This is a genomic window from Roseomonas sp. USHLN139, from assembly GCF_037145735.1.
GTDB lineage: Bacteria > Pseudomonadota > Alphaproteobacteria > Acetobacterales > Acetobacteraceae > Pseudoroseomonas.
Genome location: NZ_JBBCWY010000002.1, coordinates 279,951 through 335,898, shown reverse-complemented (window position 1 = coordinate 335,898; position 55,948 = coordinate 279,951). Strand labels below are relative to the sequence as shown.

Genomic DNA, 55,948 nt, shown 5'->3' with positions numbered 1-55,948 from the left:
GCAGGCTGACGTCCATGTCCGAGCCTGAGGTGCCGCCGGCGATCGCCGCCAAATACGAGATCCGCGGCACGCTGGGCCGCGGCGCCACCGGCGTGGTGCTGGACGCCTTCGACCGGCTGATCGCGCGCCCCGTCGCCATCAAGCTGGTCGAGCTGCCGCCGGCGCATGATCCCGAGGCGGCGGAGGTGCATCAACGTTTCCGGCGCGAGGCGCAGGCAGCCGGGCGGCTGTCGCATCCGGCCATCGTCGCCATCCATGATTATGGCGAGACCGCCGAGCAGGCCTGGATCGTCATGGAGCATGTCGGCGGCGGCACGCTGAAGGCGCTGCTCGATGGCGGCCGCCGCCCGCCGCTCTCCGACAGCGTGCGGATCATGGCGCAGGTGCTGGAGGCGCTGGCCTATTCGCATGCGCGCGGCGTGGTGCACCGGGACATCAAGCCGGCCAATATCATGCTGGCCGAGCCGGACGAGAATGGCGGCCCGCGCATCAAGATCGCCGATTTCGGCATCTCGCGGCTCGAGGACCAGGCGATCACCCGGCTCGGCACCGTGCTGGGCACGCCGAGCGCCATGGCGCCGGAGCAGCTGCGCGGCGAGGCGGCCGACCACCGCGCCGATATCTGGGCCGCCGGCACGGTGCTCTACCAGCTGCTGACCGGCGAGAAGCCGTTCGATGGCGGCTTCTCCGCCATCATGCACAAGGCGCTGCACACCGAGCCGGTGGCGCCGTCGCTGCTGACGGTCTCGGTGCCGCGCGCCTTCGATGCCGTGATCGCCCGCGCTTTGGCCAAGCGTCCCGAGGACCGCTTCGCCAGCGCCGCCGACTTCGCCGCCGCCATCGTCGAGGCGGCCGATGCCGGCACGGAGAAGCGGTTTGCCGATGCCGGGCCGCTGCCGGGGCTGGACGAGGATGCCACACTGGTCGGCGCCTCGGCGGCCGTGACCCGGCCGGTGCCGGCGAAGCAGCCGCTGGCGGCGACACGTCCGGCGCCGAAGCCGTCCCGCGGGACCGGCTGGGCGCTGCCGGTGGTGGCGCTGCTGGCGATCGGCGGCGCCCTCGGCGGGTATGTCTACTGGCAGCAGCGCGCGACCTCTTCGGGCGGCGGCGAGGGCCCACGGATCGCGACGGTCGATCCCGGCCTGCCGGCGGTGCCGCCGCGGCCCGAGGCACCGCCCCCGCCGCCGCCGCTGAACGGCCCGACGCCGGGTCTGCCCGCGGCCCCGCCGCCGGCGCTGGCCACCCCGGAGCCGCCGCCGCCGGAACCGGCGGCGCCGCCCGAAAGCCCGCCGGCCCCGCCGGAGACGCCAGGCCCCGCCACGCCGCCGGACGCGCCCCCCGAGGCTGCCCCACCCGAAGCGGCGCCGCCGGAAGCCCCGCCGCCAGCGCCCGATCCGGCGCGGCTGCGGGCGGTGCTGCAGACCGTGCTGCAGGAGCAGAGCTGCGCCCTGCTCTCGCCCGAGATCCATGCCGATGGCGCGATCCTGCAGGGCCCGGCGCCGCGCGGCACGGCGGAGGCGATCCGCCGCCAGCTGGACCGCGCCGGCATCGCCGCGACCAGCGTCTCGCTGGCGCTGCAGGAGTATCGCGGCCCCTATTGCGGCCTGGCCGAGGTGCTGCGCCCGGTGCTGGCGCCACCCGATGCCGGGCCACAGCTGCGGCTCGACGGCCACCAGCCGCTGCTGCGCGGCGAGATGCTGCGGATGGAGATCACCATGCCGCCGCGGCCGGCGCTGCTGGAACTGCTCTACGTCACCAATGACGGCCAGGTGGTGCAGCTCAGCCCGGCCGAGGCGCAGGTGGCGGCTGCCCGGCTGCGCAAGGGCGATCCCGGCCCCGGCTTCCCCGGCTGGACGGTGGAGGAGCCCTTCGGCACCGACCTGCTGCTGGTCATCGCCAGCGACCGGCCGCTGTTCCCGGCGACGCAGCCCACGGTGCAGACGCTGGCCGAATGGCTGCCACAGGCGCGCGCGGCGCTGGAGACGCTGCGGCGCGGCGGCGGCTGGGCGGCGATCCGGCCGCAGGTGGTGGCGGTGGCGCCGCGGCCTTAGCCCCGCCGGCTACCGGTCGGCGGGGTCGAGCGGCAGGCCCTGGAAGCTGGCCCCCTCCAGCAGCATGGCGCGCAGATTGTCCGCCTGCACCGGGGTCAGGTTGGCCATGCGCGGGCTGAAGAAGCGGGCATCCGGCGTGAACAGCAGATAGGCCTGCATCTCGCCGGCCATCAGATCGGCATTGCGGGTGTCATAGCCCTCGCGCGCCAGGAAGGCGCGGAAGCCGGCGCGCTCGCTTTCCACCAGCCGCTCGCTCCACACGCGGCGGACATGCGCGGCGTAGAAGGGCAGCGTGAAGTCGTGGCCATGGCCGATCTCGTGCCGAAGCGTGGTGCGGCGCGCCGCCTCGTCGACCGCGCCGCCGGGCGCGACGATGGAGATCAGGGCGATCTCGCCGGACGGTTCCGCGTGGCGGGCGGCGGCCAGCTGCTCGGTCACCCATTGCTCGGCGGCGTTCAGCGTGATCCGGTCCCGCGCAGCCAGCGCGAAGAAGCGGACCAGGTCCGAACCCCGGTAGTCATGGCCGTAGTAGAACGTCTCGGCACGCTCGCCGCTGCGGGCCAGCACCGCGGCGAGCTCGGCCTCGGTCAGCACGCGGTCGCGCGGCGTCGCCGCCTTCTCGACCAGGGCTGCGATGCGGTTCAGCGCGGCGCCCTGGCTGGCGAGATCCGGAAAGTCGAGCACGAAGATGCGCGGGTTCTCGACCAGCCGCAGCAGGGTCGGGCGCTGCGGGCGATGCGCCGCGATCTCGGCCTCGCGCAGCAGCGGCGGCGCGGCGCGGGGCGGCCCCGGCGCGCGCGGCGGCGGCGCATCGTCCAGCGGCAGGCGCAGGACGGGCGGCAGTGCCTCCGCCGGGGCGGCGGCGGGCGGCGGCGCCGTCGGAGCGGTCGGAGCCGCCGCGATCGGGACCGGGACCGGCGCCGGCGCGACGTCGCGACCCAGAAGAAGCCAGCCGCCCAGCCCGAGCGCCATGGCCAGTCCGACCGTCGCCGCGCCCCAGCCCAGCGCGCTGGCGCGGCGGCGCCGGCGGCGCAGCAGGCGGAGATCCATGCCCGGCGGCAGGCGGATGGTGTCATCCACCTCCGCGGCCGGGCGGCGGCCAGGCTTCACGGGAGTGGATCAGCCGCCCAGGTTCAGCACCTGGACGCGGCGATTGGCGACCTCGGGCACCTGCGCGCCGGTCGGCACCAGCAGCTGGCTGTCGCCGAAGCCCACCGCCTCCAGCCGCGCCGGATCGACGCCGTAGTAGCGCACCAGCAGCTCGCGCACCGCGATGGCGCGGCGGCCCGACAGCGCCAGGTTCATCGCCGCCGAGCCCACCGTGTCGGTATGGCCCTCGATGCGGAAGCGGAAGGGGCGCAGCGTCTTGCTGTTCAGCGCCTCGCCGAGCGGGGCGAGCGCGCGGACCGCCTCGCGCGACAGCTCCGCCGAGCCGGTGGCGAAATGCACGGTGATCGAGGCCGCCGGTACATCGGCCGGCGCCGTGGTCAGCCGCACGGGCGGCGGCGCGGCGGCGGCAGCCGTGGCGCCAGCGGCAACCTTGCCCAGCAGCGGCGGCGGGCCGCCGGCGGGCGGCAGCGGCTCGGGCGCGGTCTCGCGCACCGCCTGGCTGGCCAGGCTGGCATCCGGCCGGATCGCCAGCGGCGGCGGCGCGGCGGGGGCCGAGGCGACGGGCGGCAGCTCGGCCAGAGGCGGCGCCTCGGCCGGGGCCTCGGCGCCCGGGATGCGGATGCCGCGGGTGCGCGGGCGCAGCTGCTCGATCAGGCTCTGCGCCGCGGCGCTGCCCGCCTCGGCCGGATCGGCGGCGCGCGGCGCGGCAGCCGGCGGCAGCAGCATCGGCAGCCCCAGCAGCGGGGCCAGCAGCATCATCCTCGCGCGACGGGTCATCGCCCGACCTCCTCCTGCATCATGCCGGCCTGATCGGCCGCCTCGAAGATCGCCTCGGCGGCATCGCGCCGGCGCGGCGCCGCCTGGCCCATCCAGCTGGTCCAGCCCAGCCGGCCGCCGCCTGCACCCAGAGCCATGGCGGGCACGGCGGCCGCCGCCAGCACCAGGTTGATGGCGAAGCCGGTATCAAGCCCGACATGCAGCCGGGTCAAGGCCACGAGACGGTGATGCCGCGGCGTGCCCGGCAGCAGCGCCTCGAAGTCAAGCCGCGGCAACGGTCCGATGCGAATCACGAAGCGTGACTGCGCATCCCAGACCTGGGCGCCGAGTGCCGTGCTGAGCCCCAGCGCATTGTGCTGCCGCCCGGCGCCGAGGCGGGACCGCTCGCTGTCCGGCAGCCGCAGCCAGCCGCCGGCGAATTCCTCCAGCTCGACCGGGAAGCCGACCTCCTCCTGCAGCAGCGCGCGCAGCCGCTCGGCCGAGCGCATCCGCGGCGCCAGATTGCCGGCATGGAAGAGCAGCGCCGCCGCCGGCACCCCGGCGCGCGGCGCCAGATGCGGCGTGCCGAGACCGATCGCCGCCGCCAGCGCCCGCTCGGCCGGCAGCGGGTCGCGCGTCGGCCGATACTTTCTTCCAGCTGCGGCCCAGAGGCCGGCAAAGCGGCCGCCGAGCAGGTCGACGAAGGCATGCAGCGCCTCGGACCGCTTGCGCTTCTCCTGGGCCACCGTCGCGGTGTGGTGGCGCGGCAGCACGCCGCCCGGGCCGATCAGCCCGAAGGCGCCCAGCGTCAGCTGTCGCCTGGCCGGGTCGGCCGCGACCACCGCCGCGGTCGGATGCGCCAACCGCGCGGTGGAGCGGTAGCGCAGCGCCCGCGGATCGCCCTGGCCGCTGACGATGTCGATCGCCTGGTCGAGCTCGAAGCGCTGCGGCGTGCGGACCAGGCGTTCGAGCGGGGTCACAGCAGCACGCGCGTCCCGCTGCGCGGCGTCCAGCGGGCGGCGATGCCGGCCCGGCCGCGCAGCACCACCTGGCAGCGGGTGAAGGCATTGACCGAGACCTGCAACGCCAGGAAGCGCTCCAGCACGGCGGCCAGCAGATGCAGCCCGCCGGCCTGCCATCCGGCCGGATCGAAGGCCAGGGTGACGTCCAGGCCACGAACAAAAGCCCCTGCCCGCCCGCCAGGCAGCCGCGCCACACCAGGCCGCGCCTCGACCGCGACAAGGGCGGAAATGGCCGCGCGGTTCTCCGGCGTGTCGCGCAGATCGTGCAGCCGCAGCATTTCCTTGAGTGCCAGCGCGCCCTGCTCGCCGCCGGTGATGCCCAGGTGGTTCAGCGCGAGATGGGAGATCAGCTTCCAGGCGCTGCGTTCCTGCAAGCCGGGGCGGAGCGTCGGCGTTGGCGCGGAGAGGCATTCGGCGCCATCGAGCGAGACGCCGCCATCGGCGACGCGCAGCCGCGGCTGGCCGCCGCCGAAAGGCAGCATCGCCGGCAGGTCGCGGTTGCAGCAGAGCGCATCGATGCTGAGCACCGCATCCGCCGGCCGCGCCGGATCGAAGGACAGGTCGCGCAGCGCCAGATGCGTCTGCGTGCCCCCCAGCCCCGCCGGGGCGGCACGGCGCAGCGCCAGATAGTGGACCTCCGCCGCCGTCTCATCCGCCTCGACGCGGCCGAGGCGATGGAAGGGCAGCACCTCGCGCCGGCGGCCATCGGGGCGGCTTTCGCGGATGCGGGTCAGCGAATGCACTTCCAGCGCCGCCGGCCGCCGCGCATCGGGCATCACCTGCCATTCGCTGCGGGTGCCATCCAGCGCGATCGGCTCGCAGCGCTGCGGAAACAGGTTGATGGCCGGGGTACAGCCCAGGGCGAAACTGTCGGCGGTGACCGAACGCTCCAGCTCCGGCACGGCGCGCGACAGCCAGATGAAAATTTCGATCTTATCGCCCTGCTGCATCAGGCTGCGGGCGTCGATCCCGTCCAGCTCGACGTAGAGAAACTTCTCGGGGAAGGCAAAGTATTCGGTGAGCAGGCGGTAGCCGTCGAAGGCGCGGTTGGGCCAGGGCAGCGCCGCCTCCTCGCGCGCGAAGCCAACCGGGCGCAGGCGGGACGCGTCCAGGATGGTGGGCGACGGGTCGGACGGCCCGTCGGCCAGGGCGATGGACAGCACCGACTGGCTGAGCACCTCGTGCAGCAGCGCTGCCTGGGCACCGGCGCCGCGCAGATGCAGCCGCAGCCTGTCGAGGCCGAGCTCGGCCATCGGCAGGTCGGGCGAGAGGGTGCGGAAGGTGAGCCGCAGGCAGGCCGCGGCACCGGCGGCCGCCCGGTTCGGCGGCGCGGCGATCGGCAGGCCGGTCAGCCGCGCCTGTTCCAGCACCAGCGGCCAGAGGGTGACGTCATGGCAGCTGCGGAAGCGCACCGGCTCGCCGCGTACCGGCTCGCTTTCCACCGAGAGGCCGCGCGGGATGGCGACAGGGGCACGTAACTCGGCGCCGGGGCGCAGCCGCAGCGTGGTCATCGACGGCACTGGCGCCAGCATCTGCGGCGACAGCATTTCTAACAGCGCGTCGGAGATCTCCGGCAGCTCGTCGTCCAGGCGCTGCTGCGCGCGGGCGGCGAGGAAGGCAACGCCCTCCAGGAGCCTTTCCACGTAGGGATCGTCGGCGGTGTCGCCGGAGAGACGCAGCCTTCCCGCGACCTTCGGATAGGCCTCGGCGAACTCCCCGGCCTCGCGGCGCAGCGCGGCGAGCTCCCGGTTGTAGAAGGGGAGCAGCGAATCGCTCATGTCGGGCGGACCGTGACATCGAGCGTCGCCGGGCGCAGCACCGTCTCGAAGGCGATCTGCTCCGGCGCCGGATCGGTGCGCAGCACGGCCTCGACCCGCAGCCGCAGCACGCGGTCGAGCTGGTCGCGCTGCCGGTCGTCGATCTGCACGGTGACGCCGGCCAGCCGCGGCTCGAAGCGGCGCAGGCTGACCTCGACCTCGCGCGCCAGCGCCAGCCGCGCCTCCTCGGTGGTGAAGCTGCCGGCGGTCGGATCGGGCACGCCATAGCCCAGCGGCGAGACGGCGAGCTCCGTCAGCCCCGCCGGCAAGGGACGGCGGCGGCGGCGGGCATTGAGCAGCGCCTCGACATCGCGGCGCACCGCCTGGCGCATGGCCTCGATCGCCATAGGCTGGGTCGGGGTCGGATCGGCCGGCGCCGCCGGATCGGCGTCCAGCAGACGATCCAGCAACGGCAGGTGGATGCGCCGCGCCTCGCTCATGCGAAGTCGAGCCGGGTGATCTCTGCGGGTGTCAGCGCGCCCTCCCCGGCCAGCCAGAGCCGCAGCCCGGTGCCGCGCACCGGACCCGGCGTCTCGCTCCAGACCGTCTCGCGGCCCAGCTTCTGCGCGTCGTTGCCAGCCTTCTGCGGATAGAGCATGGGGACGAAGACCAGCCCCTCGGTGCCGTCCTTCAAGACCAGCGTGGCGCGGCGCCAGGCCAGGTCGCGGGCACGGCGGATCGGCTCGAAGGCGATCTGGGCGACGCGCTCGACCGGCACCCACATCGCATCGCCGCCACTGGTCAGCACCTCGATCTGCGGAGCAAAAATGTCGTCGGCATCGCGGAAATCGTCGAAGGCGGTGCCATCGGCGCTGCCGGCGATGCGCGGGCGCAGCGTCTCGGCTTCCTCCGCGGCGGCGGCGGCCCCTTCGGCATCGCCGGCACGCGCCAGGGCCAGGGCGCGCAAGGCTGCGCGCTGCGCCGGGGTCGGATCGTCGCCCTGGAACTTCGGCAGCGCGCCACGGGCAAAGACAGCATGACGCTGCTGCTCGCCGCGCAGCAGGTGGCGGAATTCCAGCACCGCCGGCGAAGGCTCGGCCTGCAGCACGGCATCCAGCGCCTTGTCGGCGCGATCGACCTCGCCATTGAGCAGGAAGAACTCGGCGAGCAGCCAGCGCAGGCCGGAATCGCGCGGCTGGCTGCGCACCGTGGCGATGGTGGCGGACAGCGCGCCGGAAAGATCGCCGGCCTGGAAGGCGAGGCTGGCGGGGTCCTGGATGGTGCTCATGCCGCGGCGGCTCCCGGCGCCTGGAGATCGGTCACCAGACGGAAGGCGGCGCCGACCTCGTCCAGCTGATAATGCGGCTGCAGATGCAGCACGCAGCCATAGACGCCGGGGCGCCCCGGCTGTTCCTGCACGCTGACGCGGGCATTGCGCAGCGGGTAGCGCGCCGCGCTCTCACCCAGCGCACTGCCGGAGGAATTGGTGAAGCCGGTGAGCCAGCGCTGCAGCTGCCGCTCGACTTCCTCCGGCGTGCGAAAGGCGCCGACCAGATCGCGGCCCATCACCTTGATGCAATGCGCGAAGCGGCTGACGCAGAGGATGGCGTTGAACTGCGCCGAGAGCCGCTGATTGGCCTCGCCCGCTTCGCCGGCCATGCGCGGCGGCCGGTGCAGCGCGGGGGCGGCGGCAAAAGTCAGTTCCGGGAGTGCTTCCAGCCCCAGCAGGGGAAGGAGGCCGGCCTCCACCAGTTGGCGTTCCTGCAGATCGGTCAAGGCGAGTTCCACCGGCGGTCGCGGCGGCAGGCCCGGCGCGTCACCCGACAGAGGATCGACCGGCAGCGCATCGACGACACCGCCCATGGCTTCCTCGGCGACGGCGGCACCACGCAGATCGGCCGGCCAGCCATAGCGGGCAAAGGCGCGCAGCACCACGGCGCCCATGGCATAGACCGGGCTGGTCCAGACGCGGCCGCCCAGCGCACCACGCGGCCGGAAACCATCGGCACGGAGGCCCTCATCGGCCCAGGGCGCGCGCGCCAGCATGCGCGGCAGCAGCAGCGCCAGGAAACGCGTGTCCTCGCGCTGCTGCAGGCTGCGCCAGCGGCGATGCGCCTCGTCGCGCAGGGCCTCGGTCAGGTCGAGGGCTGCATTGGCCTCGCTGAACTCGTCCAGCCCGAACAGCGCCGGATGCGCGGCGATGGCGGTGGGGGCGAAGGCCGCAGCGGCCACCGCGGCCAGCGCGTCCAGCCCGGCCATGTCGTCGCTCGGGCTGCCCGGCCCCGGCGCGTGGCGCAGCGCGTAATCGGCCAGCAGCAGGCCGAAGGGTTCCCCGCCCGGCTTGCCGAATTCCTCTTCGTAGACGGCACGGAACAGCGCCGACTGGTCGAATTCCGCGGCGCGCTGGAAGTCGCGGCACAATTCAGGCCAGCGCACCACCAGCAGGCGCAGCCGCACCCGCGCGCCATAGGGCAGCCGCCCGGCCAGCCAATGCAGGCCGCGCCAGGAGCCTTCCAGCTGCTGCAGTCTCGGCGTTTCCAGCAGCGCGCCGAGCTGCGCGTCGATCATCGCGTCCAGCGCCGCGATATCACGGTCGATGGCCTCGCGCAGCGTGTCGGCATCGGCGAAACGCTGCTCGCCGAACCAATCGAGAAGATCGCCCTCAACGGCAAAGGCGGCGAGCGCTGCCGCCGCCTCCGCCCCGGCCGTGCCGAGGAAGCGCCCGGCCAGCACCGCTTCGCGCAGCGCGATGCTGGCCGTCATGCTCACGCCTTGTGCGGGATCCGCGCCACCATGCGCATGGAGGTGGTCAGCTCCTCCATCTGCAGCCAGGGGCGCATATAGGCGACGGCGTTGTAGACGCCCGGCTTGCCGGGAACTTCCTTCACCTCGACCTTGGCCTCGCGCAGCGGGTATTTCGCCTTGCTCTCCGGCCCGGCATTCTCATTGGCGTTGACGTAGTTCTTGATCCAGCGGTTGAGCCAGACCTCGCAGTCGCTCGCCTCCATGAAGGAGCCGATCTTGTCGCGCGCCATCACCTTGAGGAAATGGGCGAAGCGGCCGGTCGCCATCAGATAGGGCAGCCGCGCCGAAATGGCGGCATTGGCCGTGGCCTCTGGACGGTCGTACTTCTTCGGCTTCTGCACCGACTGCGCGCCAAAGAAGACGGCATGATCCGTGTTCTTGTAGTGGCAGAGAGGCAGGAAGCCGAGGGCCGAAAGCTCCGCCTCGCGGCGGTCGGTGATGCCGATCTCGGTCGGGCACTTGGCGTCGGTGTCGCCATCATCCGAGACGAAAGTATGTGTCGGCAGGTTGGACACCTTGCCGCCGCCTTCGGCGCCGCGGATGGCGACGCAGAAGCCGTTCTGCGCGAAGGCATCGGTCAGCCGCGCGCCCATGACATAGGCCGCGTTCATCCAGCAATAGCTGTCATGCGACATCTGCTGCGGGCGGCCAGCGGCATCGGCCGGCGCTTCCTCATAGCCGAATTCGTCGACCGGCACGGTGCCTGCGCCATAGGGCAGACGGGCGATGACGCGCGGCATGACCAGGTTGACGAAGCGGCTGTCCTCGGTCTCGCGGAAGGCGCGCCACTTGGTGTATTCGGCCGTGTCGAAGATCTTGGCGAGGTCGCGCGGCTTGGACAGGTCGCGCCAGTCCTCGAAGCCAAACATGCCGGCACCAGCGGCCGAGATGAAGGGCGCGAAGGAAGCGGCGGCAACGTTGGAGACCAGCCGCAGCGTCTCGACATCGTCCGGATGGTTAGTCCATTCGTAGTCGCCGATCAGCGCGCCATAAGGCTCGCCGCCCGGCATGCCGAACTCGTTCTCGTAGAGCTTCTTGAACAGCTGCGACTGGTCGAACTCGGTCGCGCGCTGCAGGTCGCGCGACAGCTCGCGCTTCGAAGCCTGCAGCAGGCGCAGCTTCAGCGAGGTGCCGGTCTCGCTGTTCTTCACCAGATACTGCAGCCCGCGCCAGGAGCCTTCCAGCTTCAGGAAGCGCTCATTGTGCATCACCGCGTTCAGCTGCTCGCTGACCTTGCGGTCGATCTCGGCGATGGCACGGTCGAAGGTCTGCTGCAGGTTGCGGTGGAAGGTGACGGTGCCCTTCAGCGCTTCCTCGGTCAGCGCCTTGATCAGCTCCTGGGCACGGTCGCGCTCGGTCTGGCGCGTCGCGCCCAGCACCTGGTCGAGCAGGCCGGCACCCGCTTCCGTCTCGGTCGCCGCCGCGGCCGGGGCGGCGCCCTTCTGCGCGCCGCTCATGCCTTGGGCTCCTTCTGATCGAGCCCGAGCTCACCCGACAGCTTCTGCAGCTTCGCCTGGTCCTGCAGCACTTCCTCGAGCAGGCCCTCAAGCTCCTCCGAGCGGTCGACCTTGCTCATCAGGTCGCGCAGCTTGGCGCGGGTCTCGAGCAGCGCCTTCAGCGCCGGCACCTGGTCGGCGACGCGGGCGGGCGAGAAATCCTCCATGGAGCGGAACTTCAGGTCCACCGCCATCTGGCTGCCATCGCCCGCCAGGGTGTTCTCCACCTTCAGCTTCAGGCCCGGCTGCACACGGGCCATGACGTCATCGAAATTGTCGCGATCGATCTGCACGAATTTCCGCTCGGCCAGCGGCTTCAGCGGCTCGGCCGGGTCGCCGGCGAAATCGCCCATGACACCGACGACGAAGGGCAGTTCGCGCTCGATCTCGGCGCCCTCGGTCTCCACCTGATAGGTGATGTGGACGCGCGGCTTGCGGACGCGCGCCAGCTTGTCGTGAACGCTACCGCTCATGCAGGCGATCTTCCTCTCGTCAGGGCCACGACGCCTCGGGCGCCCCGGACCACTTCGTTCCGTCGATGCGATATTCGCGCGTGACGATGATCGAAGCCGCGGCCGAGAGCAAGTTGACGAAACCGCTACCAGACGATGCCCTTGGGCTCGGCCGCGGGCGGCGTCTCAGGCGCAGGCTTCGGATTTTCCTGCGTCTGGGGCGGCAAAGGCGCCGAAACGGCGGCGCCAGGATTGATGCCCAGCATGCTCAACATTGCGTGACGCGCCGCCGCATCGGGCAGCACCTCCTCCAGCAGCGCCGGCAGCGGCATGCGGGCGCGGCGCGCCAGGGTTTCGATGGCATAGGCCAGCGGCGAATGCGGCTCGGTTTGGCGGAAGAAGACGGCGAGGCTTTCCAGCTGACGGATCGCGCTTTCGCGATTGAGCACCGCACCTTCGGCCGTAGGCGGCGCGACCACGATGGGCGCCACGACAGCAGGTGCGGCGCCCACGGGTTGCGGCACGACGGCGGCCGGCGCGGGGGACGGCGCGGTCGCCACGGCAGGCGCGGCCGCGCCGCCGAAGCGCGTGGCGAGCTCGACGAAGCGGGCCAGCAGATCGGCGACGCGGCGGGTCGGCGGCGCCGCCTCGCCGAAACGCGCGGTGAGTTGCGCGTCAAAGCCGGCCCAGGCCTCGGCGGTGGCGCGCGCCGCATCACCCAGCGCGCGCCATTGCGCGCCAGCGGCGACGGCCTCCTGCTCCAGCGCCGAGAGCTGCGGAATGCCGCTGGCATGCCGCGCCTCGCGCCGCCTGGCATCGGCCAGCGCGGCGGTGTCCTCGGCCAGGTTCCAGACATAGAGCGAGACGGCGCTGCCATCGGCGCGGTGGAACAGCGGCAGGCGGCGCAGCGGCTGCATCAGCGTGCCGTCGGCCGATTGCCCGGCCAGCCCCGCCAGCGGCGCCGCGCGGCCTTCCAGCCCGTCCTCGTCCGGCAGCGGGTAGGCGCCGTCCCAATAGCTCTCCAGCAGGCCCGAGAGCAGCCGCGCGGCGTCGTGCAGCCCTTCCAGCCCGTCGAGCCGCACCAGCGCCTCGGCCAGCCAGGCGGCGATCTCCAGGTCGCGGGTCTGCTCGGACAGGCAGAGCGCGCCGAGGCGCTTCACCTCGCGCCAGGGCTGCGGCACACCCTCCTCGCCCTCGGCGGCGTCCTGCGCCCGTTCCTCGGCGCGCGCCTCGGCGCGGGCGTCGCGCAGCTTCTGATAGGGCGAGCTCGGCGAGTAGTCCTCGCGCAGGTCGCGGCCGACGCCGCCCTCGCCGTCCGGCAGCGGCGCCAGCATCTGCGCCAGGTCGATCACCGTCTTCATGGCCGACGCCATTCCTCGTTTTCGCTGTCACCCACTTTCTTGTCATGCAAGAGCGCGTGAGGCAACGCCCGGAACGAGGCGCAAGCGCATCGGGTCAGTTGCCCCGCCCCAGTCTTCGGCATAGGGAGAGTGCCAGACAGCGGAGGCGCAGACAGGCATGGTGTCGTTGGATCTGAAGTCGCTCGTCGGGCGGCTCGACGAACTCTGCCGTCGCCAGCTGGAATCCGCGGCAGGTCTGACGCTGTCGCGCACCCATTACAATGTCGAGATCGAGCACCTGCTGCTGCGCATCGCCGAGCAGCCCGGCTCTGACGTTTCCGCGATCCTGTCGGCCAGCGGCCTCGATGCCGGGCGCGTCGTCACGGAACTGACGCGGGCGCTGGACCGGCTGCGCACCGGCAACAGCCGCGCGCCGGCACTCTCTCCCGATATCGTGACCCTGCTGCGCGAGGCATGGCTGATCGCCTCGCTTGAAGACCAGGCCTCGCGAATCCGCTCCGGCCACCTGCTGGCAGCGCTGCTGTCGGAGGATGCGCTGCGCCGGGCGATCCTGGACAGCGCCCCCTCCCTCGCGGCGCTGTCACCGGAAACGCTGCGCCGCGATCTCGCTGGCCTGACCGCGGGCAGCGAGGAGGCGCAGGCCACGGCCAGCGCGCCGGGCGATGCGCCGATGGCCGCGCCCGCGGCGGGCAGCGGCGCGCTGGAGCAGTATTGCACCGACCTCACCGCCCAGGCGGCGGCGGGGAAGATCGACCCGATCCTCGGCCGTGACACGGAGATCCGCCAGGCGATCGACATCCTGACGCGGCGCCGGCAGAACAACCCGATCCTCACCGGCGAGCCCGGCGTCGGCAAGACCGCCGTCGCCGAAGGGCTGGCGCTGCGCATCGCCGCCGGCGACGTGCCCGAGGCGCTGGCCGGCGTGCGGCTGCTCTCGCTCGATCTCGGCCTGCTGCAGGCGGGCGCCGGGATGAAGGGCGAGTTCGAGAACCGGCTGCGCAGCGTCATCGATGCGGTCAAGGCCAGCCCGCGCCCGATCGTGCTGTTCATCGACGAGGCGCATACGCTGATCGGCGCCGGCGGGCAGCAGGGGCAGAACGATGCCGCCAACCTGCTGAAGCCGGCGCTGGCCCGCGGCGAGCTGCGCTGCCTGGCCGCCACCACCTGGGCCGAATACAAGAAGTACTTCGAAAAAGATGCGGCGTTGACCCGGCGCTTCCAGGTGGTGCAGGTGGCCGAGCCGGCCGAGCCGATGGCGGCGGCCATGCTGCGCGGCCTGGTGGCGGTGCTGGAGAAGCATCACGGCGTGCGCATCCTGGACGAGGCGGTCTCCGAGGCGGTGCGGCTCTCGGCGCGCTACATCCCGGCACGGCAGCTGCCGGACAAGGGTGTTTCTCTTCTGGACACCGCCTGCGCCCGCGTCGCCATGAGCCAGAGCGCCCTGCCCGCGCCGATTGAGGACCGCCAGCGCCGGCTGTCGCTGATCGCGACCGAGAGCGGCGCGCTGACCCGCGAGGCGGCGAGCGGCGCCAACCACGCGGCGCGGCTGCAGGCGCTGGAGGAAGAACGCGCCGTGCTCGAAGGCGAGCTGGCCGCCCTGCAGCAGCGCTGGGATGCGGAGCGCGGGCTGATCGCGACGCTGCGCGAGTTGCGGAGCCGCGCCGAGGCCGACGATGCCGAGGCCCGCGCCGAGCTGGCCACCAAGGCGGCCGCGCTGCGCGACCTGCAGAAGGAAAGCCCGCTGGTGCATCCGGTGGTCGACGGCCAGGCGGTGGCCGAGGTGGTCGAGACCTGGACCGGCATCCCCGTCGGCCGGATGCTGGGCGACGAGATCCGCAACGTCCTCGACCTGAAGGCGCAGCTGGAGCAGCGGGTGATCGGCCAGCCGCATGCGCTGGAGGCGATCGCCCAGGCGGTGCGCACGCATCGCGCGGGGCTGACCGATCCGCGCAAGCCGGTCGGCGTCTTCCTGATGGCCGGCACCTCGGGCGTCGGCAAGACCGAGACGGCGCTGGCGCTGGCCGACCTGCTCTACGGCGGCGAGCAGAATCTCACCGTCATCAACATGAGCGAGTTCAAGGAGGAGCATAAGGTCTCCCTCCTGATGGGCGCGCCGCCGGGCTATGTTGGCTACGGCGAAGGCGGCGTCCTCACCGAGGCGGTTCGCCGCCGACCCTATTCGGTCGTGCTGCTCGACGAGATGGAGAAAGCCCATCCGGGTGTGCAGGACGTCTTCTACCAGGTCTTCGACAAGGGGCAGATGAAGGACGGCGAGGGTCGCGACATCGACTTCCGCAACACCATCATCATCATGACCTCGAATGCCGGCACCGACACCATCGCCAGGCTCTGCGCCGATCCCGATCTGGCGCCGGAGCCCGCCGCCCTGACCGAGGCGCTGCGGCCCGACCTGCTGTCGTGGTTCAAGCCGGCCTTCCTCGGTCGCTGCAACGTCGTGACCTACTACCCCCTCGCCCCCGCCGTGCTGCGCCAGATCGTGGCGCTGAACTTCCGGCGGATCGAGCGGCGGCTGCGCGAGGCCTATGGCGTCGCGCTGCGGGTGGATGACAGCGTGCTCGACACCATCGCGGCACGTTGCACCGAAGTGGACAGCGGTGCGCGCAACATCGAGACGATCCTGACGCGCACCCTGTTGCCCGAGCTGTCGTCGCGCATCCTGGCGCGGCTGATGGAAGGCAAGACCCTGACGCATGTCCATCTCGGCATGGGGGCGGACGGGCAGTTCGACTACGACATCGGCGCAGACGCGGCCTGACGCCGCGGATCCCGGACAGAGAAGGTCAAGGAGTCCCACATGGCGATCTACATGAAGTATCAGGGCGTGGACGGCGAGAGCACCACCCAGGGCTTCGAGAAGCAGATCGAGCTGCAGTCCTTCCAGCTTGGCGTCGGCCGCGGCATCTCCACCGCGCGCGGCACCTCGACGCGTGAATCCTCGGAGGCCAGCGTCAGCGAGGTCACCGTCACCAAGCTGACCGACGGCGCCTCGATCAAGCTGTTCGAGGAATCGCTCTACGGCAAGCTCGACCATGAGGTCGTCATCACCTTCGTCCGCACCCAGACCGGCGGCGGCGTGCAGCCCTATCTGCGCTACACCCTGACCGGGGCTGGCGTCAGCGGCTTCACGCTGAGCTCGGGCGGTGACCGGCCGAACGAGACGGTCAGCCTGAACTTCGACAAGATCGAGATGTCCTACGGCACGATCGGCGACGACCAGTCGGGCAGCAATTCCTCCAGCACCTACGACCTGGCGACCGCCAAGCGCTCGTAACAGGCGGAGACCGCCGCGGCGGCCGCGAGGCCGCCGCGGCTTTTTCGTGCCTGGCGCTCAGCGATGCGGCTGCACCGTGTCCTCGGGCTGGGCACCGGCGCGCTGGCGCAGCACGATGGCGCTGACATTGTCGCGCGCCCCGGCCTGCAGCGCCGCCTGGATCAGCGCCCGGGCATCCGCCCCCTGCTCCAGCAGCTGCGCCAGCGACGCCTCCGGCACCGCCTTGAACAGCCCGTCGCTGCACAGCAGGAACAGATCACCCGGCAGCACGGCGCCGGAGATCTTCTCCAGCTCCGCCCCCGCCTCGCCGCCGCCGATGGCGCGCAGGATGACATTGGCCTGCGGGTGGCGCTCGGCCTCCTCGGCGTCCAGTTCGCCGGCATCGATCATCTGCTGCACCAGGCTGTGGTCGCGGGTCAGCGGCTTCAGCACGCCGCCGCGCAGCCGGTAGGCGCGGCTGTCGCCGGCCCAGAGGCAGGCGAAATGCGCCTGGCGCAGCAGCAGCGCCACCACGGTCGTCGCCATGACCCGGCCGGGGCCGAGGGCGGCCGCGCGGCGGCGCAGCTCGGCATCGGCCGCGCCCAGCCGCAGCCGGATCTGCGTCAGCATCTCCACCGCCGAGAGACCGGGCGGCACGCCTTCCAGCGCGGCGGCGGCGGCGGCGGCCGCGACATCGCCGCCGCCATGCCCGCCGGCGCCATCCGCCACCGCCCAGAGGCCGAGATCGGGGCGCTGCACCACCGCATCCTCGTTGCGGCGGCGCAGCGTGCCGGCATGGGTGCAGGCATCGGAGCGGAAGCCGCTCATGCCGTCCCCAGCAGTTGGAAGACGTGCTCCGGCGGGATCAGCTTCGGGACGGGCCAGTCCTGGGTCGCGTGCCACCAGCCGCTCGCCAGGCTTTCGCCGGAAGGCGCCGGCAGCGCGGCAGCCAGGCGATCGGCATCCCAGTTCTCTGCCAGGGCGCGACCTGCCAGCTGCTGCAGCGCGGCGAACCAGTCCTCCCCTGGCGGCATCACCGGCGCCGCCAACAGGACAAAGAAGCGGCGGCCGACGGCGTCGCGCGAGGGGGCCAGCACGCCGCTGACCGGCTGCTCGCCGCAGGCACCAGCCGGCAGGGCCAGGCACCAGCAGGGCGTGGCGGCATGGCGCGCGGCGAAGCTTGCCGCGCCCAGCCGTGCCTCGGCGGCCTGCAGCCCGGCGGCGGCCCAGCCGTCGAAGGCAACGACCAGCTCGGCCGGCAGGCGGCGGCGGACGAAGTCGCCATGCGCCGGCAGCTTGCCGTAGAGCCCGGTCATGGCGCCAGGCTCGGGCAGCGGAAGCGCGACAGCTCCGGCAGGTTGAAGGGGTTGATGCTGCTGCCGGCGCGCAGCTCGAAGACGGCGGCGCGGTCGCCCTGGCTGACGGTCAGGCGATAGCGCTCGCCGGCCAGGCGCTGCAGCGTGCTCTGCCGCCCCAGCACCAGCCGCAGCGCCGACCAGCCGCCATCGAGGGCCAGCGGCCCGGCCATGGCCGGCGGCTCGAAGGCCAGCGTGGTGTTGCCGCGCGATGGCCAGGACAGCAGCACCGGCCGCCCGCCGCCACCGGCCGGCAGCTCGTTGCGCACGCCTTCGGCCTCCAGCACGGCGCTGGTCGAGCCCATGTCGAGGCCCTGCGGGATCAGCTCGAAGCGCAAGCCGCCCCCGGCCATGCCGGGGAAGAAGGCGTCGCGGATCGCCTGGGCGCGCTGGAACTGGGCGAGGTCGGCGGCGCTGACCGGCGGCGCCAGCCCGTCGGTCGCCATCGGCCGCCAGGGCTCCTGGCTGGTATCGGCATAGGGGCGGACATTCTGCACGAAGAACTGGTCCAGCGCGCCGCCCGGGGCGAAGAGCCGGGCGAAATCGTCGACCGGGATATCGGCGCCGTCGCGGCGCAGCGGGAAGCGGCCCTCGATGGCGCGGCAGAGCGGCGCCAGCTGCTGCGCGGCGGCGGCGGCGATGGCCGCCTTGGCACCGCCGGCCCGCGCCGCCTGGGTCGATTGCGCCAGGGCCCGCAGCCATTTGGCCAGCGGCTCCGGCTGGCGCGCCGCCTCGGCCAGCAGGCGCTGGCCGGGGTCGAGCATCCCCGGCGAGGGCGGCGGCAGCGCGGTGCCCGGCGGCAGCGAGGCCAGCTGCGCCACCTGCACATAGAGCTCGCTCACCGTCTTCAGGATTTCTTCCAGGGGCGCGCCGGAAGCCGCCAGCAGGGCAGAGAAGCGGGTTTCGACGATGCGGCCGATCTCGGCGGCGGGGCCGGTGGGCACCGGGGCGCCGCCGCCCTGGGGCGCGACCTTTTCCGCCACCGCGCTCGGCGTCAGCTCGCGCGAGACGGAGCGCAGGATGTCGCGCAGCGGCGAGTTGGGCGCGCCCAGGATGTTCAGCCCCTCGGCCGCGGCCGGCAGGCCGGCGAAAGGCGGCAGCACCAGATCGTCCAACATGGCCTGCCAGGCATCGCCATAGTCGCGGGCATAGAGGGCCAGCACGGCGGCCTCGAGCTGCGCCGGGTCCTCGACGCCGGCGGCGGCGGCCTCGGGGCCCAGCACCCAGCCTTCGGCGGCGGCGGCGCGGACGGCGCCGGGCAGCGCCGGCAACAGCTTCTGCTGCAGCCCGGCCAGGGTGTAGAGGCCGGGCACGCCCTCGGTCAGCGGCTTGCCGGAGGCGCGGGTGAAGAAGCGCTGCCCCCCCGCCCCCAGCGCATCGGCGGGGCGCCAGGGCGGCACCTCGGCGGCCGAGGCGGCCAGGCGCGACCAGACGCGCTCGGCCATCGGCAGGCGGGAGAAGACGCGCCGCGCCGTGTCCACCAGCGCGCCATCGACCGGATACTGGTGGAAATCCTGCGCCAGCAGGGCGTCGAGATGGCCCAGCAGCGCCTCGCGCTGCGGCTGGTGCAGCGCGCCGGGATAGGCGCGGGCGAAGTCGGCGGCGATCCAGCCACGGAGCAGGGAAGCATCCATCGGCCCCTGGCGGCCCAGCATCAGATAGGCGCGGGTCGCCTGGTAGAGCACTTCCGGGCGCTGCAGCTCGGCGCGGATCTGCTGCTCCAGCCGGGCCAGCAGCCGCGGCAGCAGGGTGCGGTCCAGCGCATGGCGATAGGCCAGCTTGCCGCCGGCCAAAAGCTTCTCGGCCTGGTCCAGTCCGATGCCGGTGGCGGCGGCGATGCCGGCCGCCGGCGGCAGGTCGCGGGCGGCGTCCAGATAGGGCAGGACGCGCAGCAGCTCGCCATCGGTGACCGGGTCGAAGGGGATGCCCTGCGCCGCCGCCTCGGCCTTGGCGATGGCGGCCTCCATGGCCTCGGCGCGGGCAATTTCCCCGGCGCGGATCGACCAGCCCCAGCCGGCGCCGCCCAGCACCAGCAGCAGGGCCAGGGACCAGGCGCCCACCGTCACCCAGCGGCGACGGCGTTCCGCACCACGGTCGCGGGCAGCGAGCCGCGCCTCGTTGAAGACAACGTCGCGCAGCAGCCGGCCGAGGAAGAAGCTGCGCCCCTGCTGCCCGGAGACCTGGGCGACGCGGCGGGCATCGAGGCCGAAGCTGCGCGCCATGGCCCCGGTCAGCCGGTCGATCGGCGAGCCTTCCTGGGTGCCCGAGGTCAGATAGACGCCGCGCAGCATCAGCGCCGGGTCGAGCCGCGTGCCGGCGAAGGCGGCCTGGGCGAAGGCGGCGAGCGGCGCCTCCAGCGAGGCCAGCTGCGCCGGGAAGGCGGCGATGGCGGCGCGCTGGGTCGGGCCGCGCTCGGCCTGCAGGCGTTCCAGCAGCCGTTCCTGCAGCCGCGCCAGCAGCGCCTGGAATTCAGCGCCGAAGCGCGGGGTGGCGCCCTCGGGGCCCTTCTCCAGCGGGAAGGTGAAGCCCCAGACCTGGGCGCGTGTCTCGCGGTCGAGATCGTCGAAGGTTTCCGAAAAACCGGGCAGCAGGTCGGCCTTGGTGACCAGCAGATAGACCGGCAGGCGCTGCCCCAGCTTTTCCTCCAGCTCGCGCACGCGACGGCGGATGGTGCGGGCATGCTGCTCGCGCTGCTCGGCGGTCAGCGAGGCCAGGGTATCGACGCCGAAGGCCACCATGACGCCGTTCAACGGCTGCCGCGGCCGGGTCTTCTTCAGGATGGACAGAAAAGAATCCCAGCCGGCCTTGTCGGCGGCGGCATCGGAATCCTGGGTGGTGTAGCGGCCGGCGGTGTCGAGCAGCACCGCGCGGTCGGAGAGCCACCAGTCGCAATGGCGGGTGCCGCCAATGCCGGGCAGCTTGCCCTCGCCGGTCGGGAATTCCAGGCCGGAGCGGGCGATGGCCGTGGTCTTGCCGCTGCCCGGCGGGCCGATCAGCACATACCAGGGCAGCTCATACAGGAAGTTTCCTTGCCGGGCGGCGCTGCGACGGAGCGTGGAAAGCGCCTTCTCCAGGTTTTCTTTCAGTGCCGCGGTTTCCTCGGCACTGCGGTCCTCCTCTTCCGGGGCGGCGCTGGCCACCGCATCGGTCAGCGCCCGGTCGCGCGCGCGTCGTTGCCGCGCCCGCCACCAGGTCAGGCCCAGATAGATGGCGACAACCAGCAGACAGATGACGGCGCGGGACCAGGGGTCCTCGAAGGGACGCGTGCTGCCGAAGCCCAGCAGCGGCATGAACATCCAGATGACCGGCAGCAGCACCAGCACCGCCGCCAGCCCGGCCAGGGCCGGAATGCTGGCGAAGGCGGAGATCAGCGTCTCCATCTCAATTCTCCCGCCGGTTCAGCACCAGCACCTCGATGCGGCGGTTGGCCTCGCGGCCCTCCGGGGTGCGGTTGTCGCCGACCGGCTCGCTGTCGCCGCGGCCCTCGGCCTGGAAGCGCGCGGCCTCCAGCCCGGAAGCGCGGCGGATCTCTTCCAATGCCGCCTCGGCGCGGGCCTGGGACAGGTGGAAGTTCGACGGAAAACGCACAGTGCGGATCGGCTGGTTGTCGGAGTGGCCGAGGATCTGGGTGCGGGCCGCATCCTCCTCGGCGATGGCCTGGCCGATGCGGCGCAGCAGCGGCGCGAAGCGGTCGTTCAGCGCGGCGGAGCCCGAGGCATACATGCCGGTGCCCTTGATGCGGACCATGGTGCGCTGGGCATCGCCGGTGACGGTGACCAGGCCCTGGGCGATCTCGGGCGCCAGGAATTCCCTCAATCGCGCGGCCAGCGTCGGGCGCGGCGGCGCGGCGCTGGGCGGCGGGGGTGGCGGCGGCGCGGGCGGCACCGGGGGGGCGCTGCGGGCGATCTCCGGCGGCTTGCCGGGCGGCAATCCGGCAAGGCGCGCGAAGAGATCGTCGGAGCGCGCATTCAGGTCGAAACTGAGAAACAGATAGCCGAAGCCGAGCAGAGCCAGCGCCACCGGCAGCGCCACCCAGGCCGGCACCTGGCGCCGCGCCGGGGTGTGCGGCGCGGTGACGCCGCGCCAATGCGGCGACAGCTCTCTTTCGAATGGCCCGCGCAGCTGGGCGAGAAGTTGGAACAGCCCCTCGCGGATGCGGTCGAGCTCCATGCCGCCGCCACGCGCCAGGCGGTAGCGGCCCTGCATGCCCAAGGCGAGGGTCAGATAGGCCACTTCCAGCGCGTGCCGGTAGCGTCCCGGATCGCGCTGCATCCCCGAGAGCAGGTCGAAGAAGCGCTCGCCCGAGCGCACCTCCTGGTGGAAGGAGGAGACCAGCGACTGCGCCCCCCAGGGGCTGGGCGGGCCCCAGGGGGTGGCCAGCGCCACATCGTCCAGCGCCGCGCAGAGCGCGTAATGCGCGGCGCGCAGCTGGTCGGGGCTGGTGTCCGCCGCGCGGGCCTCGGCCTCGAACTGCCGCAGCGCGCGGATGGCGCCCTGGCGCAGCGCCTCCGGGTCGGCGACATGGGTGGCCTGGCTCAGCTGGGCCAGCAGCTCCAGCAGCGGCGCGGCGGCGGCGGCCAGCGGCGAAGTGCCGGTGCGCGGCAACGCCTCGATCTCCCGCGCGGCGGCGCTGGCGGGCGCGGCCATGGCGGGCATGGCGCCCGGGGCGGCGAAGGGCAGCGCACCGCCGGAAGCGTGCTGCGGCGCGCGCGGCTGCGGGCCGCGGATGATGGTGCGGTCGGCCTCGTCTTCCGGTTCGGAAAAGGGGTTGTCGCTCATCCGCGGATCGCCCAGAGCTCCATCTGCAAGCCGGGGAACTCACCCGAGACATGGATGGCGAAGCCGCCCGAGGCCTGCATCTGCTGCCAATGCGGGCTGCCGCGATCGAGCTCGAAATAGGTCGCCCCGGCATTGAAGGGGATCTGCCGGGGTGCGACCGGCAGCGGCCGCACCGCGATGCCGGGCAGCGCGACATTGACCAGCTCGCGGATATGCTCGACGGCGCCGATCTTGACCTGGTTGGGGAAGAGGCGGCGCAGCTGCTCGCCCGGCACTTCCGCCTGCACCGTCAGCACGAACTGGCTGGCGCGCAGCAGGCTGCGATCCATCAGCGGGCCGACGCGCACGCCGTGGCGGCGTTCCTGCAGCGAGATGGCGACCGCATTGGTCTCCAGCACCATGGACAGCGCGCGGCGCAGATCGGCAACGACCGGCGAGAAGGCGCGCTGCAAATCGTCATGCCGATAGGCCGGATAGGGCCGTGCGCGCCGCCCCGGATCGGTGAAGGTGGCGAGCTCGCCGGCCATCTGCACCAGGACGGAGAACAGCGCCTCAGGGTGGATGTTCCCGGCATCCGACCAGTGGGCCAGCAGCGGCAGCCAGCGATTCAGCGTCTGCAGGAGAAGGAAATCGGCGACCTCGGCGACGCCGCGGGCGCCGGGCTGCGACAGGCGGGCGGCGAGCGCCTCGGCGCGCTGACCCAGCATGCCGACCAGCTCCGGCGCCAGGTTGCCGATGGCAGGCCAGGCGGAGACGCGCAGGCAGGGCGGGATGAAGCGCTCATCGACGATGACGCGGCGGTCGCTCTGCACCTCGACGATGCGGGCGAGGCCGAGGCAGGTGAAGCCCGCCCGCTCCTCGCCCTCCAGCAGGAAGCGCAGTCGCGGGCGGCCGACCTGCAGCTCCGCCGGCTGGGTGCTGTCGGAATGGGTGTCGAAGGCGTCGAAGCTGCGCAGCCCGTAGCGTGCGCCGGACAGCTCCGGCATCTCGCCGAAGGCCACCTCCGGGCTGCCCGGCTGGCGGATCGGCGCGGCGAGATAGACCACCTGGTTGCGCGTGCCCTCGGGAAGATCGAGCGGCGGCGGCTGGTCGGCGGTGCCGGGGATGGCAAAGGGCGTGCCATCCTCCAGCACGCCGGCGGCATTGGCGATGGCGAATTTCCCCGCCGCCAGCAGGTCGCGATCGAGCGACAGCTCGGTCAGGCCCCAGGGATGCGGGCGCAGCGGCGCGGAGCGCGCCTGCACCAGATGCTCCAGATAGCGGTCCTGCTGCTGGAAATGCTGGGCGCGCAGGAACATGCCTTCCTGCCAGACGACCTTGTCGGTCCAGACCATGGCTAGTCCCGCCCTCCTCGTCCTGGCGCCGCATCCTCATAGGCCCGGGCGAAGGCCTTGCCGAAGGCGCTGTCGAAATCATCGTCGAATTGCGCGACGGTCTGGCGGTGCAGGGCCTTGTAGGCCTCCCACAGCCGCTTCTCCTTCGCGCCTGGCATCAGCCCGCCGCCGGTATCGGCGGCTTCCAGCGGCGCCGGCGACAGCCGCGACAGCAGGGCCCGCGCCGCCGCCTGGGTCGCCGCCAGGGTCGCTGCCTGATGCGCGGCGAGGTCGGCCACCGTCTCCTCCAGCGCGCCGCTCTCCGGATCGCTCAGCAGCGCCTGCAGCGCGGCCAGGTCGGAGGCAGCGAATTTCACCGGATTGTTGCCCGCCACGCGCAGCATGGTCTGCTCGATGCGGAATTCTCTTTTGATATCGGCCCGCGCGATCAGCAAGGCGCGGATCCCGGCGACGGCCACCCGCGTCACGGCGCCGGCGGCGCGCAGGGCGGCCGCGGCATCGGCCCCGGTCAGCGCATGCGGCGGCAGGCCGGCACCCTGCAGGAAGGCGGCCAGCGCCGCCGCCTCGCCGCCCGGCGGGGCTGGCGGCACGGGGGTGGGCTGCGGGGCGGGCGGCGGGGCAGCAGGCGGCGGCGGCGGTTCCGCTGCCACGAAGGGCAGCGGCGCGGCGGGCGGTGGCGCGGGCGGCGCGGACGGAAACGGGGATACCGGCTGCGCCAGCGGCGGCGGCGCCGCGGCCGGCAGGTCCAGGTCCCAGTCATCCGGGATCAGGCTGGCGCTGCGCGTCGGCGGCGGGGTGAAGGCGTCATGCGCCGAGGGCCGGTGGTCGGGCATCGGCGCCTCGCCCTCGCCGAAGGGGTCGGGCGCCTCGGGCCCGGTCTCGCCGAAGGGGCGGCGCGGCGGCGGGGCGGCCGCCATCGGATCGAAGAGCGGGTCCAGCGCGGCGCCCGGCGGCGGCCCGCCGAAGGGCAGCGGCGGCGCGGCCGGGCCGGACGGCGGCGGCGCGGCGAAGGGATCGCCACCGCCCCAGGCGCTGCCGGGCGACGAGGCCCCTGCCCCGGCGGCGACGCGCAGCTCGATCTCCCAGGCGCCGAGCCGCAGCCGGTCGCCATCGGCCAGCGGCGCGGTTCTGTCGCGCCCGACCGGGGCCGCCGCCCCGTTCAGGAAGCAGCCATTGGTCGAGAGGTCGCGGATCTGCCAGCCGCCGGCGCGGAACTCGAGGACGCAATGCCGCTTCGACAGCACGCGGTCCGGATCGGCCAGCACCCAGTCATTCCCGGCCCCCCGGCCGATGGAAAAGTCGCCGCGCGCCTGGCGCGTCTCGGGCACCGCGCTGTCGGGGCAGCGGAGGACGGAAAGGGTCAGCTCCATGCGGGTTCCTCCACCGACAGGCGCCCGGCACCGCCCGCCGCGATGTCGCGCAGCGCCGAGAGAAAACGTTCGTGGCGCGCCGCCGCGCGCGCCGGGTCGCCGCGCACCGCGGCCAGGGCGAGGGCGCCGGTCACCGCGACGCCGGTCAGATGCGCGGCCGGCGCCACCGGCGCGGCGCCCGGCGGCGCGATCGAGCGGCCGGACCAGAAGGCGGCGATGGCGGCCCAGGCCTCGGGCCCGCGGCAGCCGGATTCCATGGCCAGCGCCATGCAGCGGTGGCGCACCGCCTCGTCGGCGCGGCGCACCCAGGATTCGGCCGCCTGCAGGGCCTCGGCCTCCAGCGGCACCAGGGCGCGCGGTGGCGTGGCGCGGGCGGCCATGCAGGCCCACCACACCGCCTCGCGCTTCGGCAGCGCATAGGCGGCCAGCCGCAGGGCATCGGTCACCCGTCCCTGCCGCTCCAGCCGCGCCACCCCCTCGGCCGCGTCGGCAGCGCCGCGCAGGCAGGCCTGGCCGTCGGCGTCGAGCGCCAGCCAGGGCAGCAGCGGGGCGACGGCGCCGCCGAGCTTGCCGGGATGGGGGGGGGTCATGGCGGGGCTTGGCGTCAGTTGATGTGGACGATGCCGCCCTTGAGGATCATCGAGCCCGACGCCTCCTCCTGGATCAGCGGCGCCTCGATGCGGGCGGTGCCGCCGGCGCGGGCGGTGATCAGCGTCGCCTCCAGGGTGATGCCGGTCGGGTCGATGGTGATCTTCGAGCCGCCGACGGTCAGCGTGATCGACTGCATCGCCTCGATGGCGATCTTGCCCTGCTCGGCGGTGACGGCGATGTCGCCCTTCTGCACCGTGAGCGTCTCGTTGCCGCGCTGCAGGGTGGTGTCGCGGTTGTCGCGCACCAGGACGTTCATGTCCTTCTCCGCCTGCAGGTAGAGTTCCTCGGCGCCCATCTTGTCCTCCATGCGGAGGATGTTCGCATTCTCCGGCCCGCCGCCCTTCGAGGAGCGCGAGGTGATCCAGCTCTGCGTCATGTTGCCCGGCAGCGCATGCGGATGCCGCGCGACGTCGTTGTAGAGGCTGCCGATGACGACCGGCTTGTCCGGATCGCCATCCATGAAGCCGACCAGCACCTCGTCGCCGACGCGCGGCAGGAACCAGGTGCCGCCCCAGGCGCCGCCCCAGGGCTGCGCCACCCGCACCCAGCAGGAGGAGCCGTCGCTCCTCGGCCCGGCGCGGTCCCAGTGGAAATGCACCTTCACCCTTCCATGCTCGTCGCAATGGATCTCGCCGCCCTGCGGGCCGGTGACGATGGCCGATTGCAGGCCGGGCATGGTCGGGCGCGGATGCGCCGCCGCCCCGCGCCAGGTGCGCTCGGCCGGGATCAGCACCAGGGAATTGCCGTAATGGCTGCTGCTGCCGCCGGCGATATGGCTGTCGTCGCGGGCGCGGTGCACCACGCTGGTCACCAGCCAGGGCACCGGCGCAGCACCCAGCGCCGGCGCCACCTGCAGCCTTCCGCCGGCGAAGATGGCGGGCTCGCCACCCTCGGCGCGGACCCGCTCGGCCGCGGCCTCGTCGCGCTCCATCTGCAGCCGCGCCGGATCGGCATCGGGGCGCGCCGTCTGGTTGCCGGGCCAGGAATACATCTCGGCCTCGGCGGCCGAGGTGCTCATCACCGTGCTGGCCTGCGCCTTCAGCAGCGCGCCGGGGCGCAGCTGGTCGAAGTCGACCGCTTCCGACTTGCCCGGCCGCTGCTCGACCGCCGCCGTCCAGCCCCAGACGCTGTCCGGCCCGCCATTCTCGGCACCCGGCCGGTTGGTCACCGGCGGGCAGGGAATGGCCGGGAAATCGGCATTGGCGCCGGTGACGTGCAGCGTGTGCTCGCCCATCTCGTGGCGGAAGAAATAGCCGGCGCCGACCTCGTCCAGCAGGCGCTGCACGAAATCCAGGTCGGTCTCGTTCCACTGCACGCAGTAGTTGCGCGGCGCCGAGGGCAGGTTGCCGAAGCGCACCGGGCTGACATGCCCTTCCTCCAGCAGCGTCTGCACGATGCGCTGGGCGCTCTGGTTCTGGAAGATGCGGCAATCGGCGGTGCGGCTGAGCTGCCACAGCCGCGGCACCGCGGTGATCCGGTACAGGCTCGTTCCCCGCCCATAGTCGCCGGCGCGGGAGAAACCCTGCACCAGCCCGTGAAAGTGGCGCGGTTCGCGGCCCGGCGCCTGCACGGTGCAGGTGATGCCGCGGCCGATCAGCTCCTCGGCGCGGATGTCGTCGCGTTCCGACATCGCCTCCGCCTCGATGGTGAAGAGCTGGCCGATCGCCTCGGTCACCTCCAGCGCGCGCAGCACCAGCACATCCGGGCCGAGCGGCGTCGTCATCTGCAGCAGGCGGTCTGCCTGAACGAAACCGGCCGACATGGCAGCTCTCCTCCTGGTCGGGCCGCGCCCCGGGCGCCGACCACCTGCTTTCTGTCACGATCATTCGCGAAAAGGGAGGGGCACCACCCCCGTTGCGAGAAAACGCTTTCTTGATCGACCCTGTCGCCGACAACGACGTGAAGCGGCGGCCGGCCGGCTTGGCGGGGCGGGAGGCGCCGGCCTAGAGACGGGCATTCCATCGCCGCGGAGGTGCGCTGCATGCAGGCGCTGAACGAGGAAGCCTTCCACCAGCCCCATTGGCTGCTGCGCGCCAAGGGCTTCAACACCGAAGACTGGTACGGCCGGCCGCAGCACGGCACCGCCGTCGAGCGCAATGGCGGCATCGAGGAGCCCAACCGCACCCGCCTCTACCAGGGCCGCACCGTCTATTACCGCTTCGCCGATGCCAATGGCTCGGACGATGCCAAGATGGGCGGCGGCTGGTGGATCGAATACGACCAGCTGCACAAGATCATGGAGGGCTGCGCGGCGACGGGGATGAACCTGTCGCAGATGGCGCGCCACTACCTGGCGGTGCCCTGGGAGTGGAGCCACGCGGATGTGGTGATCACCGCCGTCTTCCAGGCGCCGATCGATGCCTATGAAGGGCGCGGGCGGCCGGTGGAGATCACCGGGCGCTATCTCGGCCGCAACGGCGTCGATGCGGGAAAGGGCTATAGCGGCAACCGCAATGTCATCCAGCTCTTCATCCCGGACATGCGCCGGCACTGGCGCCAAGCACTGACCATGGTGAAGGTGCAGGATGTGCGCGCCTTCGCCCGGATGCATCGCGACATCATTCGCGTGTAGCGGGTGATCGCCTGAGGCGGACGCGTCGAAAGGCGTGAATCACCCGCTCAAACAGGCAAGCTGCGGGGGAAGGAATTCCCCCGCGCCCCCTTCTCTTTCTGTCCGTTGGCTATTTCGCGACCTGCGCCATGGGGAAGCTGCGCAGGTCGCGTGTTGCGGTGCGGAACACCGCATTCTGGCGATGGCGCTTCTCGGCCGCCAGCTCGGGCACGCGGCGCGAGACATACTCGCCCAGGGCCAGCGCGCTCACCCGGCCATCCTCGTCGCGCGCGGCACGGCCCTGCAACCCCTCGCGCAGCGCATAGGCAAAAACGCCGTTGCGGTCGTCATAGCTGTCCAGCGCCTCCTGCACCGAGGACGCCGCCGCCAGCAGGAAGCGGCCGGTCTCGTTGCCCAGCGCGGACAGGCTGTCGAGCGCAATCTGGCCCGCATAGCAGGTGTCGATGAGCAGGAATCCGTCCCGCGCGCGGATGCGGGCCAGCGCCGCGATCAGCGCGTCGTCGTCGATCGCGCGCCGCGCCGCTTCCGCCATGCTGCGCGGCGCGCCGATATCGGCCGGCAGGAACAGGAACCGCCCGTTATCCTCGACCCGCACCCCGTGGCCGGCGACATAGAAAACAAAAGTATCCTGCGGGCGGACGCGGCGGGCGGCATCGGCCAGCGCCTTCAGCACGCCCTCGCGCGAGGCCTCGGCATCCAGCAGCAGCGTGGTGTCGACACCTTCGAACAGCCCGGCGCTGCCGGTGCGCAGCGCCTCCACCACCGTCCGCGCATCTGGCACGGCATAGCGCAGGTTGCGCGCGGCATCGCCATAATCGTTGACGCCGACGGCCAGCACGACGAGACGCCCGGCCCCGGGCGGCGGCGCTGCCTGGCCCTCGCGCCGCAGCTCCAGCCCCGGGCCTTCCGAGAACAGCGCCCGGTCGGCGGCGTAGAGCCGCGTGGTGACGGTGTTCGGCCCCGGGTCCAGCGGCACCTCCGCCTGGAACGGCGTGGCCTCGGCGCGGGTCCCCGAGCCTCCTCCGGCATCGGCCACCATCCGCGGCGCGTCGATCCGCGCCGCGATGCGCCCGTTCAGCAGCACGTCGAGCGGCCCGAGCCCGAGGCCGCGATCCTGCGGCAGCACGCTGAAGCGCAGCGCGGTGGCCTCGGCCGGCAGCACCGCCGCCTGCCAGTCCAGCGCCGGGCAGCTGCCATCGGGCAGCACGGCGCAGATCTCGCCGGCGCGGGCCAGCGGCGTGTGGCCGATCTTCGCGCGCAGCCCGGCCAGGACATCGGCCCGCGGCATCTCGCCGCTGACCCGCGCCCGCACCGCCGCCGGCGCATAGAGCGCGCGATAGGCCTGCTGGAAGCTGGCCCATTCCGGCGTCGCCGCGCGGCCCTCGTTCAGATGCACGCCGACCAGCTCCTGGCCGCCCGAGGCGGCATGGTCGAACAGCCCCTCCGGCGTCCACATCACCCAGCGCAGCGAGGATGGCTGCAGGAAGAAGGCGGCGCGCTCGGCAATCTTCTGGCCGGCCAGGCCGTACCAGCGCAGCGTGCCATCCGCATGCGCCGCGACCGCCAGACTGCCATGGCCGGCCAGGGCGAGGCCCCAGGTCGCCCCCGGTCCCGGCAGCGCATCCAGCAGGGAACCGCGCGCATCGAACAGGCGGAGATGCGTGTCGGTGCCGAGCAGGAAGCCGGAACCGTCCGGCAGCACCGCGACGCTGCGGGCGAACTCGCCCTCGCCCAGCGCCAGCGGGCGGCCGTTCAGCCGCGGCTGGCTGGAATTGCGCCATTGCGTCAGCCGGATGCCCGGACCGCTTTCCGAGCCGCCGGTCATCGAGGCATCCTGTGGCGCCCGGCCGAGCTGGCCGCTGGCGACATCGAAGGCCAGCGGCGGCAGGTCGGCGCGCGCCACGAAGCGCAGCTGCATGCCGTCCTCGCTGACCGCCAGGCTGTCGCCGGTGGCGCGGAACTCGGCGGTGCCGGGGCGCGGCGGCAGCGCCAGGCGGCCATCGGGGGCGATGCGGCCCCAGCCCGGATCGGCGGCGGCGAAGGCCAGCCCGCCCTGCGGCAGCGGCAGCAGCTGCGCGATGGAATCGCGGGCGGCGGCGATGTCCTGCGCCGGGCCCAGGCCGAAATCGGCCCAGCGGCGGATGACGAAGCGGCGCGGCAGGGCGGCGGAAGGCGCCGCCGGCACGGCGGTCGGCCGCGCCGCCTCCGGCTGGGCGGACGGCGGGCGGATGCCGCGGCCGCCGGCGCCGGGCGCCTCGGCCTGCTTGTTCAGGGTCGCGGCGGCCGGCTGGGGGGCGCCCTCGTTGCGGGCATAGCCGGCGGCATAGAGCTGCACGCCGCCGCGCCCGTCGCTGGCCCAGGTGACCGCCGGCAGTCCCTCGCCCTGCAGGCCGGTGACATCGGGCTGGGCGACGGTCTTCAGATCGGGCAGCGCCAGCACCTCGATGCGCAGCCGGTCCTCGAAGCCCACGGCCAGCAGCGTGCCGTCCGGCGAGACCGCCAGGCCGAAGGGCCGCGCATTGGCCAGCACGGCACGCTCGGCGATCTTGCGGCCGCGCGCGTCGTACAGCCGCACCTTGCCATCGGCGGCGGTGCTGGCCAGGCGTCCCTGCGCGTCGAAGGCCAGCATCCGTGCCGGGCCGCCGTAGGAGGTATCCTCGAAGACCGGGCGGCCGCTGCGCGCGTCCCAGACGCGGATGCCGGCGCGCCCGCCCAGCGCCGCGGCCAGCCGCGTGCCGTCCGGTGAGACCGCCAGATGCTGCACCGGCGCGGGCAGGCCCGGCAGCCGCGCCGCCAGCCGCCCCGTCTGGGTGTCGAAGACATAGATCGAAAAGAAGCCGTCCCAGGCGCGGCCGGTGCTGCCGGCGGCGAAGGCGCGGCTGCCATCGGCGGAGAGCGCCACGGCATAGAGCTCGCCCTCCTCGGCCGGGCCGATCGGCGGGCGCAGCACGCCGCGCGGCGTGCCATCGGGCAGCGACCAGAGGCGAAGGGTCTTGTCGTCGCTGACACTGGCCAGCAGGCGCCCGGCGGCATCGGTCGCCAGACGCGCGACGGGGGCGGTATGCGCCCCCGTCTCGATCCTGAGGATCGGCTGCTGCGGTGGTTCGGCCAGCCCCTGGCCTGCCGCCCCCGCAAGGGGAAGCGGCAGGATCAGCAAGCAGGCCAGCAGCAGCCGGCGCAGCATGCTCAGCTCGCGGCCAGCTCGAAGCCGCTGGCGGCGGCGGTCTTGGCCTGCGTCACGCTCTCCGCGAAGTTGTCGCGGCGGGCGATGTTGCTGGCGGCCAGCGAGCGGGCGTCGCCGGAGACGGCGGTGCGCGTCACCGGCGCCGTGCCGATGGCGCGGCGGTTGGCGAAGCTGTCGGTGGTGACATAGCCGCGCTGGCCCGAGGCGGTCTCGACCAGGGCGTAGTTGGCGCTGACCGGACGCACCTTCACCGCGCTGCGGGCATCGACATTGCCGATCTCCGGCGAGGCGGCATCGGGGCGCAGCCGCAGCGGCGTGGCGCGCGCCACCTGGGCGTTGCGGAAGGCCATGTCGCGCGAGACGTTCTTGGTCGCGCCCGGCGCCACGCTCTCGACCGCGGTGTCGAACTCGGCGCCGCGCTTGTTGACGCTCTGGCTGATGCTCTCGGCCAGGGCGATCTCGCGCTGGGTGCGCTCGCGCAGCTGCGCCATCTGCGCCTGGCCGGTGGCGCGGTCGATCGTGCCATTGGCGACGCCGGCGCGGATGGTCTGCGCCTGGCGGAAGCGGCAATCCATCAGCTGGTCGAAGGCCAGCTGGGTGCGGTCCAGCTCGGCATTCTCGCGCTCCAGATCGGTGGCGATCGAGGCGGAGAGGCTGGCCTGGTCCCGGTTGCGCTGCTGCTGGGCGTAGAGATAGCCGCCCGCCGCCCCCGCCGCCGCGCCGGTCGCGGCGCCGATCGCCGCCCCGCGCCAGTTCTGCCCGATGGCGCCGCCGAGCAGCGCGCCGCCGACCGCGCCGAGGGCGGCCCCCTTCAGGATGTCCTCGGCGAAGAAATTGCCCGTGCTGTCGAGGGCGACCAGCTGGCTGCGGCAGCTGTCGGAGCCGTCATCGGCGCCGATGCGGCCTTCCCGCGTCAGCGGCGTGGCGCAGCCGGCGAGCAGGCTGAGCGAGGTGAAGACCGCAACGACGCGCCGCGCTTGGACCGACATGGATTGGCATTCCCTTTTGCGATAATCGGTCCGGAAAGTAGAGGCCGGTCCCATTCATTGCCAAGATGGCGAAGGCCCAGTTGGCGATGACGTATTTATTCCTCGCATGTTTTTGACTTCGACTTGGCGATTGTCGAATTCGGCGATCCAGGCAAGGCGATCATCGCCAACATTGTCGTGAACGCGGCGCAACGTCTTGCTTCAGCGCAGGTTGCCCTTCGCCTTCATTTTATTTCCGCAAGGGAATTCAAGGTCAGGCGGCGGCCGGGGCCTGGAAGGCGATGGCCGGCAGCAGCCGCGGCGCGGCGCCGGCGGGCACCACCTCGACCTCGGTCTCGATCTCGAAATCATCGGGCATGTAGGCGGCGACCTCGCTTTCCACCGCCTGGATGGCGTCGACCGCCTCCTCCGAGGGGGCGCGCGAGAAATGCGCCTTCAGCAGGGCGCGCCGGCTGCCCGGCACCACGGCGCAGGAATAGGCCAGCAGGTCCCCGGGCGGATATTCCAGGGCATGCTCGGCCGACCAGCGGAGCTCCTCCTGCCACTTGCGCCAGGCATTCGGATCTTCGCCGGGCCGTTCGGTGCCGCTCATTCAACCCATCCCTCCGGGCGCGCGGGGACGATATGCGCGCCGTCCTTGCCGTAGTGGATCATGCCGCGCGTCGTATCCGCCTCGCGCCCGTCGGCGTGGCGGTAGATGCCCAGCGGCTTGTCGCCGGTGTCGATGCGCTCCTTCGAGCCCGGCTCGCCGACCGGGATCTTGCCGACCTGTTGGCCCTTGCCGGCATGGGTGTCCAGCACCTCCTGCGGATCGGCGGTGATGGTGCCGCGCTTCGGGTCGGTCTGCTGGCCCTCGATATGCCGCCCCTGCTTCGGGCTGACCGTCACCGGCTTCTGCGGGCCGGAGCCGGCGGCGGCGGGCGGCGGCTCCGGCGCCGGGGGCGGCTTCGGCGGCGGCGCGGGCGGCGGGGCTTCCGGCGCGGCGGGCGGCAGTTCGGGCGTCGCGCCGGGCTTCGGCGCGGCCAGGCCGCGGCCGGCCGCACTCCCCAGCATGCCGCCGCCCAGGCCGCCCAGCGCGCCGCCGCTCACCTCGCCGATGCGGGCGCCGAGCTCAGGCGCGCCGAACTCCGCGCCGATGGCACCGCCCACCGCGCCGCCGGCCTTGCCCAACACGGCGCTACCCAGCAGCCCGCCGCCGAGGCCGCCCAGCGCCGGGCCGATGCCCACCGCCAGCGCCGCGCCGCCGGTGGCCACCACGGTGCCGACCACGGCGACCCCGATCAGCGTGTTGCGCAGCCAGGGCGGGATCTCGTCGGCGATCTCCAGCCCCGGCGCGGTGGTGGCGGCGCCGCCGATGATCACCGTGTCGCAGCCGCCGGCGATGCTGGCGCCGCAGAGCAGCTTGTCGCCCTTGCGCGCCGCCATGCAGCCATTGACGAAGACGCTGGGGCTGCCCTGGGCGATCAGCGGCGTGCCGTGGAAGCCGGCGATGCCGGCGCAGGGCGAGATGTCGCGCGTGGCGCGCGCCTGCGGCAGCCCGCCGGTGAAGACGTCGAAGGCGCCGGTCATGATGGCGCCGCTGGGCGGGCCCGGGATCAGCTCGCCGATATAGGCGCCGGCCAGCCCGCCGCCGGCGCCGGAGGCGGCGATGCCCGCGCCGATCGCCACCGCCGCGACGCCGCCGGTGCCGACGATGGCCACAGCCGCCGCGGCGATGACCACGCCGGCCACCACCCCCGCCAGCAGCCCGGCCATGGCGCTGCTGTGGGCGATCGGGTCGGTCAGCCGGGCGGCTTCAGGCATGGCTCAGCCGGCGGGAAAGCGCAGGCTGGCGAACATCTTGGTGAATGTCTCCTCGACCGCCGCGAAGTCCGACTGCAGCGCCGAGGCGACGATGGAAAAGACCTTGTCATCGGGCAGCAGCAGGATGACCTGGCGCTGCTGCAGCAGGCCTTCGGCGCTGTGCCAGGTGAACATCATGTCGATGCCCGCATGCTGCTGCAGCGTCACGGCGCTGCGGCGCAGCAGCTGGAAATCCTGCAGGCGGCGGGCGAGCTCGACCAGCGTGCGGTCGGCGTAATCGGCCGCGCTGCGGGCGCCGCCGCCGCTGTCGCGGGTCACCACGAAATTCGGCAGCACCCGCCAGGAACCCGGCGGCGCGGCGAAGGCGGTGATGCTGCGGTCGGTCCAGTCCGACGGATAGGCCAGCTGCAGGTCGCCGGACTGATGCACGGGCACGGGGCGCTCATCCCTCTTCCATCTGCCGCCTCTTCTAGGCGGCCGGCGAGAAACGGCCGAGAGCCCGGCCGATCAGCTTACGGTGAGGGTCACGTCAGGCCCGAGCGGTCATCCGTCGTGAAAGGTCACGAAGTCCATCACCGCCTCCCGCGCCGAGACCAGGCGGTTGGCGGGCTCTGCCGGATCGGCCCAGCCCAGCGCCATGCCGCAGACGATGGTCTCCTGCGCCGGGATGCCGAGCTCGCGGCGCAGGATGGCCGGGTAGCTGGCGATGGCGGCCTGCGGGCAGGTGTCGAGCCCCTCGGCGCGGGCGGCGATCATGATGGTCTGCAGGAACATGCCGTAGTCGAGCCAGCTGCCCTGCTCGAGATCGTCATCGATGGTGAAGACCAGCCCGACCGGGGCGCCGAAGAAGTCGAAGTTGCGGCCCTGCTGGCGCAGGCCGCCTTCGCGGTCGCCGCGCGCCACCCCGGCCAGCTCGTAGAGCTGCCAGCCGACCTGGCGGCGGCGGGCGAGATAGGGCTCGCGCCAGCGGGTCGGGTAGTATTCGTATTCGCGCTGCGCCGGCTCGCCGGCCGCATGCGCCGCGCCCAGCGCCGCCTTCAGCCGGGCCAGCGGCGCGCTCGTCACCGCATGCAGCTTCCAGGGCTGGATGTTGCTGCCAGAGGGCGCCCGCGCGGCCAGCGCCAGGATGGCCTCCAGCGTCTCGCGCGGCACCGGCCTGGGTAGGAAGCCGCGGATGCTGCGGCGCGAGGCGATGGCCTCCGCCGCGCTCATCGTTGCTGCTGGCGGCGCTGCCATGCCGGACCCCTCCTTTGGCTTCTACCGGCAGGCTGGGGCCACGGCCTGCCGCGCGTCAACCGGCGCGGCCCGGCGCCGCGCCGCGGGCCGCCGCTCAGGGCCGGGCGGCAGCCTTGGACCCGTTCCAGGACCCGCCGCCGGCGACGACGAAATACAGGAACAGGAAGCAGTAGAGGACCGCCGCGTCGCCGCCATTGTTGACGGGGAAGAAGCTGCGCGGCGCATGCGCCCAGAAATAGGCCACCGCCATGGTGCCCGACATGAGGAAGGCGGCGGGGCGGACGAAGACGCCGACCAGCAGCAGCAGGCCGCCGACCAGCTCGATGATCCCGGCGAACCAGGGCAGCGACATCGGCGCCGGCCCGTTGCCGCTGGGGAAGGCCGGGAAGCCCAGCAGCTTCTGCGTGCCATGGGCGAGGAAGAGCAGCGCGGTGACGATGCGCAGCACCATCAGGGCGCGGGCCGGCCAGACGCTGCCGGGCGAGAAGAAGTCCATGGGAGAGCCTCCGCTGGGGGTTCGATGCCGGCCGAGTGCCGGCGTCAGCTTAAGGTCATCTTAAGGAAACCTGCCCGAGGAAACCCCTCCGACGGCGCCGGCATTGCCAGGGCCGGATGACAAAGCCGCCAGGGAGGGACCATCCATGACCCCGCTTGCCGCCATCGCCGCCCTGGCCCTGCTGCTGGCCGCCTGCACGCCGGCGCCGCGGGTCGGCGAATCCGCCGCCCCGTCGCGCCCCACCGAGCACTCGGGACCGGCGGCCACCACCTCTCCACGCGCCCCGGCCCCTAGGACGCGTCGACGACAGCCCCGCGGCATTGCCCCCCGGACCGGCCGGGCTGACACCCTGGCGCGGCCATGCTCCACTGCCGCCCAAGAACCAAGGGGAGGCAGCAAGGGCCATGAGCGGCAGCTACACGGTGGGCGACCTGGTGGCGGAATTCCTGGCGCGCATCGGCGTGCAGGACTGCTTCGGCATCGTCTCGGTGCACAACATCCCGATGCTGGATGCCATCGGCCGGCGCAACGCCATCCGCTACGTCATGGCGCGCAACGAGATGGGGGCGGCGCATATGGCCGACGCCTATGCGCGGGTCGCCAACGCGCTCGGCGTGGTGTTCAGCTCGACCGGGCCCGGCGCGGCCAATGCGGTGGGCGGGCTGGTCGAGGCCCGCTTCGGCGGCAGCCCGGTGCTGCACATCACCGGCCAGACCGCCACCCGCTTCGCCGGCCGCGACATGGGGCCGGTGCATGACGTGCCGGGCCAGAGCGCCATGCTGGCCGCTGTCTGCAAGGCGCAGTTCCGCCTGCCCAACGCCGAAGCGGCGCTGGGCTTCCTGACCCGTGCCGCCACCCTGGCGCTGACCCCGCCACGGGGGCCGGTGACACTGGAAATCCCGATCGACCTGCAGCGCGCCACCATCCCGCGCCCGCCCGAGCTCGACAGCCTGACCCTGCCGATCCCCGCCCCCCTGGAGCCCGATGCCGCCGCGCTCGACGCCCTGGCCGAGCTGCTGGCGAAGGCACGTCGGCCGATGCTCTGGCTCGGCAACGGCGCCAAGGCGGCGGGGGCCGGGGCGCGGGCGCTGCTCGATCTCGGCTTCGGCGTGGTCAGCTCCTGGAACGGCCGCGGCACCGTGCCCGAGGACCATCCGATGAGCTTCGGCGCGCTGCACGGCAATGGCGCGCCGCGCATCGAGGCCTTCTACCAATCCGTCGACGCCATGCTGGTGGTGGGCTCGCGCCTGCGCGGGCACGAGACGCTCGACTTCACGCTGAAGCTGCCCAGGCCGCTCTACCAGATCGACGTCGATCCGGCGGCGCAGAGCCGCAGCTACGTCACCGACTTCTTCCTCAATGCCGATGCGGAGCGCGCCCTGCAGGGCCTGGCGCGGCGCCTGCAGGGCCGGCTTGCCATCGATCCCGGCTATGCCCGGGACTTCGGCGAGACGAAGCGGCAGGCCATCGCCGAGTACCGGGAGACGCTCGGCCCCTATGCCGGCTTCCCCGAGGCGGTGCGCGCCGCCCTGCCCCGCGACGCGCTCTGGGTGCGCGACATCACGCTCAACAACAGCAGCTGGGGCAACCGGATCATGCCGGTGCAGGGCCCGCATGACGCGGTGCATCCGGTCGGCGCCGCCATCGGCCCCGGCCTGCCCTTCGGCATCGGTGCGGCACTGGCCGGGCGCGGCCGCAAGGCGGTGGCCATGGTCGGCGATGGCGGCTTCGCCATGAACATGGCCGAGCTCTTCACCGCGGCGCAAGAGCAGCTCGAGCTCGTGGTGCTGCTGATGAACGATCGCGGCTATGGCGTCATCAAGCATATCCAGGGCGCGCTGCAGGAAGGGCGGATGTTCTTCGGCGACCTGCACGGGCCGGATTTCCAGCAGCTGGCCCGCCTGGCCGGGATGCCCGCCTTCAAGGTCTCCAGCGCCGCCGACCTCGAGGCGACACTCCGGAAGGCCTGCGAGACGCCGGGGCCTTCGCTCGTCGAGGTCGACATGCAGGCCATCGGGCCCTTTCCGCCCTACGCGCCGTACAACAACCTCGGGATCTACAAGAAGTAAGCAAGGCTGGAGGGAGAAGGAATTCTCCCTCCAGACCTCCCTCATCTTTTTCTGTCAATCGGCCCTGATCCCGGCTTCGACCGAGATCTTCTGCCAGCGCTCGCTGTCCGCCGTCACCCAGCGCGCCAGGTCCTCGGTCGGCACCGCCAGGGGATCGACGAAGGCCCGCTGCAGCCGCTCGGTCGTCTGCGGCGTCCGCGTCGCCAGCAGCGCCTTCTGCAGGGCGGCGAAGATCGGGGCGGGCGTGCGCACCGGCACGAACAGCCCGAACCAGATGCCGAGGTCGTAATCCTTCACCCCCGCCTCGCGCAGCGTCGGCACCTCCGGCAGCGCCGAGGCCCGCCGCGCCGTCGTGACACCCAGCGGCCGCAGCGCGCCGGCGCGGATATGCGCCGTCGAGGTCGCCGTGGTGTCGAAGCAGAAATCGACATCATTCGCCAGCATCGCCGCCACCAGCGGCGAGGAGCCGCGATAGGGCACATGCGTCGCCTCGACCCCCGCCGCCTTCAGGAACACCACCGCCGAGAGATGCGAGGAGCTGCCATTGCCGACCGAGCCATAGACCAGCGGCTTCGACCGCGCCTCGGCGACGAATTCCGCCAGGGTCGTCGCCGCCATCCGCTTCGGCGCGACCGAGAGGACATTGGCGACCTCGCCGATCGTCGCCAGGCAGGCGAAGTCGCGCGCGGCATCGACCCCGGAGCTCTTGTACATCACCGGATTGACGCCGAACATCGCGGTGGTGCCGAACAGGATGGTGTGGCCATCGGCCTCGGCCTGCAGCGCCGCCTGGGTGCCAATATTGCCGCCCGCCCCGGCGCGGTTCTCCACCACCACCGACTGGCCGAGCTCCTGGCCCAGCGGCTCGGCGACGATGCGGCCGACGATGTCGTTCACGCCGCCCGGCGGATAGGTCACGATCAGCCGCACCGGCCGGCTCGGCTTCCAGGCTTCCGCCCGCAGCAGCGCCGGCCGGGCCAGCAGCCCCGTGGCCAGCGCGCCGCCGCCGAGCGCCAGCGCCTCTCGTCTGATGATCATGATGGTCTCCGTCCGTTTCCTGCCCAGCCGGTCTGCGCCGGCCATGCGCCGAGCTTAGACCCTGCCGACCGTGGCGACCAAGGCCATGCGCCGCCGGGCGCATCGCGGAGCGGGACAGAGTCTTCCGCAGCGGGATCGTGGTTTTCGCGAAGAACTTTTTTTCGCCGTCCCATTAGCCGGCTACCGTCGATCCCGCCGGCCTCCATCGGGCCGGCAGGCGCGGCCTCCGACAGGAAAAATCCATCGGATCAGGTATTTGGCACGGCGTTCCCGGGTCAGGCGCGAAGGGCGGGCGCCCCGTGGTCCTGGCAGGGCGCACCCGCGACGCGCGCCGCTTCCTGTGGCATAGTGCCGCCAGCACGGCGGGACGCGGCGACCCCGCGCCCTGCCCCACCTCCCCGCCGGCTCCTCCGGGGCCGGGATAACGCCCAGATGAGGATCCCAGACCATGGCCTCCCGTCGTTCCTTCCTGGCCGGCGCCGCCGCGCTCTCCACCGCGCCGCTGCTGCCCTCGGCCCCCGCCATCGCCCAGGGCAGCGCAGCGCACACGCTGCGCTTCATCCCCCAGGCCGACGTGACCGTGCTGGACCCGCTGAGCACCACCTCCTATGCGGTGCGCAACCACGGCCATCTGTGCTGGGACACGCTCTACGGCCTCGACATCAACTTCCGCCCGCAGCCGCAGCTGGCCGAGGGCCATGTCGTCGAGGATGACGGCAAGCGCTGGACCTTCACGCTGCGCGAGGGCCCGACCTTCCATGACGGCGAGAAGATCCGCGCCCAGGATGCCGTCGCCTCGATCAAGCGCTGGATGACGCGCGACACGCATGGCCAGACCCTGGCGGCGCGTCTCGACGAGATCGCCGTGCTGGACGACCGCCGCTTCGTGCTGCGGCTGAAGAAGCCCTTCGGCGCCATGCTCGACGCGCTGGGCAAGTCCTCCTCCTACCCCTGCTTCATCTATCCGGAGCGCTTCGCCAACACCCCGGCGACCACCCCGCTGAAGGAGGTGGTGGGCAGCGGCCCCTACCGCTTCGTCGCCAATGAATGGCAGTCGGGCAGCCAGGTCATCTACCAGAAGTACGACCGCTACGTGCCGACGCCGGTCGGCACCCCCGCCGTCACCGCCGGCCCGAAGATCGCCGGCTTCGAGCGGCTGGAATGGCGCATCATCATGGACCCGGCCACCGCCGGCGCCGCGCTGCAGTCCGGCGAGGTCGACTGGTGGGAGCGCGTCGCCCCCGACCTGCGCGACATCCTCGGCCGCCGCCGCGACGTGGTGGTCGACCGGGTCGAGACCAATGGCACCGTCGCCATGCTGCGTCCCAACCACCTGACGGCGCCGTTCAACGACCCGGCGGTGCGCCGCGCCATCTGGCCGGCCCTGGTGCAGTCCGACTTCATGAACTCGATCTTCAGCGATCGCAGCCTGTGGAAGGACGGCGTCGGCGCCTTCCCGCTCGGCACCAGCTTCGCCAGCGACGAGGGCATGGCCGCCATCACCGGTCCGCGCAACCTGGATGCGGCGAAGAAGGCGCTGGCTGCCACCGGCAAGGCCGGCGCCCGCACCGTCGTGCTGCACCCGGGCGACCAGATCAACAACAGCGCGCTGACCACCGTCGCCACCGACATGCTGAAGAAGGTCGGGCTGGCGGCCGAGGACGCCGTCTCCGACTGGGGCACCATGCTGCAGCGCCGCGCCAAGAAGGAGCCGCTGGAGCAGGGCGGCTGGAGCGCCGTCGTCGTGCTGTTCGGCGGCGAGGACCTGGCCAATCCCGGCGGCCATCCGCTGCTGCGCACCAATGGCCAGGATGCCTGGTTCGGCTGGCCGAGCAGCCCGGAGATCGAGGGCCTGCGCGACGCCTGGTTCGAGGCGCCGAATGTCGAGGCGCAGAAGGAGATCTGCCGCAAGATCCAGGCGAAGTTCTTCGAGGAAGTGCCCTACTACCCGCTCGGCCAGTACTTCGTCGACAGCGCCTATCGCCGCAACCTGAAGGTCGAGCGCCGCGGCCTGTCGCTGGCGCTGAACGCCCGCCGCGAGGGGTGATCGCGGTCGGGGGGAGCCTCGGCTTCCCCCGCTCCGTGCTGCCCGGCAGGAGGGTCCTACCCGACCGCCTGCCGGTGCCCGCGGCCGCCGGGGCTCCGGTCTCGGCGCCCGCATGAAATCTGCGTGGAGGCACCGCGTTTACCTCCACGAAAGGAAGCTCCCGCAATAGTGAGGCCACGCCGGAGACGGCGCCGCATCACCGAAGCAGGACGCCCCCATGACGCTTTCCGCCCTCGCCACCGCCGCCGCCACCACCGCCCGCGCCCAGGAGGCCGCCGCCGTCGAGAAGGTGCTGGGCCTGCTGCAGGCGGCGCATCATGGCGAGGCGGCCCGGGCGCAGGCGCTGCGCATGAATGACCGGCTGTGGCACGCCATCCTGCAGGCGGTCGGCCAGCCCGCCAGCCCGCTCGCCCTGCCGATGCGCCAGGGCCTGGCCGCGCTGGGCGCCGCCGTGCTGCGCGAGCAGGCCCGCCCGCAGCCCAATCTGGACCTGCTGGTCGCCATCAACCAGCGCATCCTGGCCGGGCTCGCCGCCCGGCATTGAGGCCCGCCGGGGCCGCGGATGGAACCAAGGCGGGGCTCGAGCATTGCCGTCTCGCCCCACCACGGCACGGCACCGGGGCACAGCGCGGGACCCCGGACATGCTCACCCTGATCGACAAGGCCATGCTGGCCAGCCGCCACATCCTGACGGTCTTCTTCCTGGGGCTGGTCGTGGCCCTCGGCCTCTACGCGCTGCGTTTCGTCACCAAGCTCTGGGAGTTCTCCCAGAAGCTGTTCCAGATGCAGGAGAATGACGACCTGCTCGAGCTGCTGCACATGGCGGATTCCGCCCTGGTGGCCTCGATGGTCGCGATGATCGCCATCTCCTCCTATGACAGCCTGGTCTCGCGGCTGAAGGAGCATGCGGCGGCCGAGCGGATGCACTGGGTGGGCGGGCTCGACACCGGCGACCTGAAGCTCAAGCTGGCCACCAGCATCGTCGCCATCTCCTCCATCCAGCTGCTGCAGATGTTCCTGCGCCCCGGCCGCTATGACAGCGCCGAGACCATGTGGGCGCTGGCAATCTATGGCAGCTTCCTGCTCGGCGCCCTGACGCTGGGCCTGCTGGAGCGGATCGGCGGCGGCAAGGAGACCACCGGCGCCGGGCCGCAGGAGGTGAACGGCCCGGACCCCAAGGAGACCGGGCAGGAGCGCGAATAGCCGGCCCGCTTAGGGCAGCAGCAGGAAGGGCGCGCCGCTGTCGCGGCAGACCTGGCGCACCTCCTCGATCAGCGTCGGCGTCATCGGGATGCCGGAGACGCTGCGCTCGGCGAAGGCGGCATATTCCGGGTCGCCCGGCACCAGCACCTTCTGCGCCGGATCGGCCGGCGTGGTCGCCCGCATGCGGTCGGTCAGCGCATCCAGCTCCGCCCGGAAATCGGCGGCGTCGCGGAAGGCCCCCGGATCGAGCACCAGGAAGAAATGGCCGGTGATGCGGTCCTCGGCCGAGGCGCCGGTCAGCGTCGCGCAGAGGATCTCCACCATCAGCGCCAGGCCATAGCCCTTGTGGCCGCCGAGCGTCCGGTTGCCGCCCAGCGGCGCCAGCAACCTGGTCTCCGCGGCCACGGCGGAATCATGCTCCGGCGTGCCCTCGGCGGTCAGCGCCCAGCCTTCCGGCAAGCGCTTCCCCGCCCGCCGCGCGATCGAGACCTTGCCATAGGCCACGGTCGTCGTCGCCATGTCGAGCGAGACCGGCGGATGCCGCTCGCCCGGCGCCGAGAAGGCGATCGGGTTGGTGCCAAGCTGTGGCTGCCGCCCGAAGACCGGCACCAGGAAGGGGGTGAAGGCATTGGTCAGCGACAGGCCGATCAGCCCCGCCTGCGCCGCCATCTGCGCGTAATAGCCGGCCGCCCCGTAATGGTTGGAGCCGCAGACCCCGACCACGCCGACGCCGGTGTCCTTCGCCTTGGCGATGGCCAGCCGCATCGCCATCAGCGCCGCGGTATGGCCGATGCTGTGATGCGCATCGACCAGCGCGGTCGAGGGCCGCTCCTGGCGGATCGTCGGCACCGCCTTGGGGTCGAGCTCGCCGCTGGCGAAGAAGCGCTGGTAGTGCGGCAGCATGCCGATGCCATGCGAATCGACGCCGCGCAGGTCGGTGTCGACCATCACCTCGGCGGCCTCTTCGGCGGCCTGCAGCGGCATGCCCCATTGCGTGAAGACGGCGACGATCTGGCGGCGCAGCAGCGGCGCGGCGACCAGCGGCAGGCTGTCCATGGCGCGGACCCTTCTCTTCCCGGATTTCCCTCCCCCCTTCATCGGCCCGCAGCGCGAACCTGTCCATGCCACCCATGCTGCCATCTGCTATTGCAGTTCCCGGCCGGCCACTGCTATGGCAGGGGCCATGTCCAGCGCGCCCGCCCTCGCCGCCTTCGCCTCCGACGAGCTGCTCTCCATCGCCGACCGGGCCTATCGGCGGCTGCGGGATGCCATCGTCGACGGGTCGCTGGCCGGCGGGTCGCGGGTTTCGGAACGCTCGCTCGCGCTGCAGCTCGGCATTTCCGCCCAGCCGGTGCGCGAGGCGCTGCGCCGGCTGGAAGCCGAGGGCATGGTCGTCACCAGCCCGCGCCGCGGTACCCTGGTCGCCGAATTCGGCCCGGAGCGGCTGGCGGAAATGGGGCTGGTGCGGATCGCCCTTGAAGGTGCCGCCGCCGCGCTGGCCGCCCGCCGCGCCACGCCGACGGAGGTCGCGGCGCTCCGCCAGCAGCTGCGGGAAATGGCCCCGGCGACGGCGGCGCGCGACATCGCCGCGCTGACCGCCGCCAATGAGCGGTTCCACGACCTGATCAACGCCATCGCCGGCAACAGCCTGGTGGTGCGCTCGCTGCAGGCGATCCGTGCCTATGACCATTTCGGCCGGCTGCGCGCGCTGCGCAGCTCGCCGCAGGAGCCGGCGGTCGCGCTGCGCGAGCATGCCGGCATCGTCGCCGCCATCCGCCGCGGCGCCCCGAAGCAGGCGGAGGCGCGGATGCGCGCCCATGTCGAACGATCCCTGGTCGCCAGCGGCATCCTCCGCGCCGACGGCACCGGCGATCCCATCACGCCAGAGGAAACGACACCATGACCACCGCGATCGATCCCGCGCTGAGAAAGGCCCTGGGCGGCATTTCCGGCATCCTGGTCACGCCCTTCAACGCCGACGAGAGCCTGGCGCTGCCGAAGCTGAAGCCGGTGGTGGACCGCGCGGTGCAGGCCGGCGTCCATGTGCTGGTCGCCAACGGCAATACCAGCGAGTTCTACGGCATGACCACGGCCGAGGCCGAGGCCGCCGTGCACGCCGCCGCCGAGCAGGTGGCAGGCCGGGTGCCGCTGCTGGCCGGCGTCGGCCGCAGCATCAACGACGCGGTGGCGCTCGCCCGCGCCTCGCGCGCCGCCGGCGCCAGCGCGCTGATGGTGCACCAGCCGCCCGATCCCTTCGTCAGCCCGCGCGGCGTCATTTCCTATGTCCAGCGCATCGCGGAAGCCGGCCAGGGGCTGCCCGTCGTGCTCTATCTGCGCGACGACGGCATCGGCAACGACAACATCATCGCCCTGTGCCAGATCCCCGGCGTTGTCGGGGTGAAGTGGGCGGCGCCGACGCCGCTGCGGCTGGGGGAGATCATCCGAGCGACGCGCGGCAGCGGCATCGCCTGGATCGGCGGGCTGGCCGAGACCTGGGCGCCGCCCTTCTATGCCGTCGGCGCCCGCGGCTATACCTCCGGCCTGATCAATGTCTGGCCGGAGCACAGCGTCGCCATCCACACCGCGCTGGAGGCCGGCGACTATCCGCGCGCCGCGCAGCTGATCGAGACCATGTCGGCCTTCGAGGCGCTGCGCGCCGAGGAGCGCAACGGCACCAATGTCTCGGTGGTCAAGGCGGCGCTGCAGATGCTGGGCGATGATTGCGGCCCGACCCGGCCGCCCTCCGCCTGGCCGCTGACGCCGAAGGCCGAGGCCGAGCTGCGCCGCCGCCTGACCGAATGGGGCCTGATCCGCGCCGCCGCCGCCGACTAGTTCTGTCAGCTTGCCGGGCGGCTGGTGGCCGCCCGGCGCGTTTCGCCTTGCCTGCCAAGAACCAAGAATCACGGGAAGAACACGATGGAAAGCATCACCCGCCGCGCGGCGCTCGCCGCGCCCCTGGCGCTGGCCGCCCTGTCCGGCGCGCGCGCCCAGGCCGCCTGGCCCAGCGCCTCGGTCCGCATCATCGTCCCCTATTCGCCGGGCGGCGCCTCCGACATCGCCGCGCGGCTGCTGGGCGAGCGGCTGACCCCGCTCTGGGGCCAGTCGGTGGTGGTGGAAAACCGCACCGGCGCCAATGGCATCATCGGCACCGACGTGGTGGCGAAGGCGGCCCCGGACGGGCTGAACCTGGCCTTCGTCTCGGTCAACCACGCGGTCAACGCGGCGCTCTACACCACGCCCTTCGACACGCTGAAGGACTTCTCCGTCCTGACGCAGATCTATTCGGTGCCGCTGGTGCTGGTGGCGGCGCCTGACTTCCAGGCCAATACGGTGGCCGAGCTGATGCAGATGGTGAAGGCCAAGCCCGGCGAGATCACCTTCGCCGGCACCGGCGGCGCCGTGCATCTGGCGGCCGAGATGTTCGCGCACCGGGCCGGGGCGGCGATGACCCAGGTGCCCTATCGCGGCAGCACCGCCGCCCATCCCGACCTGATGGCGCGCCGCGTCGACGTCATGTTCGACACCCTGCCGGCGGTGCTCGGCCATGTGCAGGGCGGCAAGCTGAAGGCCATCGCCATCACCAGCGCCGAACGCTCCCCCGTGCTGCCCAACCTGCCGACCGTGGCCGAAGCCGGCCTGCCCGGCTTCGAGGCGGCGACCTGGGGCGCCATCATCGGCCCGGCCCGCCTGCCGCCGGCGATCGCCGCCAAGATCTCGGCCGATGCCAATGCCCAGCTGCAGGTGCCGGCGATGCGCGAGCGGCTGCTGGCGCTGGGCGCGACGCCGGTCGGCACCAATCCGGAGACGGCGCAGACCTTCGTCCGCGAGGAGGTCGCCAAGTGGCAGGCCGTCGTCACCCAGGCCGGCATCCAGAAGCAGTAGTCACGTCCGCTGCCGTCACGAAAGGCCGGCGGCCCGCAGCGCCGCCGCCACCTCCTGGCGTGCCGCCTCGCCCAGCGGCAGGACCGGCCGCAGCGGCGCCCGGTCGGTGATGCCGAGGATCTCCGCCGCCGCATAGACGCAGCGCAGGCTGGTGTGGCGGCGGAACACCGCCCAGAGCGGCTGCAGCCGCTCATCCGCCTGGCGCGCCTCGGCCGCGCGGCCTTCCTTCGCGGCGCGGGTGATCGCCAGGCAGGCATCGGGAAACAGCCCGCCGGCGACGCTGTACCAGGCCGCGGCGCCGGCCAGCAGCGCCTCGGTGGCGTGCCAGTCGCCGCTGACGCCGACGGAGAAATCCTCGGGCACATCCGCCTTCAGCGTCGCCAGATGCGCCGCCACCGCCTCGGCCGCCGGCGCCAGCCCCTTCACCGCCACCACCTGCGGCAGCCGCGCCAGCCGCGCCACCAGCGCGGGGCTGAAGCTGAAATGCGTGGTGCCGGGATTGTCGTAGATCACCAGCGGCAGGTCGCTCGCCGCCGCCACCGCCTCGAAATGCGCGAAGACCTCGTCGTCCAGCAGCGGGGTATAGGAGACCGGGGCCAGCAGCCCGGCGCTGGCGCCGGCGGCGAAGGCGTCACGGGCCAGCGCCACCGCCTCGTCGGTGCGCAGCGCGCCGATGCCGGCCAGCACCGGGATCGCGCCGGCACTGGCCACCGCCTGCTCGATCGCGCCGCGCCGCTCGGCCCGCGACAGATAGGGGTAGGAGCCGGTGCTGCCCAGCAGCCCGATGGAATCGACCCCGGCCGCCACCAGCCGCTGCAGCAGCCGGCCGAGCCCTGCCTGGTCGACACGCCCCGCCGCATCGGCCGGGGTGATGGGGAAGGCGGAAAGTCCCTGGAGCAGCATGGCGATCCTCATCCGGCCGGGCTGGCGATGGGAAGTGGCATAGCATGAACTTCCGATTCCCGACAGAATTCTGGTCCAGTTTCGCTTGCTTGAAGCCCGGCCCCGGTCATGCTGCATTGCAACACCGTCCTGCCGCGAGAATGCCGCCGATGAAGCCCGTGATCCTGACCGCCATGGCGCCGCCCGCCCGCCTGCTAGAGATGCTGGCGCCGCATGCCACCATCCTGCCGCCGCTGGCCGCCCCGGTGCCCGAGGCCCTGCCGCCGGAGGGGCGCGACGCCCGGGTGCTGATCACCCTCGGCGGCATCCGGACCAGCGCGGCGCTGATCGAGGCGCTGCCCCAGCTCGGGCTGATCTGCTGCTACGGCACCGGCTATGAGAATGTCGATCGCGCCGCCGCCGCCGCCCGCGGCATCAAGGTGACGCATGCCGCCGATGCCAATGCCGCCGCGGTCGCCGAATTCGCCATGGGCCTGGCGCTGGCCGCCACCCGCGACATCCTGCGCGGCGATGCCTGGCTGCGCGCCGGCCACTGGCAGGACAAGGCGGTCGACCGCCTGCCGCTGGCCCGCGGCCTGCTGGGCCGCCGCATGGGGATCTTCGGGCTCGGCGCGATCGGGCGGGAGATCGCCAGCCGGGCGCGGGCCTTCGGGATGGAGGTTGCCTATCACAACCGCCGGCCGCGCGCGGACCTGCCCTACACCTATATCGACAGCCTGCAGGGCCTGGCCGGGTGGTCGGATGTGCTGATGGTCGCCGTCCGCGCCAGCGCCCAGACCGAGCATGCCATCGGCACCGAGGTGCTGGAGGCGCTCGGCCCCGAAGGCGTGCTGGTCAATATCTCCCGCGGCAGCGTCGTCGACGAGGCGGCGCTGATCGCGGCGCTGGACGGACAGAAAATCGCCGGCGCGGCGCTGGATGTCTTCGAGCACGAGCCGAAGATCCCTGCCCGCCTCATGGAATTTCCGAATGTGGTGCTGACGCCGCATATCGCGGCGCTGGCGGTGACCGCGCAGCACGCGCAGCAGCAGCTCGTGGCCGACAACATCCTGGCTTTCCTCGCCGGCCGGCCGCTGCTGTCGGAAGTGCCGGCGCCGTAGCGCCGGCGCAGCCACCCTACTTCGGCGCGGCGGCGAGACCGGCCTGGGCGATCGCCTCGTCATGCTGCGGCGTGTCGGCCGAGACGCCGATGCCGCCGACCACCTGCCCGCCCACCGTGATCGGCAGCCCGCCGCGCATCGGCGTGAAGCCGCGCGCGGTGATGACGGCCGGGCGGTTGCCGTTGATGGCATCCTCCAGCACGCCGGTCGGGCGGCGGAACAGCGCGGCGGTGCGCGCCTTGCCCGGCGCCAGCTCGACGCCCGCCGGCACCATCGCCTGGTCCATGCGCAGCAGCAGCAGCGGCAGCCCGGCATCGTCGGTGATGGCGATCACCGCCGGCCAGCCCTCGGCCCGCGCCTTGGCCTCGGCGGCGGCGGCGATGCCGCGCGCGGCCTCCAGCGTCAGATAGGGTTTTTGGGGCAGGTCGGCGGCGAAGGCGGTGGTGCTGGCGAAGGCCAGGGCGGCGCCGAGCGCGATGCGCTTGATCATGAGGGACATACTCCGGCAGAGGATTGCGGCCCTGAAACTGGGGAGCGCGGCCGCAATGGTCCATTGCCGGGAAGCGGTGAAACAATTAGGCAGCACCTCATGAAGCCCGGTATCGAGCTGCGCCACCTGCGCTACTTCCTGGCGCTCGCCGAGGCGCTGCACTTCACCCGCGCCGCCGCGCGGCTCGGCATCGCGCCGCCCACCCTCTCGGTGCAGATCCGCGAGCTGGAAGCCTTCCTCTCCGCCGAACTCTTCAGGCGGGCGCAGCGCAGCGTGCGGCTGACCCCGGCCGGCGAGGCGTTCCGCGCCGAGGCGCAGGCGACGGTGGAGCAGTTCGAACGGACGGAGAGCGTCGGCCGCCGTGCCGGCCGCGGCGAGCTCGGCCGGATCGAGCTCGGCTATGTCGGCTCCGCCGCCTATGGCGGGGTGCTGCAGGATCAGGTGGCCCGCTTCCGCGCCGACCACCCGGCCGTCGAGCTGATCTGCCGCGAGCATCCGATGGAGGCGATGCCGCGGATGCTCGACGAGGGCCGGCTCGACATCGCCTTCATCCGCCCGCCGCTGCCGCTGCCGCCCGGGCTGCGCAGCCATGTCCTGCTGCGCGACTTCTTCTGTCTGGCCCTGCCGGAGGCGCATCCGCTGGCCGCCGGCGACGGCGCGGTCGCCGCGCGCGCTTTGGCCAAGGAAGACTTCCTCCTCCCCGAACAGGCGCTGGGCACCGAGGCGGTGGGCCGCCGCGGCCGCTTCGTCCCGCGCATCCTGGGCCGGCCGGGCAGCCTGATGGAGGTGCTGACTGCGGTCTCGCTCGGCCACGGCCTGGCGGTGGTGCCCAGCGTGCTGGTCGCGGTGGTGCGCCTGCCGGGCATCCGCTTCCGCGCGCTGGGGGGCGCCGCGATCGCCTCCGAGATCGCCGCCGCCTTCCGCCGCCATGAACGCTCGCCGGCGGCCCGCCTGCTGATCCGCCAGATCGCCGGGACGCCGGAGCGGCAGGCCGCGCCGCTCTAGTTCGGGACGATCCCGGCCGAACGCACCAGCGGCTCCCACTTCGCCATCTCGGCCTGCAGCCACTGCGCCGCCGTCTCCGGCGTGGTGTCGCTGCGCGGCTCCATGGTCATCTCGTCGACCCGGCGGCGCATCCGCTCGTCGCCCATCACCTTGTTCACCGCCTGGTTCAGCCGGCGGATGACGGGGGCCGGGGTGCCCGCCGGCGCGAAGACCATGTGCCAGGTATAGGCCTCGTAGTTCGGCAGGCCGGATTCTTGGAAGGTCGGCACCTCGGGCAGCTGCGGCATCCGCTTGGCCGAGCTGATCGCCAGGCCGCGCGTCGCCCCGCGCTGCACGCTGGCCACGCCGTCGGAAGCGACGTTCAGCATCATCGAGAGATTGCCGTTCAGCAGGTCCGGCATCGCCGGCGCGGAGCCGCGATAGGGCACGTGGTTGACCTTCAGCCCGCCCGCCTGGTGCAGGAACAGCTCGGTCGCCAGGTGCACGGCGCCGCCATTGCCGGAGCTGCCATAATTGTACTTGCCGGGATCGCGCTGGAACATCTGCACCAGCTCGCGCAGGTTCTCCGCCGGCACCTCCTTGTTGACCATCAGCAGCATCGGGATGACGCCGACCAGGGCCACCGGCTGGAAGTCGCGCACGGGGTCGAAGCTGAGATTGGCAAACAGCGGCCGCAGCACCGAATGCGCCACCGTGCTGTAGAGGAAGGTGCTGCCATCCTTCGGCGCCTTGGCCACCGCCTCGGTGCCGACGACGACGCCGGAACCGGTGCGGTTCTCGACGATGAAGCGCTGGCTGAGCTCGGCCGACAGGGCATCGGCGACCAGCCGGGCCATGACGTCGGTCGGGCCGCCGGCGGCGAAGGGACAGATCAGCCGGACCGGGCCGCTGGGCCAGGCCTCCTGGGCGCGGACGGCGGCGGGCAGCAGCGGGGCCGCGGCGGCGGCGCCGAGCAGGCTGCGACGATGGATCAGGGACATGCGCTTCCTCCCGATGCTTGCTGCATCTTGCGAAGAAGTGTTCCATCGCTGCCGGCTCGGAACAACCCCTTACCGAAACAGACGATAACGTGCATTGTGGCGAGCGACTTCAACCCTGAAGCGCGCAACCCATCGCATTTCTGTGTGCCGCATGCCGCTTGCCGCCTGCCGGGCCCTTACCAATGTCCACCGCCCCACCAGGCGGGAACCGCGATGACGTCCAGCGTGACAAGGCTGCCTGACCCGCGGCACCGGGGCGCGCCGCCCGCCGGGCAGCCCCTGCCCCCCCGCAGCACCGGCGAGGCGGGGCTGCCGGAGCCCCGCTTCACCGCCGCCCTGATCGGCCGGCTGCGTCGCCGCCTGGGCCTGACGCAGGCGGGCTTCGCCGAGCGCTACAGCATCTCCCCGCAGCTGCTGCGGCGCTGGGAAAATGCCGAGCTCTGGCCCGACGGCCAGGCCCTGGCCTATCTGCGGGCGATCGCCCGCGAGCCCGCGGCACGGCGCCGGGAATAGTCCCCCGGGCCGCCTGCGGGCGGCTGCTCAGCGCGCGCGCGACGGCGGGCGCGGGCCGCCGCGGCCGCCGCCACCGCCCGGCGGCGGGCCGCGCCGCAGGTCGCGGCCACGGTTCGCGTTGGGCCCGGCGCCGGCATGGCTGCCACCGCCGCCGGCGCGCTGCGGCGCCCGGTCACCACGCCCCTGCTGGCCGTGGCCCTGCCCCTGGCCCGAGCGCTGGCCGCCGCCATGCGGCGGGCGCGGGCCGCGATGGCCGCCGCCACCCAGCTTCGGCGCCGGCTTGGTCGAGTTCGCCGCCGCCTCGGAATGCCAGGGATGGCTGCTGAAGACGGTGATCGGCTTGCCGATCTCCTTCTCGATGTCGCGCAGCCAGGCGCGCTGATCCTCGTCGCAGAGCGAGATCGCCCAGCCGTCGCGCCCGGCGCGCGCGGTGCGGCCGATGCGGTGGACGTAGCTGGCCGGCTCGTTCGGCAGGTCAAAGTTGAAGACATGGGTCACTTCGTCGACATCGATGCCGCGCGCGGCGATGTCGGTGGCCACCAGCACCTTGACCTCGCCGGAGCGGAAGCCGTTCAGCGCCGCCTCACGCCGGGCCTGCGATTTATTGCCATGGATAGCCGCCGCGACCACCCCCGCCTCGTTCAGCGAGTCGGCGACCTTGTTGGCCTCGTGCTTCATCAGGGTGAAGACGATGGCCTGGCCCACGCTCGGCTGGCCGACCAGGTGCAGCAGCACGTTCTTCTTCTCGGCGGCTTCGACGAACATCACCGTCTGGCGGATGCGCTGCACCGTGGTGCTGGGCGGCGCCACCTCGACCCGTTCGGGGTTGCGCAGCAGCGAGCCCGCCAGCTGCGCCACGCTCGCCGGCATGGTGGCCGAGAACATGATGGTCTGGCGGTCGGTCGGCAGCATGGCGACGATGCGGCGGATGTCGCGCACGAAGCCCATGTCGAGCATGCGGTCAGCCTCGTCCAGCACCAGCACCTCGACCTGCGACAGGTCGCAGAGGCCCTGGTTGCAGAGGTCAAGCAGCCGGCCGGGGGCGGCCACCAGCACGTCGACGCCGCGGCGCAGCGCATCGGCCTGGCGGCCCTGGCCGACGCCGCCGAAGATGACGGTCTTCGACAGGTTCAGGTGGCGGCCATAGCTGGTGAAGCTGTCGCCGATCTGCGTCGCCAGCTCGCGCGTCGGCGCCAGCACCAGCACGCGGGCGCCGAGGCGCGGCGCCGGGCGCTTGTCCTGCATCAGCCGGTGCATGATCGGCAGGGCGAAGGCGGCGGTCTTGCCGGTGCCGGTCTGCGCCAGGCCGACCAGGTCGCGCCCCTGCATCAGATGCGGCAGGGCGGCGGCCTGGATCGGGGTCGGCGTGGTGTAGCCTTCCTCGGTCAAAGCGCGCTGGATGGGCTCGGCCAGGCCGAAGCCCGTGAAATCGGTCATACGTGAAAGATCCGGATGGGCGCCTGGGGCGCCGAAAGGGAAGCCGCGCCTGCGCCCGGCCAGAAAGAAGGACGGCCCCGGCATGGAAATGCCCCGGCCGCCGAGCTCGATGATTGCAGAGGACGCGCTTCCCTGGGGTCCCACCCGCGCCGGGGACCTGATCCATGGGCACCGCCGGCAGGGAGAGCCCCCGGCGGCGGACGCAGCGCGCGCGGAGCGCTGTCGGCGCCTCCTTACAACCAAGCGGGGGCCGCGGTCAAAGCTTCTGCGTCCGTAACGGCGGCGCAACCGGTCCGGTCCGGGCATGGCCCTGCCCCGCGCCGCTGTTCTATAGCTGCCGCCAGGCGGCAACAGAGGGGCGCGGCGGCGATGCAAGCAGGACGGCAGATGCGGCTGGTGGCCTATCTGAAGACCGGCCCGACCGCGCTGCATGTCGGCGGCTGGCGCCATCCGGAGGCGACGCTGGACGACATCCTGTCGCCGCAGCGCTACCAGCAGATCGCCGTGCTGCTGGAGCAGGCCTGCTTCGACGCCTGCTTCTTCGCCGATCTCTTCGGCCTCTACGACCTGCATGGCGGCAGCTATGACGCCTATCTGCGCCGCGGCGGGCAGATCAGCTTCCTCGACCCCACCGTGGTGCTGCCGGTGATGGCGGCGGCGACCCGGCATATCGGGCTGGGCGCCACGCTCTCGACCAGCTTCCACACCGCCTACCACCTGGCGCGTTGGCTGGGCTCGCTCGACGCCATGAGCGGCGGCCGCGTCGCCTGGAACGTGGTGACCTCGGCCACCGACCTCGAGGCGCAGAATGCCGGGCTCGACGCCCTGCCGCCGCGCGAGCAGCGCTATGACCGCGCCGACGAGGTGCTGGAAGCCTGCTGCGCGCTGTGGGAGGGCTGGGACCCCGACGCCCTGGTGCTGGACAAGGCGGCCGGCATACTGGCCGACCCCGCCAAGGTCCGCTACGCGCATTACCAGGGCCAGTGGGTGAAGACGCGCGGGCCGCTGTCGATCCCGCGCAGCCCGCAGGGGCGGCCGGTGATCATGCAGGCCGGCAGCAGCGACCGCGGCCGCGACTTCGCCGCCCGCTGGGCCGAGCTGATCTTCACCACCCAGCGCGACCCCGCCGACATGCGCGCCTTCCGCGACGACATCCATGCCCGCATGGCCGCGCGCGGCCGCGCGCCCGCCGACTGCGCCATCCTGCCCGGCATCTCGGTGGTGCTGGGCGAGACCGAGAGCATCGCCCGCGAGCGCGCCGACTACCTGAACAGCCTGATCGATCCGGAGCTGAACCTCGCCGCCTCCTCCTCCAGCCTGGGCGCCGACCTGACCAGGCTGCAGGAGGGCGGCAGCCTGGAGGCGCTGCAGGGCCACCAGGGGATGCAGGGCACCCGCGACGTGCTGGAGCAGGCGATGAAGGCGGAGGGGCTGACGCTGCGCGAGGCCGCCCAGCGGCGCAACACCGGGCGCGAGATCGTCGGCACCGCCGCCCAGGTCGCCGACCGGCTGGAGGCGATCTTCACCAGCGGCGCCTGCGACGGCTTCGTCCTGGCGCCCACCATGTTCCCTGGCATGTTCGAGCAGTTCTGCCGCTCGGTGGTGCCGGAGCTGCAGCGGCGCGGGCTGTTCCGCACCCGCTATCCCGGCACCACGCTGCGTGACACGCTGCGCGGCTGACCGCCCGAAGGAGAGCGCGATGACCGAGATCCCCCGCCGCCGGCTGCTCGCCGCCGCGGCCGGCCTGCCGATCGCCGGCGCCGCCCGGGCGCAGCCCGCCGCGCTGCGCGGCACCAGGCTGGTTTTCGCCAGCTGGGGCGGCGCCTATCAGGAGGCGCAGCGCCGCGCCTATTGCGATCCCTTCGCCGCAGAGACCGGCGCGCGGGTGGTGCAGGACGGGCCGATGAACGCGGCGCGGCTGCGCACCATGATCGAGGGCGGCGCGCCGGACTGGGACGTCGCCGACGTCACGCTGGACTTCCTCTATGCCGGCGCCAAGGACAACCTCTTCGAGCCAATCGACAGGGCCATCGTCGACACCAGCCGGATCGATCCGAAATTCGTGCACGAATTCGGCGTCGGCTGCATCGTTTGGTCCTACAACCTGGCCTGGAACACGCAGACCTTCCCGGGCGCCCGGGCGCCGAAGAGCTGGGCCGATCTCTTCGACCTGCAGCGCTTCCCCGGCAAGCGCTGCCTGCTCGACAATGCGGTGGCCAATTTCGAGGTGGCGCTGCTGGCCGATGGGGTGGCGCCCGAGGCGCTGTATCCGCTCGACATCGACCGCGCGCTGCGCAAGCTGGACAGCATCCGCGCCCAGACCATCTTCTGGTCGACCAACAGCCAGGCGCAGCAGCTGTTCGTCGACGAGGAGGTCGGGCTCGGCCTGATCCTCAACGGCCGCGCCCATGACGCGGCGAAGAAGGGCGCGCCGATCGCCATCGGCTGGGCGCAGAACATCCAGTCGGTCGACTATCTGGTGGTGCCGCGCGGCGCGAAGCAGAAGGCGGCGGCGATGCGGCTGATCGACACCATGACGCGGGCCGAGAACCAGGCGAAGCTGGCCAACATGATCGCCTATTCGCCGACCAACCCGCAGGCCTTCGCCGCCATCGAGCCGGCGATCCTGCCCTGGCTCTGCACGGCGCCGGAGAATGCGCGGCAGGGCTTCGTGGTCAATGCCGAATATTGGCGCGACCACCAGCGCGCCGCCCTGGAACGCTGGACCGCCTGGAAGCTGAAGTGACGGCGCGACGCCTCGGCCCCTGGCTGCTGCTGGCCCCGGCGCTCCTCGCGCTGTTCTTCGCCTTCGCCCTGCCGGTGGGCATGCTGCTGTCGCGTGCCTTCACCGAGCCGGGCAGCTTCGCCACGCTGTGGGAACGGCCGGTCTATCTGCAGGTGCTGGGCAACACGCTGCTGATCAGCGCCGTCGCCACGCCGATCGCCCTGCTGCTCGGCTTCCCCGTGGCGCATGCCATGGCGCATGGCAGCGCCCGGCTGCGGCGGCTGATGCTCTTCCTGGTGCTGCTGCCCTTCTGGACCAGCCTGCTGGTGCGCAGCTTCGCCAGCATCATCCTGCTGCAGCGGCGCGGCCCGGTGAATGCCCTGCTGCTGAACCTCGGCCTCATCGAGGCGCCGCTGCCGCTGCTGCACAACCTGGCCGGGCTGATGTTCGGCGCGATCCAGCTGCTGCTGCCCTTCGTCATCCTGCCGCTCTATGCCGTGATGCGCCGGATCGAGCCCGGCTACATGCGCGCCGCCATCAGCCTGGGTGCGGCGCCGGCGCAGGCCTTCCGGCGCGTCTACCTGCCGCTCTGCCTGCCCGGGGTGATGACCGGCGGCGCCCTCGTCTTCATTGCCATGCTCGGCTATTTCGTCACGCCCGCGCTGCTCGGCGGGCCACGCCAGACCATGGTGGCGCAGCTGATCCA

48 protein-coding genes (1 of these 48 running past the window's edge) are annotated in these 55,948 nt (G+C 72.5%); 17 read left to right on the top strand and 31 right to left on the bottom strand.

Translation table 11 applies throughout. From position 1 onward, the window contains the following. Positions 1-14 precede the first annotated feature (14 nt). Positions 15-2,051, top strand: a complete 2,037-nt coding sequence (locus tag WFI16_RS08800; RefSeq protein WP_419897447.1) for a serine/threonine protein kinase — start codon at positions 15-17, stop codon at positions 2,049-2,051. Positions 2,052-2,060: 9 nt separating this feature from the next. Here WFI16_RS08800 and WFI16_RS08795 read toward each other — a convergent pair whose 3' ends face one another. The 10 genes from WFI16_RS08795 to tssA all read right to left on the bottom strand — a co-directional run bounded on the left by WFI16_RS08795 (position 2,061) and on the right by tssA (position 12,810). Further along, positions 2,061-3,161, bottom strand: coding sequence for a hypothetical protein (locus tag WFI16_RS08795; protein ID WP_419897446.1), 1,101 nt, complete (start codon positions 3,159-3,161; stop codon positions 2,061-2,063). A gap of 9 nt (positions 3,162-3,170) precedes the next feature. Further along, on the bottom strand, positions 3,171-3,938 hold the full coding sequence (locus tag WFI16_RS08790) for an OmpA family protein (RefSeq protein ID WP_419897445.1): 768 nt from the start codon (positions 3,936-3,938) through the stop codon (positions 3,171-3,173). Then, entirely contained in the window at positions 3,935-4,897 is a 963-nt protein-coding gene (gene tssG, locus WFI16_RS08785; protein ID WP_419897444.1) for a type VI secretion system baseplate subunit TssG, read from the bottom strand. The genes WFI16_RS08790 and tssG overlap by 4 nt, the downstream gene beginning before the upstream one ends. Continuing rightward, positions 4,894-6,717: a type VI secretion system baseplate subunit TssF gene (gene tssF / locus WFI16_RS08780; protein WP_419897443.1), complete on the bottom strand. Its 1,824-nt coding sequence runs from the start codon at positions 6,715-6,717 to the stop codon at positions 4,894-4,896. Before tssF ends, tssG begins: the two co-directional genes overlap by 4 nt. After that, entirely contained in the window at positions 6,714-7,196 is a 483-nt protein-coding gene (tssE, locus tag WFI16_RS08775; protein ID WP_419897442.1) for a type VI secretion system baseplate subunit TssE, read from the bottom strand. Before tssE ends, tssF begins: the two co-directional genes overlap by 4 nt. Next, positions 7,193-7,984, bottom strand: coding sequence for a type VI secretion system accessory protein TagJ (locus tag WFI16_RS08770; protein WP_419897441.1), 792 nt, complete (start codon positions 7,982-7,984; stop codon positions 7,193-7,195). Before WFI16_RS08770 ends, tssE begins: the two co-directional genes overlap by 4 nt. Continuing rightward, positions 7,981-9,459 (bottom strand): type VI secretion system contractile sheath large subunit, encoded by a 1,479-nt coding sequence (gene tssC / locus WFI16_RS08765; protein WP_419897440.1) that lies wholly within the window; start codon positions 9,457-9,459, stop codon positions 7,981-7,983. The genes WFI16_RS08770 and tssC (WFI16_RS08765) overlap by 4 nt, the downstream gene beginning before the upstream one ends. Before the next feature lie 2 nt (positions 9,460-9,461). Beyond that, positions 9,462-10,958, bottom strand: coding sequence for a type VI secretion system contractile sheath large subunit (tssC, locus tag WFI16_RS08760; RefSeq protein WP_419897439.1), 1,497 nt, complete (start codon positions 10,956-10,958; stop codon positions 9,462-9,464). Continuing rightward, positions 10,955-11,470, bottom strand: a complete 516-nt coding sequence (gene tssB / locus WFI16_RS08755; protein ID WP_419897438.1) for a type VI secretion system contractile sheath small subunit — start codon at positions 11,468-11,470, stop codon at positions 10,955-10,957. The genes tssC (WFI16_RS08760) and tssB overlap by 4 nt, the downstream gene beginning before the upstream one ends. A gap of 125 nt (positions 11,471-11,595) precedes the next feature. Then, on the bottom strand, positions 11,596-12,810 hold the full coding sequence (gene tssA / locus WFI16_RS08750) for a type VI secretion system protein TssA (RefSeq protein WP_419897437.1): 1,215 nt from the start codon (positions 12,808-12,810) through the stop codon (positions 11,596-11,598). A gap of 157 nt (positions 12,811-12,967) precedes the next feature. Between tssA and tssH the strand changes: the two genes are divergently transcribed. Together tssH and WFI16_RS08740 are read left to right on the top strand one after the other, a co-directional pair. Continuing rightward, the gene (gene tssH / locus WFI16_RS08745; protein WP_419897436.1) at positions 12,968-15,586 is read left to right on the top strand and encodes a type VI secretion system ATPase TssH; all 2,619 of its coding nucleotides are present in this window, start codon (positions 12,968-12,970) and stop codon (positions 15,584-15,586) included. A gap of 39 nt (positions 15,587-15,625) precedes the next feature. Then, positions 15,626-16,102, top strand: coding sequence for an Hcp family type VI secretion system effector (locus WFI16_RS08740; protein ID WP_419897435.1), 477 nt, complete (start codon positions 15,626-15,628; stop codon positions 16,100-16,102). Between the two features lie 57 nt (positions 16,103-16,159). On the opposite strand, the gene WFI16_RS08735 is transcribed toward WFI16_RS08740, so the two are convergent. From WFI16_RS08735 to WFI16_RS08700, 8 genes are read right to left on the bottom strand one after another with little or no spacing between them, the layout of a single operon-like run. Continuing rightward, positions 16,160-16,909, bottom strand: coding sequence for a PP2C family protein-serine/threonine phosphatase (locus tag WFI16_RS08735; protein WP_419897434.1), 750 nt, complete (start codon positions 16,907-16,909; stop codon positions 16,160-16,162). After that, a complete protein-coding gene (gene tagF, locus WFI16_RS08730; RefSeq protein WP_419897433.1) occupies positions 16,906-17,397 on the bottom strand; it encodes a type VI secretion system-associated protein TagF in 492 nt (163 codons plus the stop codon). Before tagF ends, WFI16_RS08735 begins: the two co-directional genes overlap by 4 nt. Next, the gene (gene tssM, locus WFI16_RS08725; protein ID WP_419897432.1) at positions 17,394-20,816 is read right to left on the bottom strand and encodes a type VI secretion system membrane subunit TssM; all 3,423 of its coding nucleotides are present in this window, start codon (positions 20,814-20,816) and stop codon (positions 17,394-17,396) included. Before tssM ends, tagF begins: the two co-directional genes overlap by 4 nt. A 1-nt stretch (position 20,817) precedes the next feature. Beyond that, on the bottom strand, positions 20,818-22,215 hold the full coding sequence (tssL, locus tag WFI16_RS08720; protein ID WP_419897431.1) for a type VI secretion system protein TssL, long form: 1,398 nt from the start codon (positions 22,213-22,215) through the stop codon (positions 20,818-20,820). Continuing rightward, on the bottom strand, positions 22,212-23,549 hold the full coding sequence (gene tssK, locus WFI16_RS08715) for a type VI secretion system baseplate subunit TssK (RefSeq protein ID WP_419897430.1): 1,338 nt from the start codon (positions 23,547-23,549) through the stop codon (positions 22,212-22,214). The genes tssL and tssK overlap by 4 nt, the downstream gene beginning before the upstream one ends. A 2-nt stretch (positions 23,550-23,551) precedes the next feature. Then, the gene (gene tagH, locus WFI16_RS08710; RefSeq protein WP_419897429.1) at positions 23,552-24,919 is read right to left on the bottom strand and encodes a type VI secretion system-associated FHA domain protein TagH; all 1,368 of its coding nucleotides are present in this window, start codon (positions 24,917-24,919) and stop codon (positions 23,552-23,554) included. After that, complete coding sequence (locus tag WFI16_RS08705) at positions 24,910-25,509, bottom strand: DUF6931 family protein (protein WP_419897428.1); 600 nt, start codon at positions 25,507-25,509, stop codon at positions 24,910-24,912. Before WFI16_RS08705 ends, tagH begins: the two co-directional genes overlap by 10 nt. Positions 25,510-25,523: 14 nt before the next feature. Further along, the gene (locus tag WFI16_RS08700) at positions 25,524-27,332 is read right to left on the bottom strand and encodes a type VI secretion system Vgr family protein (protein WP_419897427.1); all 1,809 of its coding nucleotides are present in this window, start codon (positions 27,330-27,332) and stop codon (positions 25,524-25,526) included. 219 nt (positions 27,333-27,551) lie between these two features. Between WFI16_RS08700 and WFI16_RS08695 the strand changes: the two genes are divergently transcribed. Then, complete coding sequence (locus WFI16_RS08695) at positions 27,552-28,142, top strand: hypothetical protein (protein ID WP_419897426.1); 591 nt, start codon at positions 27,552-27,554, stop codon at positions 28,140-28,142. A gap of 109 nt (positions 28,143-28,251) precedes the next feature. On the opposite strand, the gene WFI16_RS08690 is transcribed toward WFI16_RS08695, so the two are convergent. From WFI16_RS08690 to WFI16_RS08660, 7 genes are all read right to left on the bottom strand, one after another. Then, positions 28,252-31,326 carry a caspase family protein gene (locus WFI16_RS08690; RefSeq protein WP_419897425.1) on the bottom strand — a complete coding sequence of 1,025 codons (3,075 nt, stop codon included), beginning with the start codon at positions 31,324-31,326 and terminating at the stop codon, positions 28,252-28,254. A gap of 2 nt (positions 31,327-31,328) precedes the next feature. Next, entirely contained in the window at positions 31,329-32,315 is a 987-nt protein-coding gene (locus WFI16_RS08685; RefSeq protein ID WP_419897424.1) for a YMGG-like glycine zipper-containing protein, read from the bottom strand. A 253-nt stretch (positions 32,316-32,568) separates the two neighbouring features. Beyond that, the gene (locus WFI16_RS08680) at positions 32,569-32,907 is read right to left on the bottom strand and encodes a hypothetical protein (protein ID WP_419897423.1); all 339 of its coding nucleotides are present in this window, start codon (positions 32,905-32,907) and stop codon (positions 32,569-32,571) included. Next, positions 32,904-34,118, bottom strand: a complete 1,215-nt coding sequence (locus WFI16_RS08675; protein WP_419897422.1) for a PAAR domain-containing protein — start codon at positions 34,116-34,118, stop codon at positions 32,904-32,906. Before WFI16_RS08675 ends, WFI16_RS08680 begins: the two co-directional genes overlap by 4 nt. A gap of 3 nt (positions 34,119-34,121) precedes the next feature. Next, a complete protein-coding gene (locus tag WFI16_RS08670) occupies positions 34,122-34,553 on the bottom strand; it encodes a DcrB-related protein (RefSeq protein ID WP_419897421.1) in 432 nt (143 codons plus the stop codon). Between the two features lie 108 nt (positions 34,554-34,661). Further along, a complete protein-coding gene (locus tag WFI16_RS08665) occupies positions 34,662-35,330 on the bottom strand; it encodes a nitroreductase (protein ID WP_419897420.1) in 669 nt (222 codons plus the stop codon). A gap of 118 nt (positions 35,331-35,448) precedes the next feature. After that, entirely contained in the window at positions 35,449-35,850 is a 402-nt protein-coding gene (locus WFI16_RS08660) for a DoxX family protein (RefSeq protein WP_419897419.1), read from the bottom strand. Between the two features lie 404 nt (positions 35,851-36,254). Here WFI16_RS08660 and WFI16_RS08655 point away from each other — a divergent pair, with 404 nt between their 5' ends. Continuing rightward, positions 36,255-37,919 (top strand): thiamine pyrophosphate-binding protein, encoded by a 1,665-nt coding sequence (locus tag WFI16_RS08655; RefSeq protein WP_419897418.1) that lies wholly within the window; start codon positions 36,255-36,257, stop codon positions 37,917-37,919. 54 nt (positions 37,920-37,973) lie between these two features. Here WFI16_RS08655 and WFI16_RS08650 read toward each other — a convergent pair whose 3' ends face one another. Beyond that, on the bottom strand, positions 37,974-38,957 hold the full coding sequence (locus tag WFI16_RS08650; RefSeq protein WP_419897417.1) for a Bug family tripartite tricarboxylate transporter substrate binding protein: 984 nt from the start codon (positions 38,955-38,957) through the stop codon (positions 37,974-37,976). A gap of 448 nt (positions 38,958-39,405) precedes the next feature. On the opposite strand from WFI16_RS08650, the gene WFI16_RS08645 reads away from it, so the two are divergent. From WFI16_RS08645 to WFI16_RS08635, 3 genes are all read left to right on the top strand, one after another. After that, positions 39,406-41,004, top strand: a complete 1,599-nt coding sequence (locus WFI16_RS08645; RefSeq protein WP_419897416.1) for an ABC transporter substrate-binding protein — start codon at positions 39,406-39,408, stop codon at positions 41,002-41,004. A gap of 217 nt (positions 41,005-41,221) precedes the next feature. Then, positions 41,222-41,548, top strand: coding sequence for a flagellar biosynthesis regulator FlaF (locus tag WFI16_RS08640; RefSeq protein WP_419897415.1), 327 nt, complete (start codon positions 41,222-41,224; stop codon positions 41,546-41,548). Positions 41,549-41,646: 98 nt separating this feature from the next. Then, positions 41,647-42,207: a YqhA family protein gene (locus tag WFI16_RS08635; RefSeq protein ID WP_419897414.1), complete on the top strand. Its 561-nt coding sequence runs from the start codon at positions 41,647-41,649 to the stop codon at positions 42,205-42,207. Positions 42,208-42,216: 9 nt separating this feature from the next. On the opposite strand, the gene WFI16_RS08630 is transcribed toward WFI16_RS08635, so the two are convergent. Next, positions 42,217-43,263, bottom strand: a complete 1,047-nt coding sequence (locus WFI16_RS08630) for an Ldh family oxidoreductase (RefSeq protein WP_419897413.1) — start codon at positions 43,261-43,263, stop codon at positions 42,217-42,219. A gap of 127 nt (positions 43,264-43,390) precedes the next feature. On the opposite strand from WFI16_RS08630, the gene WFI16_RS08625 reads away from it, so the two are divergent. The 3 genes from WFI16_RS08625 (at position 43,391) to WFI16_RS08615 (ending at position 46,089) form a co-directional block, all read left to right on the top strand. Further along, on the top strand, positions 43,391-44,110 hold the full coding sequence (locus WFI16_RS08625; protein WP_419897412.1) for a GntR family transcriptional regulator: 720 nt from the start codon (positions 43,391-43,393) through the stop codon (positions 44,108-44,110). Then, a complete protein-coding gene (locus tag WFI16_RS08620; RefSeq protein ID WP_419897411.1) occupies positions 44,107-45,039 on the top strand; it encodes a dihydrodipicolinate synthase family protein in 933 nt (310 codons plus the stop codon). The genes WFI16_RS08625 and WFI16_RS08620 overlap by 4 nt, the downstream gene beginning before the upstream one ends. 84 nt (positions 45,040-45,123) lie before the next feature. Next, positions 45,124-46,089: a tripartite tricarboxylate transporter substrate binding protein gene (locus WFI16_RS08615; protein WP_419897410.1), complete on the top strand. Its 966-nt coding sequence runs from the start codon at positions 45,124-45,126 to the stop codon at positions 46,087-46,089. A 15-nt stretch (positions 46,090-46,104) separates the two neighbouring features. Here WFI16_RS08615 and WFI16_RS08610 read toward each other — a convergent pair whose 3' ends face one another. Continuing rightward, positions 46,105-46,992, bottom strand: a complete 888-nt coding sequence (locus tag WFI16_RS08610) for a dihydrodipicolinate synthase family protein (RefSeq protein ID WP_419897409.1) — start codon at positions 46,990-46,992, stop codon at positions 46,105-46,107. Positions 46,993-47,141: 149 nt separating this feature from the next. Between WFI16_RS08610 and WFI16_RS08605 the strand changes: the two genes are divergently transcribed. After that, entirely contained in the window at positions 47,142-48,092 is a 951-nt protein-coding gene (locus WFI16_RS08605; protein ID WP_419897408.1) for a 2-hydroxyacid dehydrogenase, read from the top strand. Between the two features lie 16 nt (positions 48,093-48,108). Here WFI16_RS08605 and WFI16_RS08600 read toward each other — a convergent pair whose 3' ends face one another. Further along, positions 48,109-48,582, bottom strand: coding sequence for a GlcG/HbpS family heme-binding protein (locus WFI16_RS08600; RefSeq protein ID WP_419897407.1), 474 nt, complete (start codon positions 48,580-48,582; stop codon positions 48,109-48,111). A gap of 99 nt (positions 48,583-48,681) precedes the next feature. Here WFI16_RS08600 and WFI16_RS08595 point away from each other — a divergent pair, with 99 nt between their 5' ends. Beyond that, positions 48,682-49,587: a LysR substrate-binding domain-containing protein gene (locus tag WFI16_RS08595; protein WP_419897406.1), complete on the top strand. Its 906-nt coding sequence runs from the start codon at positions 48,682-48,684 to the stop codon at positions 49,585-49,587. Here WFI16_RS08595 and WFI16_RS08590 read toward each other — a convergent pair. After that, the gene (locus WFI16_RS08590) at positions 49,584-50,567 is read right to left on the bottom strand and encodes a Bug family tripartite tricarboxylate transporter substrate binding protein (RefSeq protein ID WP_419897405.1); all 984 of its coding nucleotides are present in this window, start codon (positions 50,565-50,567) and stop codon (positions 49,584-49,586) included. The genes WFI16_RS08595 and WFI16_RS08590 overlap by 4 nt on opposite strands. Before the next feature lie 225 nt (positions 50,568-50,792). Between WFI16_RS08590 and WFI16_RS08585 the strand changes: the two genes are divergently transcribed. Next, positions 50,793-51,080 (top strand): helix-turn-helix domain-containing protein, encoded by a 288-nt coding sequence (locus WFI16_RS08585; protein WP_419897404.1) that lies wholly within the window; start codon positions 50,793-50,795, stop codon positions 51,078-51,080. A 27-nt stretch (positions 51,081-51,107) separates the two neighbouring features. On the opposite strand, the gene WFI16_RS08580 is transcribed toward WFI16_RS08585, so the two are convergent. Continuing rightward, a complete protein-coding gene (locus WFI16_RS08580; RefSeq protein ID WP_419897403.1) occupies positions 51,108-52,517 on the bottom strand; it encodes a DEAD/DEAH box helicase in 1,410 nt (469 codons plus the stop codon). Positions 52,518-52,886: 369 nt separating this feature from the next. Between WFI16_RS08580 and WFI16_RS08575 the strand changes: the two genes are divergently transcribed. The 3 genes in view from WFI16_RS08575 to WFI16_RS08565 are tightly spaced (at most 19 nt apart) and all read left to right on the top strand, a layout consistent with a single transcriptional unit that may run on beyond the window. Continuing rightward, positions 52,887-54,197, top strand: coding sequence for an LLM class flavin-dependent oxidoreductase (locus tag WFI16_RS08575; RefSeq protein WP_419897402.1), 1,311 nt, complete (start codon positions 52,887-52,889; stop codon positions 54,195-54,197). 19 nt (positions 54,198-54,216) lie between these two features. Next, a complete protein-coding gene (locus tag WFI16_RS08570; protein ID WP_419897401.1) occupies positions 54,217-55,263 on the top strand; it encodes an ABC transporter substrate-binding protein in 1,047 nt (348 codons plus the stop codon). Continuing rightward, positions 55,260-55,948: the 5' portion of an ABC transporter permease gene (locus WFI16_RS08565; protein WP_419897400.1), read on the top strand. Its footprint extends 127 nt past the window's final position; 689 of the gene's 816 nt are visible here — the first part of the coding sequence; the start codon lies at positions 55,260-55,262; the stop codon falls past the right edge of the window. The genes WFI16_RS08570 and WFI16_RS08565 overlap by 4 nt, the downstream gene beginning before the upstream one ends.

Coding starts and splice junctions, on each gene's coding strand:
- WFI16_RS08800 (WP_419897447.1), top strand. CDS start 15: ATGTCCGAGCCTGAGGTGCCGCCGGCGATCGCCGCCAAATACGAGATC.
- WFI16_RS08790 (WP_419897445.1), bottom strand. CDS start 3,938: ATGACCCGTCGCGCGAGGATGATGCTGCTGGCCCCGCTGCTGGGGCTG.
- tssF (WP_419897443.1), bottom strand. CDS start 6,717: ATGAGCGATTCGCTGCTCCCCTTCTACAACCGGGAGCTCGCCGCGCTG.
- tssE (WP_419897442.1), bottom strand. CDS start 7,196: ATGAGCGAGGCGCGGCGCATCCACCTGCCGTTGCTGGATCGTCTGCTG.
- WFI16_RS08770 (WP_419897441.1), bottom strand. CDS start 7,984: ATGAGCACCATCCAGGACCCCGCCAGCCTCGCCTTCCAGGCCGGCGAT.
- tssC (WP_419897440.1), bottom strand. CDS start 9,459: ATGACGGCCAGCATCGCGCTGCGCGAAGCGGTGCTGGCCGGGCGCTTC.
- tssC (WP_419897439.1), bottom strand. CDS start 10,958: ATGAGCGGCGCGCAGAAGGGCGCCGCCCCGGCCGCGGCGGCGACCGAG.
- tssB (WP_419897438.1), bottom strand. CDS start 11,470: ATGAGCGGTAGCGTTCACGACAAGCTGGCGCGCGTCCGCAAGCCGCGC.
- tssA (WP_419897437.1), bottom strand. CDS start 12,810: ATGAAGACGGTGATCGACCTGGCGCAGATGCTGGCGCCGCTGCCGGAC.
- tssH (WP_419897436.1), top strand. CDS start 12,968: ATGGTGTCGTTGGATCTGAAGTCGCTCGTCGGGCGGCTCGACGAACTC.
- WFI16_RS08740 (WP_419897435.1), top strand. CDS start 15,626: ATGGCGATCTACATGAAGTATCAGGGCGTGGACGGCGAGAGCACCACC.
- WFI16_RS08735 (WP_419897434.1), bottom strand. CDS start 16,909: ATGAGCGGCTTCCGCTCCGATGCCTGCACCCATGCCGGCACGCTGCGC.
- tagF (WP_419897433.1), bottom strand. CDS start 17,397: ATGACCGGGCTCTACGGCAAGCTGCCGGCGCATGGCGACTTCGTCCGC.
- tssM (WP_419897432.1), bottom strand. CDS start 20,816: ATGGAGACGCTGATCTCCGCCTTCGCCAGCATTCCGGCCCTGGCCGGG.
- tssL (WP_419897431.1), bottom strand. CDS start 22,215: ATGAGCGACAACCCCTTTTCCGAACCGGAAGACGAGGCCGACCGCACC.
- tssK (WP_419897430.1), bottom strand. CDS start 23,549: ATGGTCTGGACCGACAAGGTCGTCTGGCAGGAAGGCATGTTCCTGCGC.
- tagH (WP_419897429.1), bottom strand. CDS start 24,919: ATGGAGCTGACCCTTTCCGTCCTCCGCTGCCCCGACAGCGCGGTGCCC.
- WFI16_RS08705 (WP_419897428.1), bottom strand. CDS start 25,509: ATGACCCCCCCCCATCCCGGCAAGCTCGGCGGCGCCGTCGCCCCGCTG.
- WFI16_RS08700 (WP_419897427.1), bottom strand. CDS start 27,332: ATGTCGGCCGGTTTCGTTCAGGCAGACCGCCTGCTGCAGATGACGACG.
- WFI16_RS08695 (WP_419897426.1), top strand. CDS start 27,552: ATGCAGGCGCTGAACGAGGAAGCCTTCCACCAGCCCCATTGGCTGCTG.
- WFI16_RS08690 (WP_419897425.1), bottom strand. CDS start 31,326: ATGCTGCGCCGGCTGCTGCTGGCCTGCTTGCTGATCCTGCCGCTTCCC.
- WFI16_RS08685 (WP_419897424.1), bottom strand. CDS start 32,315: ATGTCGGTCCAAGCGCGGCGCGTCGTTGCGGTCTTCACCTCGCTCAGC.
- WFI16_RS08680 (WP_419897423.1), bottom strand. CDS start 32,907: ATGAGCGGCACCGAACGGCCCGGCGAAGATCCGAATGCCTGGCGCAAG.
- WFI16_RS08675 (WP_419897422.1), bottom strand. CDS start 34,118: ATGCCTGAAGCCGCCCGGCTGACCGACCCGATCGCCCACAGCAGCGCC.
- WFI16_RS08665 (WP_419897420.1), bottom strand. CDS start 35,330: ATGAGCGCGGCGGAGGCCATCGCCTCGCGCCGCAGCATCCGCGGCTTC.
- WFI16_RS08660 (WP_419897419.1), bottom strand. CDS start 35,850: ATGGACTTCTTCTCGCCCGGCAGCGTCTGGCCGGCCCGCGCCCTGATG.
- WFI16_RS08655 (WP_419897418.1), top strand. CDS start 36,255: ATGAGCGGCAGCTACACGGTGGGCGACCTGGTGGCGGAATTCCTGGCG.
- WFI16_RS08650 (WP_419897417.1), bottom strand. CDS start 38,957: ATGATCATCAGACGAGAGGCGCTGGCGCTCGGCGGCGGCGCGCTGGCC.
- WFI16_RS08645 (WP_419897416.1), top strand. CDS start 39,406: ATGGCCTCCCGTCGTTCCTTCCTGGCCGGCGCCGCCGCGCTCTCCACC.
- WFI16_RS08640 (WP_419897415.1), top strand. CDS start 41,222: ATGACGCTTTCCGCCCTCGCCACCGCCGCCGCCACCACCGCCCGCGCC.
- WFI16_RS08635 (WP_419897414.1), top strand. CDS start 41,647: ATGCTCACCCTGATCGACAAGGCCATGCTGGCCAGCCGCCACATCCTG.
- WFI16_RS08630 (WP_419897413.1), bottom strand. CDS start 43,263: ATGGACAGCCTGCCGCTGGTCGCCGCGCCGCTGCTGCGCCGCCAGATC.
- WFI16_RS08625 (WP_419897412.1), top strand. CDS start 43,391: ATGTCCAGCGCGCCCGCCCTCGCCGCCTTCGCCTCCGACGAGCTGCTC.
- WFI16_RS08620 (WP_419897411.1), top strand. CDS start 44,107: ATGACCACCGCGATCGATCCCGCGCTGAGAAAGGCCCTGGGCGGCATT.
- WFI16_RS08615 (WP_419897410.1), top strand. CDS start 45,124: ATGGAAAGCATCACCCGCCGCGCGGCGCTCGCCGCGCCCCTGGCGCTG.
- WFI16_RS08610 (WP_419897409.1), bottom strand. CDS start 46,992: ATGCTGCTCCAGGGACTTTCCGCCTTCCCCATCACCCCGGCCGATGCG.
- WFI16_RS08605 (WP_419897408.1), top strand. CDS start 47,142: ATGAAGCCCGTGATCCTGACCGCCATGGCGCCGCCCGCCCGCCTGCTA.
- WFI16_RS08600 (WP_419897407.1), bottom strand. CDS start 48,582: ATGATCAAGCGCATCGCGCTCGGCGCCGCCCTGGCCTTCGCCAGCACC.
- WFI16_RS08595 (WP_419897406.1), top strand. CDS start 48,682: ATGAAGCCCGGTATCGAGCTGCGCCACCTGCGCTACTTCCTGGCGCTC.
- WFI16_RS08590 (WP_419897405.1), bottom strand. CDS start 50,567: ATGTCCCTGATCCATCGTCGCAGCCTGCTCGGCGCCGCCGCCGCGGCC.
- WFI16_RS08580 (WP_419897403.1), bottom strand. CDS start 52,517: ATGACCGATTTCACGGGCTTCGGCCTGGCCGAGCCCATCCAGCGCGCT.
- WFI16_RS08575 (WP_419897402.1), top strand. CDS start 52,887: ATGCAAGCAGGACGGCAGATGCGGCTGGTGGCCTATCTGAAGACCGGC.
- WFI16_RS08570 (WP_419897401.1), top strand. CDS start 54,217: ATGACCGAGATCCCCCGCCGCCGGCTGCTCGCCGCCGCGGCCGGCCTG.